At 33.0% G+C, this 57,671-nt stretch carries 50 protein-coding genes, 2 tRNA genes and 1 riboswitch (2 of these 53 cut by a window edge); of the genes, 33 read left to right on the forward strand and 19 right to left on the reverse strand.

From position 1 onward, the window contains the following. Window positions 1–65: the final stretch of a DUF6119 family protein gene (locus tag ACMHJ2_RS10685; protein ID WP_006266594.1), read on the forward strand. The gene continues 1,711 nt to the left of window position 1, outside the view; the window shows 65 of its 1,776 coding nt (coding positions 1,712–1,776); its start codon lies beyond the left edge, outside the window; the stop codon is at window positions 63–65. 203 nt (window positions 66–268) lie between these two features. Here ACMHJ2_RS10685 and ACMHJ2_RS10690 read toward each other — a convergent pair whose 3' ends face one another. Further along, on the reverse strand, window positions 269–2,896 hold the full coding sequence (locus tag ACMHJ2_RS10690; protein ID WP_006266595.1) for a P-loop NTPase fold protein: 2,628 nt from the start codon (window positions 2,894–2,896) through the stop codon (window positions 269–271). Window positions 2,897–3,124: 228 nt separating this feature from the next. Between ACMHJ2_RS10690 and ACMHJ2_RS10695 the strand changes: the two genes are divergently transcribed. From ACMHJ2_RS10695 to ACMHJ2_RS10705, 3 genes are all read left to right on the forward strand, one after another. Then, the gene (locus ACMHJ2_RS10695) at window positions 3,125–3,421 is read left to right on the forward strand and encodes a helix-turn-helix domain-containing protein (protein ID WP_006266596.1); all 297 of its coding nucleotides are present in this window, start codon (window positions 3,125–3,127) and stop codon (window positions 3,419–3,421) included. A gap of 101 nt (window positions 3,422–3,522) precedes the next feature. Next, window positions 3,523–4,836, forward strand: a complete 1,314-nt coding sequence (locus ACMHJ2_RS10700) for a DUF3945 domain-containing protein (RefSeq protein ID WP_413512858.1) — start codon at window positions 3,523–3,525, stop codon at window positions 4,834–4,836. Window positions 4,837–4,847: 11 nt separating this feature from the next. Continuing rightward, on the forward strand, window positions 4,848–6,911 hold the full coding sequence (locus ACMHJ2_RS10705) for a DNA topoisomerase (protein WP_413512859.1): 2,064 nt from the start codon (window positions 4,848–4,850) through the stop codon (window positions 6,909–6,911). Between the two features lie 64 nt (window positions 6,912–6,975). Here ACMHJ2_RS10705 and ACMHJ2_RS10710 read toward each other — a convergent pair whose 3' ends face one another. Together ACMHJ2_RS10710 and ACMHJ2_RS10715 are read right to left on the reverse strand one after the other, a co-directional pair. Beyond that, window positions 6,976–7,167, reverse strand: a complete 192-nt coding sequence (locus tag ACMHJ2_RS10710) for a hypothetical protein (RefSeq protein ID WP_036497254.1) — start codon at window positions 7,165–7,167, stop codon at window positions 6,976–6,978. 188 nt (window positions 7,168–7,355) lie between these two features. Continuing rightward, window positions 7,356–7,883 (reverse strand): antirestriction protein ArdA, encoded by a 528-nt coding sequence (locus tag ACMHJ2_RS10715; RefSeq protein WP_006266600.1) that lies wholly within the window; start codon window positions 7,881–7,883, stop codon window positions 7,356–7,358. A 263-nt stretch (window positions 7,884–8,146) separates the two neighbouring features. Here ACMHJ2_RS10715 and ACMHJ2_RS10720 point away from each other — a divergent pair, with 263 nt between their 5' ends. Further along, window positions 8,147–8,878: a hypothetical protein gene (locus ACMHJ2_RS10720; protein WP_198283863.1), complete on the forward strand. Its 732-nt coding sequence runs from the start codon at window positions 8,147–8,149 to the stop codon at window positions 8,876–8,878. 15 nt (window positions 8,879–8,893) lie between these two features. On the opposite strand, the gene ACMHJ2_RS10725 is transcribed toward ACMHJ2_RS10720, so the two are convergent. Both ACMHJ2_RS10725 and mobC read right to left on the reverse strand, forming a co-directional pair. Then, complete coding sequence (locus tag ACMHJ2_RS10725; protein WP_006266602.1) at window positions 8,894–9,364, reverse strand: JAB domain-containing protein; 471 nt, start codon at window positions 9,362–9,364, stop codon at window positions 8,894–8,896. Window positions 9,365–9,564: 200 nt separating this feature from the next. Then, window positions 9,565–11,568, reverse strand: coding sequence for a conjugal transfer protein MobC (gene mobC, locus ACMHJ2_RS10730; protein WP_006266603.1), 2,004 nt, complete (start codon window positions 11,566–11,568; stop codon window positions 9,565–9,567). 166 nt (window positions 11,569–11,734) lie between these two features. Between mobC and ACMHJ2_RS10735 the strand changes: the two genes are divergently transcribed. The 3 genes from ACMHJ2_RS10735 (at window position 11,735) to mobB (ending at window position 14,021) form a co-directional block, all read left to right on the forward strand. After that, complete coding sequence (locus tag ACMHJ2_RS10735; RefSeq protein ID WP_006266604.1) at window positions 11,735–12,202, forward strand: YbaK/EbsC family protein; 468 nt, start codon at window positions 11,735–11,737, stop codon at window positions 12,200–12,202. 109 nt (window positions 12,203–12,311) lie between these two features. Further along, window positions 12,312–12,749, forward strand: a complete 438-nt coding sequence (locus ACMHJ2_RS10740) for a hypothetical protein (RefSeq protein ID WP_006266605.1) — start codon at window positions 12,312–12,314, stop codon at window positions 12,747–12,749. Between the two features lie 3 nt (window positions 12,750–12,752). Beyond that, window positions 12,753–14,021 carry a conjugal transfer protein MobB gene (mobB, locus tag ACMHJ2_RS10745; RefSeq protein WP_006266606.1) on the forward strand — a complete coding sequence of 423 codons (1,269 nt, stop codon included), beginning with the start codon at window positions 12,753–12,755 and terminating at the stop codon, window positions 14,019–14,021. Between the two features lie 380 nt (window positions 14,022–14,401). On the opposite strand, the gene ACMHJ2_RS10750 is transcribed toward mobB, so the two are convergent. From ACMHJ2_RS10750 to ACMHJ2_RS10770, 5 genes are all read right to left on the reverse strand, one after another. Continuing rightward, on the reverse strand, window positions 14,402–14,998 hold the full coding sequence (locus tag ACMHJ2_RS10750) for a hypothetical protein (protein ID WP_413512860.1): 597 nt from the start codon (window positions 14,996–14,998) through the stop codon (window positions 14,402–14,404). Further along, entirely contained in the window at window positions 14,991–15,458 is a 468-nt protein-coding gene (locus ACMHJ2_RS10755) for an RNA polymerase sigma factor (RefSeq protein WP_413512861.1), read from the reverse strand. Before ACMHJ2_RS10755 ends, ACMHJ2_RS10750 begins: the two co-directional genes overlap by 8 nt. Window positions 15,459–15,460: 2 nt before the next feature. Next, complete coding sequence (locus tag ACMHJ2_RS10760) at window positions 15,461–16,309, reverse strand: alpha/beta fold hydrolase (protein ID WP_413512862.1); 849 nt, start codon at window positions 16,307–16,309, stop codon at window positions 15,461–15,463. 269 nt (window positions 16,310–16,578) lie between these two features. Beyond that, window positions 16,579–17,271, reverse strand: coding sequence for an HNH endonuclease (locus ACMHJ2_RS10765; RefSeq protein ID WP_413512863.1), 693 nt, complete (start codon window positions 17,269–17,271; stop codon window positions 16,579–16,581). A gap of 221 nt (window positions 17,272–17,492) precedes the next feature. After that, window positions 17,493–18,341, reverse strand: coding sequence for a hypothetical protein (locus tag ACMHJ2_RS10770; RefSeq protein WP_413512864.1), 849 nt, complete (start codon window positions 18,339–18,341; stop codon window positions 17,493–17,495). Between the two features lie 956 nt (window positions 18,342–19,297). Here ACMHJ2_RS10770 and ACMHJ2_RS10775 point away from each other — a divergent pair. Genes ACMHJ2_RS10775 through ACMHJ2_RS10790 form a run of 4 tightly spaced genes read left to right on the forward strand, consistent with a single transcriptional unit; the run spans window position 19,298 to window position 21,309 of the window. Continuing rightward, window positions 19,298–20,065 (forward strand): ParA family protein, encoded by a 768-nt coding sequence (locus ACMHJ2_RS10775; protein ID WP_413512865.1) that lies wholly within the window; start codon window positions 19,298–19,300, stop codon window positions 20,063–20,065. Window positions 20,066–20,077: 12 nt separating this feature from the next. Then, window positions 20,078–20,509, forward strand: a complete 432-nt coding sequence (locus tag ACMHJ2_RS10780; protein ID WP_006266610.1) for a DUF3408 domain-containing protein — start codon at window positions 20,078–20,080, stop codon at window positions 20,507–20,509. Then, window positions 20,509–20,796: a DUF3408 domain-containing protein gene (locus ACMHJ2_RS10785; protein WP_413512866.1), complete on the forward strand. Its 288-nt coding sequence runs from the start codon at window positions 20,509–20,511 to the stop codon at window positions 20,794–20,796. Before ACMHJ2_RS10780 ends, ACMHJ2_RS10785 begins: the two co-directional genes overlap by 1 nt. 3 nt (window positions 20,797–20,799) lie before the next feature. After that, entirely contained in the window at window positions 20,800–21,309 is a 510-nt protein-coding gene (locus ACMHJ2_RS10790; RefSeq protein ID WP_413512867.1) for a hypothetical protein, read from the forward strand. Between the two features lie 85 nt (window positions 21,310–21,394). Here the strand turns inward: ACMHJ2_RS10790 and ACMHJ2_RS10795 are convergent, their stop codons facing one another. Continuing rightward, on the reverse strand, window positions 21,395–22,072 hold the full coding sequence (locus ACMHJ2_RS10795; protein WP_413512868.1) for a DUF6904 family protein: 678 nt from the start codon (window positions 22,070–22,072) through the stop codon (window positions 21,395–21,397). 288 nt (window positions 22,073–22,360) lie between these two features. On the opposite strand from ACMHJ2_RS10795, the gene ACMHJ2_RS10800 reads away from it, so the two are divergent. From ACMHJ2_RS10800 to ACMHJ2_RS10870, 15 genes are all read left to right on the forward strand, one after another. Next, window positions 22,361–22,669 (forward strand): DUF4134 domain-containing protein, encoded by a 309-nt coding sequence (locus ACMHJ2_RS10800; RefSeq protein ID WP_073145514.1) that lies wholly within the window; start codon window positions 22,361–22,363, stop codon window positions 22,667–22,669. 619 nt (window positions 22,670–23,288) lie between these two features. Continuing rightward, on the forward strand, window positions 23,289–25,097 hold the full coding sequence (locus ACMHJ2_RS10805) for a reverse transcriptase domain-containing protein (RefSeq protein ID WP_413512869.1): 1,809 nt from the start codon (window positions 23,289–23,291) through the stop codon (window positions 25,095–25,097). Between the two features lie 85 nt (window positions 25,098–25,182). Next, window positions 25,183–25,503: a DUF4133 domain-containing protein gene (locus ACMHJ2_RS10810; RefSeq protein WP_413512870.1), complete on the forward strand. Its 321-nt coding sequence runs from the start codon at window positions 25,183–25,185 to the stop codon at window positions 25,501–25,503. Continuing rightward, complete coding sequence (locus ACMHJ2_RS10815; RefSeq protein WP_413512871.1) at window positions 25,487–27,991, forward strand: TraG family conjugative transposon ATPase; 2,505 nt, start codon at window positions 25,487–25,489, stop codon at window positions 27,989–27,991. Before ACMHJ2_RS10810 ends, ACMHJ2_RS10815 begins: the two co-directional genes overlap by 17 nt. 78 nt (window positions 27,992–28,069) lie before the next feature. Beyond that, window positions 28,070–28,702 carry a DUF4141 domain-containing protein gene (locus ACMHJ2_RS10820; RefSeq protein ID WP_286397326.1) on the forward strand — a complete coding sequence of 211 codons (633 nt, stop codon included), beginning with the start codon at window positions 28,070–28,072 and terminating at the stop codon, window positions 28,700–28,702. Window positions 28,703–28,704: 2 nt separating this feature from the next. Further along, entirely contained in the window at window positions 28,705–29,700 is a 996-nt protein-coding gene (gene traJ / locus ACMHJ2_RS10825; protein ID WP_413512872.1) for a conjugative transposon protein TraJ, read from the forward strand. Between the two features lie 7 nt (window positions 29,701–29,707). Continuing rightward, window positions 29,708–30,331: a conjugative transposon protein TraK gene (gene traK / locus ACMHJ2_RS10830; protein ID WP_413512873.1), complete on the forward strand. Its 624-nt coding sequence runs from the start codon at window positions 29,708–29,710 to the stop codon at window positions 30,329–30,331. 11 nt (window positions 30,332–30,342) lie between these two features. Continuing rightward, window positions 30,343–30,621 (forward strand): hypothetical protein, encoded by a 279-nt coding sequence (locus ACMHJ2_RS10835; RefSeq protein WP_413512874.1) that lies wholly within the window; start codon window positions 30,343–30,345, stop codon window positions 30,619–30,621. Then, window positions 30,599–31,882: a conjugative transposon protein TraM gene (gene traM, locus ACMHJ2_RS10840; protein WP_413512875.1), complete on the forward strand. Its 1,284-nt coding sequence runs from the start codon at window positions 30,599–30,601 to the stop codon at window positions 31,880–31,882. Before ACMHJ2_RS10835 ends, traM begins: the two co-directional genes overlap by 23 nt. Before the next feature lie 26 nt (window positions 31,883–31,908). After that, a complete protein-coding gene (gene traN / locus ACMHJ2_RS10845) occupies window positions 31,909–32,784 on the forward strand; it encodes a conjugative transposon protein TraN (protein ID WP_413512876.1) in 876 nt (291 codons plus the stop codon). 419 nt (window positions 32,785–33,203) lie between these two features. Then, window positions 33,204–35,555, forward strand: a complete 2,352-nt coding sequence (locus ACMHJ2_RS10850; protein ID WP_413512877.1) for a type I restriction-modification system subunit M — start codon at window positions 33,204–33,206, stop codon at window positions 35,553–35,555. Window positions 35,556–35,558: 3 nt separating this feature from the next. Further along, entirely contained in the window at window positions 35,559–36,872 is a 1,314-nt protein-coding gene (locus tag ACMHJ2_RS10855; protein WP_413512878.1) for a restriction endonuclease subunit S, read from the forward strand. Window positions 36,873–36,884: 12 nt separating this feature from the next. After that, a complete protein-coding gene (locus ACMHJ2_RS10860; RefSeq protein WP_413512879.1) occupies window positions 36,885–39,008 on the forward strand; it encodes an AAA family ATPase in 2,124 nt (707 codons plus the stop codon). Between the two features lies 1 nt (window position 39,009). Continuing rightward, window positions 39,010–39,825: a DUF3226 domain-containing protein gene (locus tag ACMHJ2_RS10865; RefSeq protein WP_413512880.1), complete on the forward strand. Its 816-nt coding sequence runs from the start codon at window positions 39,010–39,012 to the stop codon at window positions 39,823–39,825. Window positions 39,826–39,839: 14 nt separating this feature from the next. Next, window positions 39,840–42,863 (forward strand): type I restriction endonuclease subunit R, encoded by a 3,024-nt coding sequence (locus tag ACMHJ2_RS10870; RefSeq protein WP_413512881.1) that lies wholly within the window; start codon window positions 39,840–39,842, stop codon window positions 42,861–42,863. Between the two features lie 395 nt (window positions 42,864–43,258). Here the strand turns inward: ACMHJ2_RS10870 and ACMHJ2_RS10875 are convergent, their stop codons facing one another. From ACMHJ2_RS10875 to ACMHJ2_RS10890, 4 genes are all read right to left on the reverse strand, one after another. Next, window positions 43,259–43,525 (reverse strand): helix-turn-helix domain-containing protein, encoded by a 267-nt coding sequence (locus ACMHJ2_RS10875; protein WP_413512882.1) that lies wholly within the window; start codon window positions 43,523–43,525, stop codon window positions 43,259–43,261. A gap of 112 nt (window positions 43,526–43,637) precedes the next feature. After that, on the reverse strand, window positions 43,638–44,900 hold the full coding sequence (locus ACMHJ2_RS10880) for a site-specific integrase (protein WP_413512883.1): 1,263 nt from the start codon (window positions 44,898–44,900) through the stop codon (window positions 43,638–43,640). Between the two features lie 299 nt (window positions 44,901–45,199). Continuing rightward, window positions 45,200–45,274: transfer RNA gene (locus ACMHJ2_RS10885), tRNA-Pro, on the reverse strand. 6 nt (window positions 45,275–45,280) lie between these two features. Continuing rightward, a tRNA-Ser gene (locus ACMHJ2_RS10890) sits at window positions 45,281–45,364 on the reverse strand. Window positions 45,365–45,688: 324 nt separating this feature from the next. Between ACMHJ2_RS10890 and ACMHJ2_RS10895 the strand changes: the two genes are divergently transcribed. After that, entirely contained in the window at window positions 45,689–46,216 is a 528-nt protein-coding gene (locus tag ACMHJ2_RS10895) for a GNAT family N-acetyltransferase (RefSeq protein ID WP_413512884.1), read from the forward strand. A gap of 97 nt (window positions 46,217–46,313) precedes the next feature. Then, window positions 46,314–47,375 (forward strand): GNAT family N-acetyltransferase, encoded by a 1,062-nt coding sequence (locus ACMHJ2_RS10900; protein ID WP_413512885.1) that lies wholly within the window; start codon window positions 46,314–46,316, stop codon window positions 47,373–47,375. Between the two features lie 164 nt (window positions 47,376–47,539). Here ACMHJ2_RS10900 and ACMHJ2_RS10905 read toward each other — a convergent pair whose 3' ends face one another. Then, window positions 47,540–48,037: a hypothetical protein gene (locus ACMHJ2_RS10905; RefSeq protein ID WP_413512886.1), complete on the reverse strand. Its 498-nt coding sequence runs from the start codon at window positions 48,035–48,037 to the stop codon at window positions 47,540–47,542. Window positions 48,038–48,173: 136 nt separating this feature from the next. Further along, window positions 48,174–48,279: riboswitch (SAM-I-IV-variant riboswitch) on the forward strand. Window positions 48,280–48,364: 85 nt separating this feature from the next. On the opposite strand from ACMHJ2_RS10905, the gene ACMHJ2_RS10910 reads away from it, so the two are divergent. The 4 genes from ACMHJ2_RS10910 (at window position 48,365) to ACMHJ2_RS10925 (ending at window position 53,338) form a co-directional block, all read left to right on the forward strand. Next, window positions 48,365–49,657 (forward strand): Na+/H+ antiporter NhaC family protein, encoded by a 1,293-nt coding sequence (locus tag ACMHJ2_RS10910; RefSeq protein WP_413512887.1) that lies wholly within the window; start codon window positions 48,365–48,367, stop codon window positions 49,655–49,657. Window positions 49,658–49,722: 65 nt separating this feature from the next. Continuing rightward, a complete protein-coding gene (gene fabG / locus ACMHJ2_RS10915) occupies window positions 49,723–50,469 on the forward strand; it encodes a 3-oxoacyl-[acyl-carrier-protein] reductase (RefSeq protein WP_413512888.1) in 747 nt (248 codons plus the stop codon). Window positions 50,470–50,774: 305 nt separating this feature from the next. Next, on the forward strand, window positions 50,775–51,320 hold the full coding sequence (locus ACMHJ2_RS10920) for a putative glycolipid-binding domain-containing protein (protein ID WP_413512889.1): 546 nt from the start codon (window positions 50,775–50,777) through the stop codon (window positions 51,318–51,320). A 494-nt stretch (window positions 51,321–51,814) separates the two neighbouring features. After that, window positions 51,815–53,338: a transferase gene (locus tag ACMHJ2_RS10925; protein ID WP_413512890.1), complete on the forward strand. Its 1,524-nt coding sequence runs from the start codon at window positions 51,815–51,817 to the stop codon at window positions 53,336–53,338. Window positions 53,339–53,494: 156 nt separating this feature from the next. Here the strand turns inward: ACMHJ2_RS10925 and ACMHJ2_RS10930 are convergent, their stop codons facing one another. The 3 genes in view from ACMHJ2_RS10930 to ACMHJ2_RS10940 are tightly spaced (at most 40 nt apart) and all read right to left on the reverse strand, a layout consistent with a single transcriptional unit that may run on beyond the window. Further along, window positions 53,495–55,441, reverse strand: coding sequence for a hypothetical protein (locus ACMHJ2_RS10930; RefSeq protein WP_413512891.1), 1,947 nt, complete (start codon window positions 55,439–55,441; stop codon window positions 53,495–53,497). Continuing rightward, window positions 55,438–57,309 (reverse strand): transglutaminase-like domain-containing protein, encoded by a 1,872-nt coding sequence (locus ACMHJ2_RS10935; protein ID WP_413512892.1) that lies wholly within the window; start codon window positions 57,307–57,309, stop codon window positions 55,438–55,440. The genes ACMHJ2_RS10930 and ACMHJ2_RS10935 overlap by 4 nt, the downstream gene beginning before the upstream one ends. A gap of 40 nt (window positions 57,310–57,349) precedes the next feature. After that, on the reverse strand, window positions 57,350–57,671 hold the 3' end of the coding sequence (locus ACMHJ2_RS10940) for a hypothetical protein (protein WP_413512893.1). It continues 2,900 nt past the right edge of the window; the window shows 322 of its 3,222 coding nt (coding positions 2,901–3,222); its start codon lies off the right edge, out of view; its stop codon occupies window positions 57,350–57,352.

Here is a 57,671-nt window from a genome sequence, read left to right on the forward strand (position 1 = left end):
AATCTTCAAGTGAGATGAGAGCGAATTATTTTGAACTACTATTCACTCAGATTAACCATTTTTAATTATATATGTATTTTTTAATTTTGTTGTTATCTGATTACTACGATAAAAAATACATATTGATAGAGCTTGGCAGATTTATCTTGCCAAGCTTTATTCTTTTGTAATGTTAGCTAACAAATTTAATTAACCCATTGAATTATAATATTAAATAATTATATATCAATAAGTTGAATTTTAATCATAGGTTAAATATAATTTTAGTTTATTTAATAAAATTCATTTTTAGAGTGTTTAATTTTTTTAAAACAGGAGGATAGGTGAAATCAAACTCAATAAATTGCCCTGCTTTATTTACTTCTTTGGCAAATACTAAAAATTCGTCTAAAAATTCATAAGGTTGCTCTAGTTTATCTTTAAAAGTATCCGACTCAAGATATTTTATAAACTCGTCGTGTGAACCAAGTAATTTTTGGGGAAGATCACTTGGTAATCCAAGTTTTAGTGAATCTCTATCTATTCCAAATAAATCTGGAGGAGTTGTCACACAATAGATTAAAAACTCCTTATACAGTTTTGGTATAATTTTATATAGTAGTTTACACTTGTTTTCTTCAATAATTTTTTGAGTAGGTTTCCATAAGTTAGGACCTTCTTGTTGCCAACCTTTAACAAAACATAGTCTATAACAATGCCAAAAATTTTTGTCTATGCTAATAATTGACTTTGAGTCATTTTCAAAGCAATAAATTAAATACTTTTCAATTTCATGTTTACTAAAGGGAATATTGAAATCAGAATGTGTGCCATGTTTATCATATAAATGTTTTACAAAATCAGTTTCAAAGTAATAGTACTCCTTATCTTCATAAAATATTGATCGAAAAAAAAGTTTAATTTCGCTCTCATCTTTATACCAAGACTTTTTTATAAGTTCGTTCTGGTAATTACTTATGTTAATATCTAAAAAATCGAAATCAATACTGTAATAATTTAAATATTCTGAAACAGATTTTAAATTAGCAATATAGAAAAGAATTCTAATGAAATTTTCATACTCTGTTTTGGATTTTATGTCTTTGTGAATCTGTATTTTATAGATGAATAAAAGTAATCCGCTTAATCTGTCTTGTATATAGGCTTTATCAACAATATTCTTTTTCTCTTGATATGATGCTTTCATAAAAACATTAAATTCGGCATTTGTAATTTCTGAATCGCTGATTTCATCTTCAAAATAACGATAGTAATTATGTCCGTATATTAATGAATTATGGTCTATATTATTTGTCCCAGTGCTAGGATTAAAAATTTTTTCACAAATTAGGCTTATAATGTTTAGATCTTCTTCACTAAAGATTTTCAATGCAGTAATATCCTCTTTTAATAATGAACTTTCAATCACTCTACCAAAGAAAGCAAAGGAATTGTCTTTTCCCTCTTTCTTTCGTAAGGTAAAATGTGTATACTTATAATTTCCTATAAATTTGTCATTGTTGACCTCAATATATGCTTCTTTATTAAAAAGTAACCTATATACATCATAGTATGAAAATTTTAAAAGTTTTATCAATATAAAATCTTCTAAGTAAATATCATCTTTCACTTTTTCGATACTGATTTTAAACTCGTTTAAAAATCTTTTTGCATTTCGTATGTTGTTTATGGATTTGAAAACATTTTCATCATTATATAGAATAAAGGTATCTATATATTTAAAAAAGACTTGTATCTCATGTTGTCTTTCAGGAATAATTTGTAATATTTTTTCTTTAATAAAATTATTAATTTGTCCCTGTGTAATTGGGGGTAAAGGAAATTCCTTCAAAAAAATTTTCTCATAATATTTATTTGAAAAGGGAATATTATATTTCTCCAGAGCTTCATTTAAATAGGCTTTATCATATCCAACAACATAATTAAATACATCAAATGAGGCTGTGTTTCGAATTAATTTCAAAACTTCAAAAACTTCATTTGGCTGCAATCGATCTAAATCATCAAAAAATACAATTACTTTTTTATCTAATTTATTTAATAGGTTATTAAGAGTATTAAAATCCTCAGATAAACTATTGTCTGGAATCACTTTAATAGCATTTAGTAATGTTTCTGTTACGGAGTTTTTATTTATAGATAAGACGTTATTGCCATATTTTTTTATTTCCTTTGAAATATCAAGACTATAAATGCTTATTTCTTTTTCAACAGTATTAAAAAAATCATTAATAATTGAATTGATAGAAATATTTAGCCAACTATTAAAGTGAACAATAATATACTTATTATCATCCTTGAAAGATTTTTCAACAAAGCCCATAAAAGAAGTTTTTCCATTTCCCCATTCTCCAACAATTCCTATGGCTAAAGAAGTTTTAGATTTGTTGCCTTTTATTAATCGTGATACTTGGATTGCTTTTTGTCTTCTATTTAAAATATCTTCATCAGGATTATTAATAGGGCTATCATCAAAGAAATCAGACTTTTCACTTTTTGAGTGTTTATTATGACCCCAAAATCCTAAAAGTAAAATTATAGGTATTATCACTAAAATAAAAAGCACATCGAAATACTTTATTTTTGGGAGATAATACATTTCTAATAACGAACTTTCATAGTTAAGGCGTATATAGGCACAAGTAATTAATAAAAAAAAGGAGTAGACTATATAACTATTCTTTAAATAAAATCTGATTTTTAATTTTGAATATATCCAAAAAAATGAAAGAAGAATAACAGTAAATACTATAATATCTGAGATTTTGGATTGATTGAAATGTACTAAAATAGTATCAACTATATATTTCTGATAATTTGGAATAAAAAAGTTCCAAAAAAATATTAGAATTAACGTTATAAGGAATAGATTTTTATATTGATTAAAGTATTTCATAATTTGATTTTTACAAATTTAGTAAGAAAATATTGACTTTTTTTAAGATTTTAACCTCTGTTTTGTAAATGTTTGTGGTATTGTGTTACTTGTATTATGTTGATATTTAGTTTTTATATAATAAAGAATACCTGCCCATTGGCAGAGCTTGGCAGATTTATTCTACCAAGCTCTGCACATTTGTAATGTTAGCTAACAAGTTTAATTAACCTATTAAATTCTAACATTATGAATATAGATCGCACAGAGTTCCTTTTATGGATGGAGCGTATTATGACGCGCTTCGATCACCTATCTGAACATATAAAAGACCTCCCTATAAAAACTCAAACTGTAGACGGAGAAGAGCTTTTAGACAGTCAAGATGTAATGGCACTTTTTAAAATAAGCCCTCGTTCCTTACAACGTTACCGCTCAGACGGTAAACTCCCTTATTATACAATTAGTGGTAAACTCTACTACAAACGTTCTGATGTCAATCAGTTTATCAGAGAATGTTTTAAACATCCTGTACGCAAGAAGTAAATAGTAGCTAAAAGCCAAGAGTAACCTTTAAAGCGTACTATTTACTAACCAGGCTCTCTTGGCTTTAGTTTTAAGTTTTTAATCATTTAAGACTATGTATTATGAGTACAGAAACCACAGAAAGACAAGTAGAGCATGATGTGCTTCTTGTCAATGACAAAACAAAGAATAAGATTCAAGTAGTAAAGGGATTAGATAAAGATGGTAAACTTGAAACAGTGCCAGCTACTAAAAAGAATCAAAATCAATTTTTAAAAGTTGATCGTAATGGGGATTTCTTTTCCAACTTCTTTTCTAATTTTTTCAGCCAACTTAAAAACCCAACTCAGTTTACTTTTTTTAGAGTTCCAGAGCTTTTGACCATTAAGATGGCTAATCAAATGCAGAAGGAACTTAATCAATCAGGACCTACTCACGAGCTGTTTTTAAAGCACCAAATAACAGAAGTAGGTAAGGAACCAAAGAAAGAAAACGAAGTAGCTGAACCAACAAAAGAAGAGGGGCAGTACAATTCCAATAAGTTTGATATTAAGGACGTTGATTGGGATTCACTATCAAGACTTGGCCTATCAAAAGAAAAACTTCAAGAAATGGATTTATTAGAACCGCTCTTGCAAGGTTATAAAACAAAGGATTTAGTGGCTGTAAATCTTGACTTAGGTTCAGCTGTGTTTTCTTTGGATGCTAGACTCTCACTACAGAAAAACGAAGAAGGCAAGGTAGTTATGGCTCTTGAAGGAGTAAAGAAATACCCTAATTTAAACGTACCTCTTTATGGACATGAGTTTTCCAAACAAGACAAGCACAATCTTTTAAAAACAGGAAATATGGGTAGGGTAGTGGATCTTGTCCATCCAACAACTAAGGAGAAGATACCATCGGTAGTGAGCGTTGATAGACTAACTAATAACCTTGTAGTAACAAGAGTTGAAAAAATGCAACTACCACAAGAGGTAAAAGGGATTGTCTTAAGTGAAGAGCAGCTTCAAACTTTAAAAGATGGTAAACCGCTACTTGTAGAGGGCATGACCTCTGCCAAGGGAAATCTTTTTAATGCAGAAATTCAGTTTAATGCTGCTAAGGGGCATATTGAGTTTTTGTTTGACAATACCAATAAACAAAGTCAGAATCAAACACAAAACCAATCTCAGATATCTGATGATTTAAAAACCTTTAGAGGTAAAGAACTCACTAAAAAACAGCAAAGCGATTTATTGGAAGGTAAGCCAATTTACATTAAGGATTTGATTGATAAACGAGGTAATCCTTATCAAGGGTATGTGACATATAACAAAGAAACCAAGCAGGCGGATTTCTCATTTCAAAATCCAAATAAACAAGAACAATCAAAGGCGCAATCACAAGCAGAAAAACAAGCGGATGAGCCAAAGAAAAGCAAAGGACGTAAAATGTAAAGCTAAAGACTATGATTGTAATTCTTGCAGAAAAACCAAGTGTGGCTAGGGAGATAGCTATGCTTGTTGGAGCTAAAGCAAAAAAAGATGGCTTTATCGAAGGAAATGGATACTGTGTTACTTGGGCTATTGGTCACTTAGTATCACTAGCTATGCCAGAGGATTATGGGTTTCAAGGTTTTAAAAGAGAAGCTTTGCCAATCTTACCAAGATCTTATTTGTTGCTTCCAAGAAAGATCAAAAAAGCAAACAAATACACTCCTGATCCAGGAGCTTTAAAACAGCTTAAAATTATTGATAAACTGTTTAAAGCATGCTCTGAGATTATTGTAGCCACTGATGCAGGTAGGGAAGGAGAACTTATCGCAAGATATATTTTTCAATACCTAAACTGTAATAAACCTTTTAAAAGACTTTGGATTAGTTCACTAACTGAAAAAGCTATTAAAGAAGGCTTACAAAATCTTAGAGAAGGAAGCGAATTCGATGGACTTTTTAGAGCAGGTCACAGTAGAAGTAGAGCAGATTGGCTTGTTGGTATAAACGCTTCTCAAGCACTTACTGTTTCAATGAATGATTCGGTGTATTCTCTCGGTAGAGTACAAACACCAACCCTCAGTCTTATCTGTAAACGGTATTTAGAGAATACTTTTTTTAAGAAGCAACTGTACTATCAAATAGAACTTATTCATCAAAAAGACGGTATACTATTTAAATCGCTCTCAACTGATAAATGGGAAGATAAACAAAAAGCAGAACAAGCTTTAAAACTCTTTGACAAACAAAGTGAGGTTAAAATACAAAAAGTAGAAACCAAAACAATAAGAGAAGAGTCCCCATTTCTTTTTGATTTAACCTCACTTCAAAAAAGAGCCAATGAACTCTTTGGGTTCTCAGCAGATGAGACTCTCAGCATTGCTCAGAGCCTGTACGAAAAGAAGTTTATCACGTATCCAAGAACTTCGAGTAAATACATTCCAGAGGATTTATGGGCTGAGGTTCCTAACTTATTAAAGGTTCTTTCAGATGATAGTAGATATAGTAACCTGCTTCTAAAACTAAAGATGGCAAGGCTTAATAAGAAGATAGTAAATGATGTAAAGGTTACAGATCACCATGGACTATTAACCACAGATAGACTTCCTTCAGCGATTAACGCTAAAGAAGAGAGCATTTATCATTTGATTGCTCAAAGAGTATGGGAAACAGTATTTGAACCTTGTGTAAAAAAGCAAACAGAGGTAACCTTAAGTAGTTTGTATTATGAGTTTAGTTTTAAGTCTTCTTCAATAATAGAACTTGGATGGAGAGAGGTAAGAAAAGAACTTTCTACTACTGATGAGGTAGTAATAGATTTACCTGATTTACAACAAGGCGAGAATCTAAAAATTAAAGAATCAATTGCTCTTGAAAAATCAACAAGACCAAAAGCTTTATATACAGAGAGTTCACTTTTATCAGCTATGGAAAACGCATCTAAAGAAGTAGAAGATAAATCACTTCAGAGTATTATTAAAGAAGTTGGAATCGGAACAGCAGCTACAAGGGCTTCTATTATCGAAACGCTTTTAAAAAGAGACTACATCATAAGAAAAGCTAAGTCGCTTGTTCCAACAGAAAAAGGACTCAAAGTATATGAAATAGTCAAGGATAAAATTATCTCAGATGTACTATTAACCGCTAAGTGGGAATCTGCTTTTAAAGAAATTGAAGAGAATAAAACCAATATGGAAGATTTCCATAGGCAAATTGAGGCTTATACTACGGAGATAACAGCAGAGCTTTTAGCTACTAAACCAATCACTGAAACAGATCATCTATCTTGTCCTAAGTGTAAAGGGCATACACTTCAACTAAGAGAAAAGGTAGTGAAATGTTTAGAACCTGACTGTAATTGGATACTATTTAGGGAGGTATGTGGAGTAAAACTAACTATTGATGATATCACTGACCTAATACAACAAAGCAAAACCAAACTCCTAAAAGGATTGACAAGTAAAGCAGGGAAAAAGTTTGATGCTTACCTTATCTTAAAAGAAGATTGTACTACTGGGTTTGAGTTTAAAAACAAGTAACTAAAATTAAATAAAGCAAAAGGAGTTATCTAAAAATCAGGTAACTCCTTTTGTTATATATCTATTAGTTTTTATGCTTTTTAGCATGTTTTTTCTGTTGCCCTGAAGCATAAGGTTTAGCTGACTTTGATCCTGTTACTTTTTTCATTTGTCCAGGAGGCATATCGTTATTTCCATGTGATTTTACATGTAAAGAACAAGAAGCTAAAAGTAAAGTCGTTAAGGCTAAGACACCTAATTGTTTAATTCTTTTCATATTTTTTGTATTACTGCTTAGTAAGATAATAAGCATAGACTTAGCTATACTTACTTTAGTTGACTAAGTAATGAAGAAACAAAAGTAAATAAATTTTAAATCCATCTGTTTAAAACTAATAAAGTAAAACAAGAAGTTATCTGATTCAGATAACTTCTTGTTTTAAAAATTAATTGAAAAACAATCAATTAGTTATTTCTAAATACATGACCATTTTCATAAGTATAATCACTCATAAAAAGATCTCTAGCAAAGCTTTCATAATCAAAGTATGATTTTACAAAATCAGATAAATCGTAACACTCATCAATGATTTGATAAGCGAAATCTTCTTCACTGTTATAATATCCTTGATAATCATCTTCAAATGATTCAAATAACGAATCTATATCATCAGATTCAATATCATGATTACCTATGCTTACCCAAGCTGAAAAAGCTTCTAAAGTATTATACTGCAAATCTGATACTTTTTCAATGATTGAAAAGATGTTTTCTGAAAGGTTACTTTCTGATATTAACTCAGATGGAATATTTTCCCAGTCTTGAAACATAAATTCAGGATCTGTTTCATCAGCGTGTAGCTCTGAGCAGAATTCATAAAATTCTTCTATAGAGCTAAAGTTACTTAGCTCAATCCAATCTCCTTTAATTGAACCATTGTTATACTTAGCATAAGTACCAACATAAACTTTTGAGTGCATTAAATTTTCCATGATAAATAGTATTATGACCTTAGGGTCTGGTTAATTTCATGGCACTTATGTTTTGGTTTTTAGCTAAGAGCATGTTTTACAAGATAAATACGCTCATAGAATGAGGAAGATTTATTGTGGTAATCCAGAGGACTTGAACTTGCAAGAGCTAAAAAGCTAAAAAACTTTGCCTATTGAAATAACAGTGCCTAAGGAGGGTATTGACTAATCCTGTCTAAATTTTAATACTTCTTATGTTTGTAGTTAATTTTAAATTTAAAATAATGAATAAAGGATTATTGTTTCATGAGTACAAGGAGTGTTATGTTAAAGCTAGATCAAGAAACACTGTATTAACTGATTTAGAAATAAAGAATAAAACACTCTATTTTAAAGGAGGTGGAATCATAGGTGGAATTTCAGGCATTCTGATAGTAATACTTTTATTTCCAAGGGATTTATGGTCTTTTCAACTTTTAATATTTGTTATTAGTTTATTTTCTTCAGTTTATATTTCTCTCTGTATGTTTGATATACTCAAAGCAATTAAAGTATTTCGAGATAGTAAAATGGAAAATTTGAAGAATATCCTAAAAGGAGATTGGAGAACCCAAAGTATGAAGAAAGATGAACAAGTTAACTTTAAGAATAATTTAATTGCAAAAGAGATTTTACAAAAAGATAATGAAGGTAAAAACATTGTTATACTTGAAGCTGATTTAAAACACCTGCTATCTCTTGTTGATAGAAAAAAAACTAATTTTAAAGATACTATTAGCTCAAATAGTAAAATTATAGTTTTTTTCATGGGAGGTATTTGGACTTTGTACATAAAAGAGGTAAGTAGTAATACTTCGTTGTTAAATGTAGTTTTCTTAGGTCTTACTCTTTTTGTAGCGGTGTATTTCTTTAAATGGTATATTAATAGAATAGTTTTAGATGAGACACGAGAATGTTTAGTTATTTGTGATGAGCTGACTGAAATTAAGAACGATATTATAAGAAACGAGAACTAAATTAAAATGAAGGCGTCATAAGACGCCTTCATCTGCAAAAGAGTAATAACTCTCAGGTGTTATTATCAAATGATCTAAAAGAGCAATATCAAGTATTTGACTTGCTTGTTTAATTTTAGCAGTGATGTGCTTATCAGCATCACTTGGTTGTAATTTTCCAGAAGGATGATTATGTACTAAGATAAAAGCTGTGCTTTTAGATTTTAAAAGAGCAGCAAATATCAATCTAAGATCAACGACTGTTCCAGTTATACCACCAGATGATATCTCAAGTACACCAAGTACTCTATTATTATTTGAAAGCATAAGTACTTTAAATTGTTCTAATAGTTCAATCTTATTTTCATCCCATGCTTTTAAAGCTATTTCAAAAGCGGAGTAAGAAGATTCAATTCTAGGTCTTTGTGATGCTTTAACTTTAGACTTGTAGATTAATTCTATCTCTGATGCCACTAACCAATTGCTGTTTAAAACTGTAGATTCCATAATATTATATTTTTAAATTAATTATGGAGCAGCTACAGGTAATGCTTAAGCAAGCTCAAAAAGCAACGCAATAAAGTGAAGACAAGGTCAAGCATTTATGGGGGAATTTTTTGAAGGCGAACCGCGGAGCATTACCTTGCTTAGTGAGAGAATTGATAAAAAATAAAACCACTATTAGCCTGAAGGACTAGAAGATAAGTTTACTTCTTCTTATTAATCAAATGAGCTAATTCAGGATTGTTCTCAATGCGTTTTAATTCTGATTCAATTATTGATTCAACATCTAGTTTAACTTGTCTGTAATTGGCTTGAATCGTCTCGTTTAAGGTATTATTACCCTTAGCATCTAAGAACGATGTTATCTGAGGTATCTTTTGATAAGCTTTCATTTCTTTAGATACCTTTTCATTATCAACCACTATTTCAGAGTGAAATATCTTTTGCTCTATACGCTCATCAAAATTATCAGAGACAGCCCCAACAAACATTCCTTGGGTAAGGGTTGATATCTTAGAGGCTGGGATAAGCGTATCAAGCTGAGTAGAGAAGGAAGTAGAACGGTCGTTTCTATTAATGGATATACTTTGACGTTTTTGAAGTATTTTACCAAAGCGTTCTGATAGTGCTTTAGCTGTATCTCCAACAACTTGACCTGAGAAGATATTACCAACTGTGTTTTGAATTACTTTACTTTCTTTATCTCCGTAATCTCTATTAAGCTGTGAGAAATCTTGAAACCCTAAACACACCGCTACTTTATTACTACGAGCAGTAGCAATAAGGTTATCAAGTCCTCTAAAATAGATAGTAGGTAATTCATCAATAATTACTGAACTTTTAAGTTGACCTTTTTTATTGATTAGTTTTACAATACGTGAGTTATAAAGCCCAAGGGCAGCAGAGTAAATGTTTTGACGATCAGGGTTGTTGCCAACACATAGTATTTTAGGTGCTGCTGGATTATTAATATCCAAAGAAAAATCGTCTCCTGTCATTACCCAGTATAGCGATGGTGATATCATACGAGACAGTGGTATTTTAGCAGAAGCTATTTGCCCTTGTAATTGGTCTTGTGCTCCACCTTCCCATGCGTCCATAAAAGGAGAGAGGTAGTTCTCTAAATCTGAATAGGAGGTAAGGATAGTAAATACATCAGCATACTTTTTATTTAAAAGCTCAATAGCATGAGGGAACGTACAATATTTTCCATTTTGGTAAATCTTCAAAAACCATATAATAGCTGCTAAGAGTATGATTGGAGATTCTACAAAAAAGTCACCTTGTTTTTGTATCCATGAGCGGTTAAGGTTAAGCATGATGGTATAGGCCGATTCATAAGCATCAGATATATCAGTCATAAACGATGGATTAATCGGATTACAACGATGACTACGACTTGGATCATCAAAATTTATCACATAGAACTTAGGTGCAATAGCGTATTTTTCTTTGTGAAGTAATAGATGATTATATGCGATGGTCGATAAATCATCAAACTTAAAATCGTAGATATACATAGAGAATCCTTTTTCAATTTGTTGTTTGATAAAGTTATTTACCACTGCATAGGATTTACCAGAACCTGGAGTACCAAGTACGATAGTTGCTCTAAAAGGATTAACGATGTTTATCCAACCACTATTCCATTTTCCTTTGTAATAGAACCTTGAAGGAAGGTTAACAGAGTATTCATTTTCAATAAGACGAGTTTCTTGCATAAAACTCTCATTTTCGAAATTAAACACGTCTTGCATGAGGTTATCGTTTAGGAGTCTGCTAATCCAAGCACCAGATACTAAAAGTAAGATATAGCCCAAGAACGTAGTTGCTATATACAGCATAACACTCCAATAATATCCAAAATCAAGTAAAAAGAAATTGAAAAAGAACAGACAAAAACCAACTGTAAAAACACCAATTATTTTAGCGACTGTTATCTTTTCATGTTTTACGCCTTTGCCTCCCCACAGGCTTAAAGAGAGTAAAACTAAACAAAAGAGTTTAGTATAAAGTAAATGTGAAAACAGTCCTGCTGTTTGATTAAAGTTAACCAGTATTCTATCTACAACATTGTGTGTTACTCCAATACTTAAAAAGAAAGAATAACAGTACCAGTATAAGTGTATAAGCATTACTATAATACTTACTGCTCGCATAAATGCTAGGATTTTAGCAAGAGCTTTTAAATCGTCTTCTGATTGCATAATAAATGTAATTAAGATTAACGATTTAAAGTAGCAGTATATCAATCTAAAAGCTTGAAATTGGAATTATAAGGTATTATTTGGCTTTGATAAATAGCAAGACAGCACTATTAAAATTTGTCAATTGTATTATAATTTCTATTTTTAAAAACCAATATTAATTATTATGAACCATTTAAAAGTGAAAGACTATCTAAAAAGCAAGGGCTTTGAAGATCGTTTTATTGAATTTAAGGAGAGTACAGCCACTGTAGATGAAGCTGCAATTGCGATTGGTTGTGATAGTGACCAAATAGCAAAGAGTATAACGCTTTATTCCCCAGAAGAGGGAGCTGCTATTCTTGTCGTCGCATCAGGAAATAGTAAAATTGATAATAAAACTTTTAAAGATACTTTTGGTATCAAAGCCAAGATGCTTAAATATGAAGATGTAGAAGAGTTAGTAGGTCACCAAGTAGGGGGAGTCTGTCCTTTTAAGGTAAAAGAATCAACCAAAGTCTATTTTGATGAATCTTTAAAAAAACATCAAGTACTCTATCCAGCAGGCGGTAGCGCTAATACTGTAGTCCAATTAAAACAAGAAGAACTACTTGGTTTGTGTGATTTTGTTGATTGGGTATCTGTGACAAAGTAGATTAATACAAAATTGTTTGCTATGTAATTCCAAATACGACCTCTAAGAGCCATTAGAAGTTTAGCGATATAAGTATTTCTTATTTTGACAAGAATCAAAGTAAGACACTATGGACACTATACAAACTACCACTAAAAACAAAGGAGGAAGAAAACTAAAATCCAATCCTAAAAAATACAGACATGTTTTCAGACTCACCGAATCTGAAAACCAGAGACTGCTTGCTTTGTTTACATCATCAGGAATGACAAACAAAGCAAGCTTTCTTGTTTCTATGCTTTTAGATAGACAAGTTAAAACAGTCAAAGTAGATGTTGTTGCTTTGCAATATCACGGATTACTAACTAAACTGTTTAATCAATTTAGAGCAGTAGGAGTAAACTATAATCAAATGGTAAAACTTTGTAACCAGTACTTCTCAGAAAATAGAGCGAAACGTTCTATTTCAAAACTTGAAGAGTATACCAAAGATTTATCAAAACTTTGCTATTACATTATCAAGCTAACCAAGGAGTTTGAAGAGAAACACCTTAATACTAATTTATAACTTATGATAGCTAAAATTGGTAAAGGAAGTAATCTTATAGGAGCTTTGTCCTACAATCAATTAAAAGTTGATAAAGGACAGGGCTCCGTTTTGTTTACAAATAATCTACCAGAACCCAACAACTCTTTAAAATACATAGCTCAACTTTATAAACACTTTGAACCTTATTTACTTTTAAATACTAAGACAGAAAAAGTTGTACGGCATATTTCTTTAAATCCAAATCCCAATGATAAATTATCTGATGATACATTAAATGAAATAGCCCAATACTATATGGATAGTATGGACTATGAAAATCAGCCATATATTGTCTATAAGCATAGGGATATAGAAAGAGAGCATATTCACATTGTTACCGTTTGCACAGACTTAAAGGGGAAGAAAATAAATGATAAATACGATCATCTAAAATCAATGAAAACTTGCCGTGAAATTGAAATGAAGTTTAATCTAACCTCTTCTATAAATCAAAAAAATGAGGAAACAAAACAGATTCAATTTACACCAATTGATTATACTAAGCACAATTTAAAAGCTCAAATAGCCTCAGTAATACGATATCTACCCAAGTATTATAAGTATGATAGTTTAACAAGTTATAATGCTTTATTATCCCTATTTAATATCAGATCAGAAAAGGTTGAAGCTTCCTACAATGGACAAACCAAACACGGTTTAGTGTACTTTGCTTTAAATGAGATAGGAGAGAAGGTAAGTAATCCTTTTAAGGCTTCCCTTTTTGGAAAAAATGCAAGTTATCAAAATCTTGAAAGTCACTTTAAAACATCAAAAGAAAAACTAAAATCTTTACCTAATAAAGAGAATCTTAAACATACAATTGAGATAGCGTTAAATACAACAAATTCACAACAAGAGTTTAAAGGAGAACTTTTAAATTACGGAATAAACGTTGTTATTTTTCAAAACAAAGACAATCGTATCTATGGTGTAACTTTTATCGACCATAACTTAAAAAGTGTCTATAAAGGCTCTGATTTAAGTAAAGAGTTATCTGCTAATACACTGAATCAAAAATGGAGTAGTATAGAAGATTATCCTCGTTCAATTTTAATACCTTCTCAACAGGCTAATACTAATGAATCAGACGAGTTACATCCAATGTTTGAGCATTTATATTCTGATACTACCAATTTTAATAATGATGAGTTTTTATCATTGTTTAATCTTTTAAACAATAACCAAGAGATAGATTATGAAGAGTTGAGTTTTGAGGAAAGAATCAAAAGAAGAAAAAAAAGATCTTTCTGAGACAGTGCACCTAATTAGATATTCATATTATGAGCACTTTTAAAACAAATAACTATCTAAGTCAAATATAAAAGCCTGTAAACTCATTAAATTTACAGGCTTTTGTTTCGTTTTGAAACCTTTATAAGGTAATTATTCTAATTATGTTGTGGAGAAAGAGGGTTAGCCTCTTTTATCCCGTATGCTTTATAAATAGGGATGTTCACTTTTTTGGATTGGGGTGAGCACCTTATTCGGAAAGTTTTGGGCTATGATTGGAATCGTTTGATTCAGTATCAAATATAGTGTTTATAATTTGATTTTTGGGACAAGATGGTATACCTTAAAACTATAGTTCGAAAAACACTTTAATACCTAATTATGATGTGGTAGCTGCCTTTTTATCCTTTATTTAATTGTTTTTTTACAGCCTCAAACGTATTAATTAATTCGTCCAATTGAACTTGTTGCTTTTTGATTGTTTTGGGTCTTATGTAAAACCAATTAAAGCCTATCCAAGTTAATGTGATACCATAAACAAAAATTGCCCAAAATATTGTCATCATTAAAGTATATTCATACAAATACAAGCCAATTCCTAAAGAGAGCATAATAAAGTACAAGCTCAACATTGTTGTTTGGATATATTTTTGTTTTGTTTTTAATTCAGTTAGACTTTTTAAATAATCGTTGATGGTTTGTGTGTTATCAATTGTGTTAAAACTCGAAAACTGTTTATTGTAAACCGATAAAAAGATAACCATTGCTAGAATAACCAATACAATTCCAATTTTTGTAGTAAGGTATTGGGGTTGATATTTGTACCAAATAAAAATAGTCAATACAATTGTTGTTATCAATAATACATTAGCAACAATACGTTTTTTTAACTTGTTTTTTTTAAATCGGTTAAATTTGTTCAGTAGCTCATCTATGTTTGGTTGATCAGCTTTTTGTTGTTGCCAAATAGCAGTAAAATCTATAGTACTATTATCCATTTTCTTTAAATCTCTGCGTTAATTTTTCTTTTATCCTATGAATTTTCACCCTTACATTCACTTCTGAAATACCAATGATATTTGCTATTTCTGCTTGTTTTACATCTTCCAATTCTAATGAAATAATTAGTCGATCAGTTTCTGGTAACTCGGAAATAAATCGGTACAAAAGTTGAATTTGTGGTTCAATAGATTCTTGTGATTCTTCTCTTAAATGTATGGGCAAATCCGTTTTAATAATTCGTTTTTCTTTTTCAATTTGGCGTAAACAATTATTAGAAGCAATTCTGAAAATCCAAGTTCCAATAGTTGATTCATTCCTGAATTTTGGAAGTTGTTGCCATATAATAATAAAAGTTTCTTGCGCTATGTCTTGTGCTAATTCAAAGTCGTTTACATAGCCCATACACAACCGAAATATTTTTTGCCAATACGATTTATATATCTCGTCAAATTCCATTATTACAGTGCTAAAAAATTGTTGATTTGCGTGAAATACCATTCTTTGTCGTCATACATGATAAAGTGCAGTCCCTTATTTGCATATTGTAAATTAGCTGTTTTTAAATTTTTATATTGCTCTTCGATAGCTGGTTTCATATATGCAAAATAAGATTCTAACAAAATTAAACTAGGGCATTTTATATTTTGTATTTTCTCTCTTAAATCCGTGTTTGAAAAATCACAGTACATTTCAGCAAAAGTTTTCCTGTCAGATTTCACACTCCAACTTACGACTTTTTCTTGCCTAGTGGTATCGGCTAAAAGTTGGGGAATTGATAGTTTTTGCATTTGGTAAAATTGTTCGTCAGACATTGCGGTTAATTGATTAACAGAAGTAGAACAGTCATTATTTTCCTTTGATTCAAAAGCAGGATTCGTTAATGCAAACAAACAAGGCAGTGCATCAATTACAATTATTTTATCAATCAAATTGGGGTAGTCAGAAGCAAGTGCTAATGCCAAACCTCCTCCCATACTATGTCCTATGATAATTGGTTTTTCAATTTTGTTATCCTTAATAAAATCCGCAATAGAAATTACCCAATTATTAAAACTTGAATTGATTTGAGGTTTAACTCCTGCAAAACCTGCCATTGTTAAAGAATAACACGTATATTCATTTTCAAATCTTTCAATAGTTTCATTCCAAACTTCTCCAGAACAAGCAAAACCTGGGATAAAAATCATGGCTTGTTTTCCTTGTCCTGTTTTGTGAACTTCGAAAGAATATTTAGTTGATTGGCCAAATACCTTTACACATAATGCTGTAAATACGAAAATGATAATAGTTACTTTGTACTTGTTCATCTTTCTAAAATTTAAATTGTTAATTATTAATTCACCTTTTAGATACAAGTCTTTTCAAAATGTTACAGGGTGCAACAAATTATTTTTTAATGAAGGATTTTTCTTGAATTATCAAGTTGTTGGGACTGCTGCTAACCAAAGCTGTTCCATTATTTGTAAACTCACAAAAAATACGAATATGGACAGCTTTTGACGGATTAGAAAACAAGAACGATCAATTCAACCAAAATCCTGCATTTTGGCAAGTCAATGTTAGCGGTTGCCATAAATTACTTTTGAAATTCTATATATTCGTCAAACGTTGAGAAATTTTTATGTTCTTTTCCCATTTTTTTAGCAAACGTTGTTGCATTTATTCGTCTTTGAATTACAATTACTAATTCGTCAAATTTTTCAACAGGTAAATGATTTAATGTTCTTGTCGTTCCAATTTTGAAATGCTTTTTCAAACTGGCTTGAAAAATTCCAAATTTCATATTTTCTTTTCCAACTTCGTTTGTTTTGTAATCATTATAACGGTTAATTAAATGACTTACATAATTAGCCTTTAAAGTGTCATAACCAAGTTCCCCTTCGACATATTTGTTTTTCTTTACAACTTGTTTTTTTACATTTACTGTAACATTGTTATTGTTTCCAAATACAGAATTATTAATGTTTTCGGAGTTAATATTGAACGAGTTTGTACTGGCTTGTTTGTTATTTTTCTCCATATTTTCAATTATTAAATTTCGTTTGGTTTCTATTACTTCTTGCTGAGAAATTTCGTTATAAGTTATTTTGGTATGGCAAGTCGGGCAAACAGCAATTAAATTCTCAAATATTGTATTACTGTTGTCATTATCAATATGATGAAATTCTAATAAGCCCGCATCAGAAAAATCACAGAAAGAACAATTACTATTTACTTCTTGTAATAATCTTGCCTTAAGTTTATGATTGGGATTTTTTCGTGTGGTCATTTTCGTGAAAGATTGGTCAAATGGTTGCCGCTAACTGGACTTGGGGGAAGTGCGGGCTTGAATTGAGCAAATGTTCAATTCAGCCTCAAACGAAGCCAAAGCTGTCCAATTATTTGTAAACTTACAAAAAAATACGAATATAGATAGCTTTTAGCGATTAGAAAACAATAGTGTCCAATCCAACCAAAATCTCGCATTTTGCTAAGCCGATGCGCTTGTATTTATACATTTTTAGATAAGTCTGTTATTGCAGCTTTTAAAACTTGCCAAGAAATCTTTGCTGTTTCAATATCGGGGTTAAAACGAGATACCATTTGTTGATACGGGTGAATGTAATTCCTAAAATCACGTAATGAATGACTATATTTTTTTACGTCTAGCCCCAGATATCCTAATTTATGACATACATCAATAAAATTTGATAATGTCCAATCATTAAATGTTAAAACTTTTTGAGTGTCTTTGTTTTTTGGACTAATTTCACACTGATTGAATTCTTTCATCTTGCTTGTTGCAATCCCTAATAAAACTCCTTCTAAAACGCTCCCACATAAAATTACACAGGATAATGCTGATTTTGATTTTATGGAGTTTTTTATTTCAGTAATTCTTGAATTTAATATATCAATAACTACACTATCGATTTTTAATTTTTCTAATGAAACTTCCTCAAAATCTTTATTTAGAAAATCATCAATTGTTTCTTCAGTTTTCTTAGGTTCAGATTTAACACCTAATAGATTATTTGCAATTTTGTTTGCTTCACTTTGTAAAATCTTCTCATTTTCAGTAATTGTCTTGTTTTTTAATATTTTCTCTGTTTCCCAGACTGCAACTAATTCCTTTATTAATTTTCCGACAATTTGATTACTTTCGATATTCCAAAATGCTCGTAGTCTTTTAGCTTTAGAATCTCCATAAATAGAATATTTGGGAGTATATATATCTATTTTAAAATTATTGAAAATAAATTGCTGAAACTTGGAGTTTGAAAATTCGAGCACGTAGCCACTTTGCATTTCAAATAATTTCTCGAGAATTAATTTTTCAGTTTCCTTTAGTTCTGCCATATTTTTATACGATTTTTGGGTAGCATATCAGCTAACATTGTTTTTTTTACGAAATAAAATAGAGCATAGTTTCGTAAAGACATCTATATCCGTAATTCGGATAATATGCTGCTAATATATTTAGTTTTCTGTAAATTAAATGATTAATAAGCTAATTTATTAAGGTTAGCGAAGTTATTTAAATAATAATCGCTTTTTAAAATATGGATAGCGAAATAGTTCTCAAATCAAACATATAATAATTTTCTTAATCTCTATTACACAAATCCGTAAACCACTCAATATTTTGGGTTTGCCTATTGTTTCAATAAAAACTAGCGACTTCGGAGTAGTTTTCCAGCCCTCTGCAAGAGCAAGTCGTTTTGATGGCACGAACTGTATTTCGAGTGCCTCAAAACATAACTTGCTCTTATCTTTCGATGTGTAAATACACCAATTTTACAAAGTAAAATCTAAAGTGATTTCATATTAGTAAATCACCCACTATTTGACACTAAAGTGCCAAGTACAACCATAAAATTCCATTTAAAGTTTTCAATCTGTATATATACTTTCTTTGTCGTAAGATAGTAAAGTAAGTTTTGCAATTGTCTTTTAAATAGCGCTTTAAAGCTTTTTTATAATGATTTTTTAGTAAAAAATTAAAAGCGTAAAGTTTGAAAACGATAAAACAGTTTTTACAGTTTATGCTTTTTAAAAGAACCTGTTTACAAGGTTGTAAAAAAACGAAGAAGCTAAAGCTTAAAGTAAAAATTGTTTTTGTAAAGTAAGAGGTATCATTTTGAATAAGCTCAGTTAATTGATAAATATTGCTTATTTAAAACAAGGTTTACAATATTACTGTAACGAAACAGTGAATCAAGTATTACTTAGTAAAAACAAAACGCTATGTTTTAAACGATCTAAAACTTACAACTATCCATAATGTAAAACGTAAACCATTAAAAATGTACAATATGGAAACAGTAAAACAACCTTTAAAAATTAGCTTTTATACACAAAAAGGCGGAGTAGGTAAATCTACTTTAACAACACTCTTAGCTAGTCAGCTTCATTATCGATTAGGCTATAATGTTCTTGTTATGGATTGTGATTTTCCTCAGAACAGTTTGGTTAATATGAGAGAGCGTGACAAGGATAGTATCATGCAAAATGAATATTACAAACAAGCTGCTATTAAGCAGTTTCAAACATTAAAAAGAAAAGCATACTCGATTATCAAATGCAAGGTTGAAGAAGCCTTAGAAGTTGCTGAGGCTACTATGAAAGAATTAGATCAAACTTTTGATGTGGTATTCTTTGATTTACCTGGGACAGCTAACACTAAAGGAGTATTATCCACCTTAAATCAAATGAATTACATCTTTAGTCCAATTATCGCAGATCGATTAGTTGTAGAGAGCACTTTAGGTTTTACTAAAGCTTTTGCGGAATTACCAAAAAGTAAAGAAAACTCCATTAAACAACAGTTGTGGCTTTTTTGGAACCAAGTGGATGGAAGAGAGAAGACTGAATTATATAATAGTTATGAGACTGTGATTAAACAATTAGACCTTCCTATTATGAAGGCGAGAATAAAAGACAGTAAACGCTTTAGAAAAGAAACAGAAGCTAAAGGCAGATATGTATTTAGATCAAGTTTACTACCTGCGGATAACAGTCTTATGAAGGCTACAAATTTATCGGAGTTTGCCGATGAGTTTTTACGTATTACTAATCTTTAAATCTAGCATGTAATGAAAGAGCAAAACACATCAAAAAAGGGGACTCAAAATGAATTACTCGATGAAGACTACCTAATGAATATTATGAGTGGTGATATAGAAGTTAAGTCTGCAAAACAAGTTAAACCTATTGTAGAGGAAAAAGAAGAACCAGTAACCCAAAAACAAGTACCACAGAAAAAAGAGAAGAAACCAAAGAAAGAAGTAGCAATTACTAAATATCAAGAACTCTTTTTGATTAATGACTTCCCATCAACAAGAGCTGGCAAGGTGGTTTATATAAGGCCAGAGTATCATGAAGTACTGCTTCGTATAACGCAATTAGCTAAAGAAGAGAAAACAACGCTGTATTCATATTTAGACAATATTTTAAAGCAACATCTACAAGATTACAGCCAAGAGATTACCCAATATTTTAATGACAAATTCAAACCTATTTTATAATGAGAAAATTTAAACACTTTAGGAAAGCAGCTCAAGTACAAACAACTAAGAGCAAAGAGAATTATGTTGATACTTTTTTAAAAGAAACATCAACCAGAGCCAGAGATGGAAAAACGGTCTACATCCGACCAGAGTTTCACGAAAAACTCACTCGTATTGTTCAAGTCATAGGAGAGGACAAAGTTTCTATTTATGCTTATTTAGATAATCTGCTTGAGAATCACTTTGATGAGTTTTCACAGACGATTGTAGAAAAGTTTAACCAGAAGTATAAACCTATCTTTTAATCCATGGAAATTGTAATAATAATCAGTCTTGTTATTATTATAGTTCTTCTGTTATTAAGTAGAAACAAACCAATTCAACAAGTGAATTCAATAAAAACAGAAGAGCTACCCTTTAAACAAGATGTTCCTATAAGTATCATAGGAGAAAGTAAACCAGTCATACTAAAGCAATCACTATCTCTAACTAAAGGAGATGAAATTGATTTAGAAGAGGAAGAAAAGGAACTGAGTGATAGTATACAATCTTTAGATCATGAATTTACTGAGCGAATCAGTACGGATGAGCTTAATGGATTTGTTAGGTCTATTGAACAAGAGTTAATCAGTGAGGCTACAGTAAAGACAGCTCAAAAAATAGAAGGTTCAGAGTTATTGGAATTACTTCAACAGGCGATGCCTAATTCAGCTGCAACCATAGCAAAATTATTAGATCAATCCTTAAAGGAAAAATCACCAAAAAAGGAAGAAGAAGTGTTCGATAGTGAAGATTTTAATATCAATGATTTTATATAACAAAGACAGTGTTTAGTTTTAAAAATTAAACACTGTCTTTGTTTATTACCAAATTCTTATGTAGACTTAAAAGACATTTATCCCTCTACCATTTCACACTATCATAATCAAATGTATCATCATCCAATTCCAGGTTAGGAGCTATGGTATTTAATTTTTTCGCGTCTTTTTCTAGTTCAGTCTTGTATGCTAAATATTCAGATGTCCCAAAACAAGCTTTCTTTAATAGTTCAGCTAATTGTCTAAAGGCTTTTTTACCTCCATTTAATAAGAAATAATCAAGGTTAATCCTTCTCATATAGATATACAAGCAATCATTAGAAGCATCAATCCCCCCTGTTATGTAATGAGATAAGTTTGCTGCTCCATTAGGATCATAACTATACATTGCTTTTTCTAACGAATATTCTAATTGTAATAGATTTGCTAATTGAAGTTTATTGATGTTAAAGTAACGTGCGTTATATCGAATAGCATGCAGAAAGAACAGTCCGTGTATCCAAGATATTCGACATCCAAAATAAGGTGTATCATTAAAATGGAAATGAGTGCCTGTACGCTCTAATCTATTGCCTTGAAAAGCCTTTCGGATTTCATATAGTATACTTGTTATAATAGATTCTCTTGAGTTAAAATCTGGCTGATCTAAGTACTCTTCATTATTCCATAATCCATCAAAGGAATTATATAAAGAAGATAAATCTTCATAAGATCCCCACAATTCAAAACCAATACCGTTTTTGGTTGCTAATAGATAAAACATATTACACAGTTAGTTTAAAAATAAATATCCCACTTGTTGCTTGTTCTCTTACAATGACTACATCAATCCTTATACCTGTTGCTAAAAAACAGAATGATTCTTTTTGTAATTAAAACAAAGTAAGTGAAGAACAAACCTACAAAAAAAGATTGATCTGCAATTATAAGGCTACCTAAAAGCCAAAAGTAACTCCAAACTTCCACAATCAATCCCCCAAACCGTTTTCCAAAGACATTTACCAAAGTATCATGCAAAGGGCATGATTATAACTTACTAAATGTCATTCTTATGAAAACAAAAACAATCAAACAAAGGCTTTTTTTACTACTTGTTGTATTAAGTAGCTTGCCACTCTTAGCTCAAGGAAACGGAGCAGCAGGAATTACTGAAGCTACCCAAATGGTTACTTCCTATTTTGATCCAGCCACTAAACTTATCTACGCTATTGGAGCAGTAGTTGGTCTTATTGGAGGGGTAAAGGTGTACAACAAATTCTCTAGTGGTGATCCCGATACAAGCAAGACAGCTGCAAGCTGGTTTGGAGCTTGTATTTTTTTAATTGTAGCTGCTACAATCCTTCGCTCGTTTTTCCTTTAAAACTACGCTTATGAAAAAGTATAGTATCAATAAAGGCATTGGAGCCAGTGTGGAATTTAAAGGTGCGCCCGTAAAGGTTCTTTGGTAAATATGCCATTAGCAAGGCATTAGGCGAGTGTTCGACAGCCTATCATCAGTCGGCTTATCTGAAAGGGAAACTAGACAGGGAGTGTAGCATGCCGATAAACTGATAAGTCATATAACTACCAATATGCGACTGAATCAGAAGATGAAACGATAGATATGAGGATAAAGTCTGAATTGATTGAACGATAGTCCAAGTGGCATAACTCGAAACTATGACGGAAGGTAGTTACTAGCGTCATACTGTAACACTTTTAGTTCCTCCTTTGAGAATTGGAAGCAGAACAGGTTACAGCGCAACTGTAATAAACAGTAAAGGACGAAAGTCGTATCCGACAATCTATCAAGCTATGTTACCATAGAGCTAAACGGGGATTACCTAAATCGGAATGCCGTAAGGCTATAAAGTATTTGATTTTTGAATATCCGACAAGGTAACGGAGCTTCCGTAGTAGTCCGAGCGAGGGAAAGCCTCGTACATGGCGAAGGGAAGCAGTTAACATTATTAATGCAATTAACGGAAAATGTGAGAGACATGAGAAATCCAGAAAAAGTATTAAACAGTCTGTCAGAGCACAGCAAATGTTCAGAGTATAAGTTTGAACGGCTCTACAGGGTTCTTTACAATGCAGACATGTTTCTGTTGGCATACAATAATATTCAAAGTAAGCCTGGAAATATGACAGAAGGTTCTGACGGTAAAACAATAGACGGAATGAGCCTTAAACGCATTGAAAAATTGATTGGTGTGCTTAAAAATGAATCATACCAACCAAATCCGGCGAGGAGGATATATATCCCAAAGAAAAACGGGAAACTACGTCCTCTCGGAATACCATCTTTCGATGATAAATTAGTGCAAGAGGTAATTAGAATGATGTTAGAAGCAATATATGAAGATTATTTAGAAAATACTTCTCACGGCTTTAGACCTAAACGAAGTTGCCATACTGCATTGATACAAGTACAGAAAAACTTTACTGCAACCAAATGGTTCATCGAAGGCGATATAGAGGGATTTTTCGATAACATCAACCATGATGTACTTATAGAAATCCTAAATGAACGTATTGCTGATGAACGCTTTATTCGGTTGATAAGAAAGTTTCTCAAAGCTGGATATATCGAAGACTGGGTCTTTCATAAGACATATAGCGGAACACCACAAGGAGGTATAATTAGTCCGATACTGGCTAACATCTATCTGGATAAGCTGGACAAGTATATGAAGGAATATGCCCGAAAATTTGACAAAGGCATAACACGGAGAAAGAACCTTGAGTACAAAAGTTACACTGGGAAAATTTGGTGGCTCGGAACAAAGCTAAAGAAAACCGAGAATGAAGAAACTCGGAAAGAACTAATTAAAGCAATAAAGAATATTCAGAAAGAAAGGTTGCATTTACCCTCTGTAGATGAGATGGACGAAAATTATAAAAGGATAAAATACGTGAGATACGCAGATGATTTTATTATCGGTGTCATTGGGTCTAAAGCAGACAGTGAGATAATCAAAGAGGACATTAAAAACTTTCTCTATGATAAACTTAAACTTTCTCTTTCAGAAGAAAAAACACTGATAACACATGGTAATAAACATGCTAAATTTCTCGGGTACGAAATCTACGTTCGTAAATACTCTGAAATGACTAAGAGAAGTAAAAAATCTGGTAAACTGAGTAAGGTCTATGGAAAAAAAGTAGTATTGGAAATGCCAATGGAAGCTGTAAAGAAGAAACTTCTCCATTACGAAGTGATGAGAATACATCAGTTTGAAAATAAAGAGAAGTGGAAACCTATAAGAAGAGTAAAGGTACTCCATAACGATGACCTTGAAATACTCGATGCTTATAATGCAGAAATAAGAGGTTTTGCCAACTACTATTCTATTGCAAATAATAGTTCATATCTAAACTCTTTCAAGTACATCATGCAATACAGTATGTATAAGACTTTTGCAAATAAGTACCGTACATCTGTTCGCAAAATCATAGCCAAATATCGCTGTAACAAGGATTTTGTAGTGTTCTATGAGAATAAGAAAGGGGAAAAGAAAATGCGAGTTTTCTTCAACGCTAGTTTTAAGCGTAAAACCACTATGGTATTGAATTGTGATAATCTAGCAAACACAATCTGCATTAGTTCTAGAACCAGTCTTATTGAAAGGTTGAGAGCTGGTAAATGTGAATTATGTGGTTCAGCAGGAGATATGGAAATCCATCATGTCAAGAAACTCAAAGACCTGAAAGGCAAAAAGCCTTGGGAAATCCAAATGATTGGACGTCGGAGAAAGACATTGGCTGTTTGTATTCCCTGCCATAAAAAGATACATCATGGTGGATAGACTGAAAATGTTAATGGAGAGCCGTATACATGGAGACATGTACGTACGGTTCGGAGGCGAGTTCTTGGAAACCTGTCATAGAAATATGATAAGGCGCTGGGTACTTAGCCTACGGCTCAAAGCACAGTACCTGTTTTATTTTGCAGGAGGACTCTTAGGTAATCTCATACTTGTTATGGTTTTGTATATGGCAGGGGTAAACAACATAGTGTGTTTAACTCTTGGCCTTAGTTCATCAGGCTACCTTGTTTACAAAGTATTTTCACTAAATAAGAAATACGGTCAGTATGGACTTATGAAACTTCAGGCTAGAAAATACTTTCCTAGGTATATCATCTCAAGAAAAGAGATCAAAGGGTATTTAAGTACAAACTTAAAACTAAGAAACTATGAGAAATACAGCTAAGACAAACACCTTAGAAAGGATGTTTCCGATTCTTTCGGTAGAGAACAACTGTATGGTCTCCAAACAAGGAGATATAACGGTTTGTTATAAGGTCATCTTACCTGAGATATTTACCATCTCAGATAAAGAATATGAAACGATTCACAGCGTGTGGCATAAAGCGATTAAAACGCTTCCAGAGTTTACTGTGATTCACAAGCAAGATTGGTTTGTAAAAGAAAGTTATGAGGCGGATTTTAAAGACGCAGAGCAGAGCTATTTAAGCAGAAGCTTTGAAAGGCATTTTAATGAGCGTCCCTTTTTAAATCATACTTGTTATCTCTTTATCACAAAGACTACCAAGGAGCGAATCAAAAGTCAGAGTAATTTTTCATCGCTAACAAGAGGGGAACTCATTCCAAAAGAAATAAGAGATAAAGACACGGTTCAAAGCTTTTTAGAAGCTACTACTCAGTTTGAAAAAATAGTTAATGATAGTGGACTGATTCACTTAACTAAACTAACAGAAGAAGACATTATTGGCTCAGAAGATAAAAGCGGACTTTTAGAGCAGTACTTGACTCTAAACCCAACTCAAAGAGGAAGCCTTCAAGATATTGCCATAAGTAGTGATCAGGTTAGAGTAGGAGATAATCGCATTTCTATGCACACTCTTTCAAGTACAGATGATCTACCTACTGAGGTATCTTATTTATCTCGCTATGAAAAGCTATCAACCGATAAAAGTAGTATGGCTTTATCGTTTGCTTCGCCTGTTGGACTCTTGCTTAATTGTAATCATATCTATAACCAGTATTTGTTTATAGAAGACAGTGATTACAATTTAAAGCAGTTTGAAAAGTCAGCCAAGAATATGCATTCGCTTGCCAGATATAGTCGTGCTAACCAGATCAACAAACAGTGGATTGAAGAGTATTTAAATGAGGCTCATAGTAAAGGCCTTACTTCTATAAAAGCTCATTTTAATGTAATGGCATGGTCTGATAACCTAAGTGAGCTTAAACAGCTTAAAAACGACGTGGGAAGTGCAATCGCTTCTATGGAGTGCGTACCAAGACACAATACAGTGGATGCTGCGACGCTTTACTGGGCTGGTATGCCAGGAAATAGCGCTGACTTTCCAAGTGAAGAAAGCTTTTATACTTTCATAGAACCTGCACTTTGTTTTTTTGCGGGGGAGACTAACTATCAAAACTCGTTATCTCCTTTTGGAATTAAAATGGCAGACAGACTAACTGGTAAACCAATTCATTTAGATATCTCGGACTTACCTATGAAAAAGGGAATTATCACCAATCGTAACAAGTTTATCTTGGGACCATCGGGAAGTGGTAAGAGCTTTTTTACCAATCATATGGTACGGCAATACTATGAGCAAAACGCTCATGTTCTCTTGGTTGATACAGGGAACTCTTATCAAGGATTATGCGAACTAATTAAAGCAAAGACAAAAGGGAAAGATGGGCTGTATTTTACTTATACCGAAGAAAACCCAATTGCCTTTAACCCGTTTTATACCGATGATGGAGTGTTTGATATTGAAAAAAGAGAAAGTATTAAGACTCTGATCTTAACGCTTTGGAAGCGGGATGACCAGCCGCCCTCACGAGCAGAGGAAGTGGCGCTTTCAAATGCTGTTAGTGGCTATATTCAAAAACTTCAAAGTAGCAATGTAAAACCAAGCTTCAATACTTTCTATGAGTATATCAAAACAGATTATAAAACAGAGTTAGAACAGAAGCAGGTTAGAGAAAAAGACTTTGATCTAGCTAACTTTTTAAATGTGCTCGAGCCTTACTATAAAGGAGGAGAATATGACTATCTCTTAAACTCAGAAAGCGAGCTTGATTTACTTAACAAACGCTTTATAGTCTTTGAAATTGATAGCATCAAGGATCACAAAATTCTTTTTCCCATAGTGACTATAATCATTATGGAAGTGTTTATAAATAAGATGAGACGTCTTAAAGGTCAGCGCAAATTAATCTTAATTGAAGAGGCTTGGAAAGCCATAGCCAAAGAGGGTATGGCGGACTACTTGAAATATTTGTTTAAGACCGTTAGAAAGTTTTTTGGAGAAGCCATTATTGTAACCCAAGAGGTAGATGACATCATCCAATCTCCAATTGTAAAGGAGAGTATTATCAATAATTCAGACTGTAAAATACTTCTTGATCAGCGCAAATATATGAACAAATTTGATGATATACAGGCAATGTTAGGTCTTACTGATAAAGAAAAAGCCCAGATACTTTCAATCAATTTAAACAACAATCCAAACCGTCTTTACAAAGAAGTATGGATTGGTCTTGGCGGCACGCATTCAGGCGTGTACGCTACAGAGGTGAGCTATTCAGAATATCTCGCCTATACCACTGAAGAGACTGAAAAACTACAGGTTATGAACTTGGCTAAAGAACTAGGTGGTAATGTAGAGATGGCTATTAAGCGTCTCGTACAAGAAAAACAACAAGAATACAACCAGTAATACTTTATCCCAATTTCTTTAAGGGGAAAACCGCGTAGATAATCAATAAAATAATCAACTGATTAAAAACATATTACAATGAAAAAACTATTACAGGTAGTTGTGGTAGCTGTGCTACTAATTCTACCAATACAGACTAATGCCCAGTGGGTGGTAACGGATCCTACTAATTTGGCATCAGGCATATTAAATAGTGCCAATGAAATTATACAAACTTCTTCAACAGTTAGCAATGTCATTAAAAATTTTAAAGAAGTAGAAAAGGTTTATAAACAAGGCAAGGAGTATTATGACAAGCTCCAAGCAGTAAACAACCTTGTCAAGGACGCAAGAAAGGTTCAACAGACAGTGTTACTTGTTGGAGAAGTTTCGGAGCTCTATGTCAAGAACTTTGGCAAGATGCTTAATGATCCAAATTTCTCTGCACAGGAACTTGTAGCTATTGCAAACGGATATTCAGTATTACTTCAAGAAAGCACAGAACTAGTCAAGGAACTCAAGCAGATTGTACGCGCCTCGAGTCTTTCTTTAAATGATAAAGAGCGTATGGATATTATAGATAGGGTTTACAAAGAGGTAAAAGACTATCACAATCTGGTTAGTTATTATACCAGAAAAAATATAGGCATCAGCATATTAAGATCGAAGAAGAAAAACAATACTCAAAGGGTACTTGATCTATATGGAACCTCGAATCAAAAATACTGGTAGTTATGGGAGATAGTAATTTACATGAGGTACTTCAGAACCTCTATTATGATATGATGCCACTATCAGCCCAGATGGCTGGTGTGGCTAAAAGCTTAGCAGGTCTTGGTGCTCTTTTTTACATTGGTATAAAAGTATGGCAAGCCTTAGCAAGAGCAGAACCCATTGATGTGTATCCGATGCTAAGACCATTTGCTTTGGGCATGTGTATTATGTTTTTTCCAACCCTTGTTCTTGGAACACTAAACATGGTGCTTAGCCCTGTAGTTAAAGGTACTCATCAGATTTTAGAACGTCAAGTAATTGATATGGCTTCTTTACAGCAGAAAAAAGATATTTTAGAAAAAGAAGCGATGCTCCGAAATCCTGAGACAGCTTATTTAGTTTCTGATGAAGAATTTGATAAAAAGCTTGATGAGCTTGGGTGGTCTCCATCTGATTTAGCTGCTATGACAGGAATGTATTTAGAGAAATGGCAATATGATTTTCAAAAAAACCTAAGAGATGGTTTTAGAGAGATATTAGAAATGCTCTTTCAAGCATCAGCTCTTGTTATTGATACCATTCGGACTTTCTTTTTGGTAGTGCTGTCCATACTTGGTCCAATTGCCTTTGCTATTTCAATATGGAGTGGTTTTGAATCTACGCTTCTGCAATGGCTCACACGGTATATCAGTGTGTATCTCTGGCTTCCCGTAGCCGATTTATTTAGTGCAATGCTAGCTAGAATTCAATCTCTAATTATCGAAAGAGATATGCAGATGCTTTCAGATCCAAGTTTTGTCCCTGATACCTCTAATACTGCGCATGTTATTTTTATGATCATCGGCATTGTAGGATATTTTACTATTCCAACAGTTACGGGTTGGGTAATTCAAGCAGGTGGAGCAGGAAACTTTATGCGCAACATGAATAAGACTGTATCTACTACTGGTAATATGGCTACAGCAGGAGCAGGGGCAACAGTAGGTAATATTTCAGGACAACTAATTAAAAAATAAAGGTATTATGGAATTTAAATCACTTCGAAATATAGAAAATAGTTTTAAACAGATTCGGCTTTATGCTATTGTATTTGCATCGGTTTGTCTTTTAGTAGTTGGATTTACTATCTACAAAAGCTATGACTTTGCTAAAGAGCAACGAGAGAAGATTTATGTGCTTGACAAAGGTAAATCACTTATGCTTGCCCTATCTCAAGACGCAAGTATAAACAGACCAGTAGAGGCAAGAGAACACGTAAGGCGTTTTCATGAGCTATTCTTTACCCTCTCACCTGAGAAGGCAGCAATAGAAGGTAATATGCAAAGAGCGTTTAACCTTGCTGATAAAAGCGCTTTTGACTACTACAAAGACTTACTTGAAAAAGGGTACTACAGTCGAGTAATTTCAGGTAATATTCAACAACGAGTTGAGGTAGATAGTATTAAAATAGACTTTAATATCTATCCCTATAAGACAATGACCTATGCTACCCAGTATATCATACGATCAAGTAATCTCACCAAGAGGAATCTTGTAACAAGTAGTCAGCTTATATCTGCGGTTAGGTCTGATAATAATCCTCAGGGGTTTATCATTGAAAAGTTTACCGTTGTAGAGAACAAAGACTTAGAAGTTGTTAAACGTTAAAAAACTAATCTATGAATAAGTTACAACTTTTAAGACATAGCTATTCCAGTAGGCTACAGACCTATTGGAATAGCCTCTCAATAAAAAGGCAACGAGTTTTATTACTTGCTGTATTTACATTCTATAGCCTTGTTTGCTTTTTTATTGTAAAGACAAGCTTTAGTTCTAAACTAACATCAGATAGTCAAGAAAAACAAAGCAATATCAGACCTGTTAAGTATTTGCTTGAAAAGCAAAAGGTAAAATCAATTATTAAAACCATTAATTATGAATCACAATCAATCAGATAAAAACCACCAAATAGAGAAAGTACCCAAAGAAAATAAGGTATTCCAAGGCATCGTTGAAAAACACAAAAAACACATTGTATTTACTTTAATGGGCATTGTGTTTTTAGGGGCAATGTATCTTTTGTTTAAACCAAAAGACAAAGAGTTTATCACACACAATGATTCAGTTCCGGAAGCGATAACACAAGGGATGCCCACAGACAAGGTCAAAGCCTATGAAAAAGAGCTATGGGAACAAAAGCAACAAGAGAACGAGAACCAGATGCACTCCTTAGTAGATTATTGGAATGAGTCGCATGAGGAGTCTAATAGTAGCTATAATCACCAAGATTACAACGAAGAGCCTACTTACACGCCTTATGAGAGGTCTTATCAGAACTATAAGCAAAGCCAAAATGTGCTGAGTAGTTTTTATGATAATACAGAAAATCAAGAAACCGAACGCCTTAAAAAGCAAATAGAAGAGTTAGAAGCAAGATTAGAAGAAAAAGACACTCCAACGCCTATTACAATTGATAGTCAATTAGAGCTTATGGAAAAATCATTTCAGATGGCAGCAAAGTATTTACCAGGTGGTCAAAAACAAACTGAATTATCGCCTTCAAATGAGACTACAAATGTCAAAACAATTTCAAGTAAAAAACAGGCTATAACGGTACTTGATAAAACCAGTAAAGAGATTGTCTCTTCACTTGTAAAACCGATGAGTTTACAGGATTTCTTACCTATTAATCTTGAAAATAATCCAACCTTTTATACAGCAGAAGGAGAGCGTAAAACACAAACTCATAAAAAGAGCATACGAGTTAGTATCAAAGAAGATCAGGTCATTATAAACGAAGGTTATATTAAATTAAAACTCTTAGAAAGTATAGTAATAAACGGAGCTCTGTTACCTGAGACAAGTACGCTTATTGCTAAAGTCAAAGTAAGTAACGGTAGATTAGAGCTTAGTGTAAACTCTATTAAAATCGACAATAGCATCATAGAAACAGAGCTTATCGGTTATGATAACTATGGACAAAAAGGCTTAGAGGTATTAGACCTTCAGGAGATAAGCGCTTCAAAAGAAATCATTGCCAATATGGGACAAACAGCAGGTACAAGTATATCTATGAGTAAATCCGCTTCAGACCAAATTGCAGGAGATTTAACCAAAGGACTTATTCAAGGGGTGTCAGGATACTTTTCAAAGAAAGTAAAAGCCCAACGAGTAACATTAAAACAAGGACAAGAGCTGTTTCTTGTTCCAAAAGAATAAACGTTAACCAAGTAAAATAAATCATTATGAAAACAATTTTTAAATATATGTTATTGTGTTTTTTAACTGTAAACACAATAATCGCTCAAGAGAACAATCAATCAATTAACTTATCAAATGCTGAGGTAACTCCTTATAAGGTTGAGCTTACCCAAAACAAAACGACTCATATTTTGTTTCCAAGTAGTATTGAATATGTGGATTTAGGAAGTAGTGAGATTATAGCCAGTAAAGTAGAAGCTACCTCTAATGTACTTCGATTAAAAACTGTAAGAGAAGCTATCTCGCCAACAAACTTTACAGTTATTACAAACGATGGCAAGTACTATAGTTTCAATGTTATCTATAATGAACACCCAACACAACTGAGCTATGACTTAACCAAGTTTGAAAAACAAGTAAACAAACAGCAAAGTGAAGTCCTATTTAAAGATTTAGGTACTACCAGTCCAGGCTTGGCAGATATTTTTATGAAAGCTATCATTAAGAAAAACAAGAAAAAGCTAAATATCAAAAGCAAAAGCTATGGAGTACAGGCAAGGCTAAAGAGTATTTATACCCAAGATGGTAAATTATACTTTCACATCTCAATTAGCAACAAAAGTAATCTACCATACGAGGTTGACTATGTTAGTTTTAAAATCAAAGATAGAAGAACTACAAAACGAACTACAGTTCAAGAAGTAGCTTTAAAACCAATTAGAAGTTATAGTGATTTTCAAACGATTAATAGTCAAGGTAAACAAGACAATGTCTTTATGTTAGATCAATTTACTTTATCTGATAAACAGGTGCTTTTAATTGAAGTTAATGAGAAAAGTGGGATGAGGAATTTGGTTTTGAAAATAAAGATTTTAGGGCTTTTAAAGGCAAAGCCAATAAATGTAGGTAAGGTTAAATAATAAAAAAATTAAAAAGCAGTTAATGATTCTTCAATTAACTGCTTTTTAATTTTCTGTTGCTTAAACTCAAGAGGAGTTTAATAAAGTATTAAAAGTATCAGTTGTGTTTAAAAAGAATAATCAATTAAATAAACTTAGTTCAATAAGAGGTGCTTTCTTGTTTGTCAATCATTTAAATACCCTTATATTTAACATCCGATGATAATCTAATAACTAGCATTGATAATCAATATAATAAGAGTCATTTTGATAAAAAATCCAGAACTAGTAGTTAGTTAACGGAAGAATTTAGTAACAATGTACTCACTATTTTTTGTTGGTTTGCTAATGATATGCTACCATAGATTAAAAAAAGCTAGACTATTAGAAATTAAGATCAAGGAATTTTTATATTCAACAAAATAATATTTTAAATAATCGTGAACCACGCTGTACATAATAAATTAATCTCCTTTATTTGGAGCATCGCCGATGACTGTCTAAGAGACGTTTATGTGAGAGGGAAATATAGAGATGTTATCTTGCCAATGGTAGTGTTGAGAAGATTAGACGCTTTGCTTGAACCTACTAAAGAAAGGGTTTTAGAAGAAGTAGATTTTCAGAAAAATACGATGAAGTTTACCGAGTGGGATGACAAAGGAATGACCGCTGCTTCTAAATATGTTTTCTACAATACCAGCGAGTGGACATTGCAAAGCCTGCATGCCAATGCTACCAATAGTCAACAGATTTTATTAGGAAATTTTGAAGAATACCTGAATGGTTTTAGTGCCAATGTACAGGAAATCATAAATATGTTTAAGCTTCGTGCACAAATCAAGCACATGGCTAATAAAGATGTATTGCTGGATGTATTAGAAAAATTTACATCACCGGATATAAACGTGACGCCTTTTGAAAAACTGGATTCGGGAGGGAGAAAACTTCCTGCTTTGACCAATTTAGGAATGGGTTATGTGTTTGAAGAGTTGATCCGTAAATTCAATGAGGAGAATAATGAAGAAGCAGGAGAACACTACACGCCAAGAGAAGTGATTGATTTGATGACGCACATGGTTTTTGAACCGATTAAAAACCAGATTCCATCAGTGATTACGATTTATGACCCAGCTTGTGGAACGGGTGGGATGTTAACCGAATCGGAAAATTTCATCACCGATCCCGAGGGAGAAATCAAAGCTACCAATACCGATGTGTACTTGTTTGGAAAAGAGGTAAACGATGAAACCTATGCCATTTGTAAATCGGATATGATGATTAAGGGTAAAAATCCCGAGCATATCAAAGTGGGTTCTACACTTTCAACCGATGAATTTGCAGGCACAAAGTTTGACTTTATGCTTTCTAATCCACCGTACGGAAAAAGCTGGTCGAGTGAGCAGAAATACATCAAAGACGGCAAAGATGTCATTGACAACCGTTTTAAAATTAGATTAAAAAATTACTGGGGCGTAGAAGAAGATGTGGATGCTGTACCCCGTTCAAGTGATGGACAGTTGCTGTTCCTGATGGAAATGGTGGACAAGATGAAAGTCTTGACCGATAAAAACAAAATAGGAAGCCGTATTGCTTCGGTACACAACGGTTCTAGCTTGTTTACTGGCGATGCCGGTGGTGGCGAAAGTAATATTCGTCGTTATATTATAGAAAATGATTTATTGGATGTGATCATCCAATTGCCGAACAATATTTTTTACAATACCGGTATTACCACCTATATCTGGATTTTAACCAACAATAAACCTGCGCAACGAAAAGGAAAAGTTCAGTTGATTGACGCCAGTGAAATGTACCAGAAACTGCGCAAGAATTTGGGGAATAAAAACTGTGAACTCAGCAAAACGCACATCAGCGATATTGTGAACTGCTATCTGGAGTTGAGTGAAATGGAGAAAGAGAGAGAACAAAAACTGGCAAGTAAAGTTTTTGACAATAGTGATTTTGGGTATTATAAAATCAATATCGAAAGACCGAAGCGATTGAAAGCACAGTTTACTTCAGGAAAAATAGAAGTGTTGAAATGGGACAAGGTACAACCCGAGTTTTCGCAATATCTTTTTGAGCAGTACGGAATGGAAGTGTACAGTGGATTGGAAACGCACAAGAAAGTCATTGCCGACTATATCGACAAGCAAGAACTGAACATCAACGCCAAACAATTGACAGCTTTTCTAAAAAAGGAAACTTGGCAAAAGCAAGAAACGTCATATCAAACTGCTGTACGCCTGATGGAAATTATAGGTACAAACGAGTTTACCAACTTTAATAGTTTTACAACGAAAGTTGAGGAAGTGTTGAAACAAGATAAAACCAAACTCTCGGCTTCTGAAAAGAAACAAATCTTCGATGCCGTAAGCTGGTATGATGAAACGGCAGAGAAAGTCATCAAGAAAACTGAAAAACTCAGCGGACAAAAGCTAACGGATTTATTGGCATTTTTGGGCTGTACCGAAAAAGATTTGCCGTATTATGGTTATTTTCCTGCCGAAAAGAAAGGCGAATATATCATTTACGAAACCGAAAGCGACTTGCGTGACAGTGAAAGCATTCCGCTGAAAGACAATATACAGGAATATTATTTGAAAGAAGTAAAACCGTATGCCGAAGAAAGTTGGATGGCGCTAGACAGCGTAAAGATTGGCTATGAGCTAAGCTTCAACAAATATTTTTACCAACCTGCCCCATTGCGTTCTTTAGAAGAAGTTACTCAAGATATTTTGGCACTGGAAAAAGAAGGCGATGGATTGTTGGCAGAAATTTTAAATTTTTAGCAGATGAAAAGATACGAAGCCTATAAAGACAGCGGTGTAGATTGGATTGGCGAAATTCCGGAGGGATGGGAAGTGAGAAGATTAGCAAGTCTTGGACGCTTTACTGCAAGTGGAATTGATAAATTAAGTTTTCCTAATGAATCGAAAGTAAAAATTATTAATTACACTGATATCTATAAAAATTTAAACAGAGAAATAAACTCTGATATGAGTTTTATGGAAGTGACAACTCCTGAACTTAACAGAAAAAAGAATTTAGTTAAAAAGGGTGATTTAATTTTTCTTCCTAGCAGTGAAACATTCGAAGATTTAGGATTGTCTGCACTTATAAAAGAAGATTTAGAAAATGTATCGTTTTCATATCACGTCTTAAGATTTCAGTTTGATGTATTAGTTAATAATTCATTTAAGAAATATTTTACAAATAATTTTAAGATTCTAAATAGTTTTTCTTCTCGTGGTACTGGATCAATACGTAAGACTTTAAATAGAAATGATTTTAGAAATACATTTGTAATTCTTCCCCCGTTTCCCGTGCAAACTGCCATTGCTGAATTTCTCGATGACAAAACCGCCAAGATAGACCAGACCATTGGCATCCGCCAAAAAGAAATAGAACTGCTGAAAGAACGCCGACAAATCCTGATACAGCAAGCCGTAACCAAAGGTCTGGATGCTACCGTACCAATGAAAGACAGCGGTGTGGATTGGATTGGGGAAATACCGGAACATTGGGAGGTGAGGAGACTAAAATATGTTTTTAAAATTTTAAAAAGGATTGCTGGAAGAGAAGGGTATAATATTCTTTCGATAACACAAAAAGGGATTAAAGTTAAAAATATTTCAAGTGGTGAAGGACAAATAGCTGCTGATTATTCAAATTATCAGTTCTGTAATAAGGGAGAGTTTGCTATGAATCATATGGATTTACTTACAGGTTGGGTAGATATATCTCAGTTTAATGGTGTAATTAGCCCTGACTACAGAGTTTTTGAATCCATACTTTTTGAATCTGACAATAACTATCTCTTAAGATTATTACAGCAATGCTATATAAATAAAGCTTTTTATGCCAATGGTCAAGGTGTTTCAATGTTAGGTAGATGGAGATTTCCGACAGAAAATTTCAATAATTTTTCTTTTCCAATACCGCCTGTTGATGAGCAAAGCCAAATCGTTACCTACTTAGAAGCAATAGAAGAAAAAATTGCCAAAGCCATCACGCTGAAAGAGCAGGAAATAGAAAAGCTGAAAGAGTATAAAACGGTGCTGATAGATAATGTGGTGACGGGAAAGGTTAAAATTAATTATCTTTAAAATAAAAATATTATGGACAAATATATAAGTCGACATATAGATAGATTGATGCTTGATCCCAATAATTATAGATTTATTGACAATAAAGATTATGTAGCTGTTGCTGAAGAAAATGTTAGTGATAAACGTATTCAAGAACGTACATTAAACTTATTATTGGGTAAAAATGAAGATAATATTTCCGACTTAATTATAAGCTTTAAAGCTAACGGTATTCTAAAATTAGACCCAATTCAAGTAAAAGAGTTATCTGATGGCAATTATTTGGTTATTGAAGGAAATAGAAGAACAGCTGCATTGAAATATTTGTATGATCAATATAAAAGATCAAATGATGTGGGTAAACTTACCGAAAGTGATTTTAAAAGTGTTGAATTAGTGTTGATTTCAGGTGAAAGTCCAGTTCAACATCTTATCACAATGGGCTTGCATCATATCAGTGGGAAAAAGAAATGGAGTCCTGTTAATCAAGCACAATTAATTCAAGATTTAAAAATCAAGCATCATCTTTCAGAAGAAGAAATTTGTAATTCTTTAGCCATCAATAAACATAATCTTAGACGGAGTTTAAGAATACTTTCTTTGATTGAGCGTTATAAAGAGAGCGATTATGGAGATCAATTCGAAACAAATATGTTTTCTGTTTTTGAAGAGGTTATCAAAAATGTGAAAATGAAAACTTGGTTAGAGTGGAATGATGCCGAAATGCGTCCTACAAATCTCGAAAATGAAGAACGACTGTTTTCTTGGATTTCACAAGAAGAGTATATCGAAGAAGATGAATTAGGAAATGAACAAGAGGTGAAAAAAGAACCTATCATTACCAAAAGTCATGAAATAAGAGAGCTTTCAAAATTTATAAATGAACCTAAAGCTGTTGAACAAATGGAGGAATCAAGAAGTATTGCTTCTGGTTTTGTATTGAGTGATGCTGTAGGAGAATCGCGGTTGCGAAATGCCTTGGATATTATTCAGAAGGAAGTTAACTCAGCTTTTCAGTTTAGTGAATTTATGGATCAATCAGATTTTATGATGGTCGGAAAATTACGGGACAAATTAGATAAATTATTGCCCACAAATGCTTCGATTCAATTAAAAGAAGGAGGAGATTCGATTTATTTTAATACAGTTGATTCACACTTTAACTCAATTCACATAATTGAATACAGGAAATTACGAGATATAGAAATTAATAATTTAGGTCGTGTAAACATTTTTGCCGGAGGGAATAATATAGGAAAAACCTCTTTATTGGAAATTTTTTATTTATTCACAAGGTTAAATAGTTTTAAATCAATAATTGATCTAGAACGTTTTAGAGGGCGTTTTTATCAAGAATTTCCGACAAAATGGTTTAATAAAATTTTTGTTGACCTTATAAATATTGAAGCAAATTTTAATAATACACCTTGTTCTGTATTAATTAGAAAAACAGAAACACAGGAAAGTATAGACAAAAGTCATTATTTAAGTAGTGTTATTTCAGAAGCTATTGTAAACGGAGATTCATTTTCAAGTACAATTCATTTGTTTGACAATAAAGATCCTGAGTTTTATTATGAAAAAAGCCAATTTTTATGTCAAGCAACATTTAGTAGTCCATACAGATATGATGGACAATTACTAAAACGTGCACACGCAAAAGCTATTCAAGAAAAGTACTTTGACGAGATTATTCTATTTATTAAAGAAAATTTAGATTTAAGTATCCAAAAAATTGAAATGATAAGTATTGATAATGAAAGCCGTTTTATGGTAAGTTCTTCTAATAGTGAAATTGCTACTGATATCACAAAGTATGGCGAAGGATTGCAAAGAGTATTTGAGATTGCTTTGTTAATGGGGTATAGTAAAAATGGTGTCATTTGTATTGATGAATTAGATAGTGCAATACATAAAAATTTATTGGTAAAATTTACAGAATTCATTCAGCGTTTAGCTGTTAAATTTAATGTTCAGGTTTTCTTATCAACACATAGTAAAGAATGTATTGATGCTTTTGTTGAAAATGGATACCCAGATGACGAATTAATGGCATATGCTATTACAGAAAATGAAGGGAAATTAATTGCGAAATTTTTAGAAGGAAATAAATTAAAGCAATTAGTGGAAACTATAAATATTGATATTAGATAATATGGCAACACAAATTATAGCGTTGCTTTGTGAAGGCGCACACGATGTAGAATTTTTATCAAGAATTTTAAGATTTAACGATTTTGAAACTAAAGATAGTTTAAAAATAAAAGATTACCCCTCACCAATAGGTCAGTTATTAAAAAACGAAGCAACTAAAACCAATGTTGATGATTTGAATTTAATTACCGTTCGGCAGGTATTACTGCCTGGGGCAACTTTAAAAAAGGGGGATACTTTTTTTCTGCTTTACGCATTGGGAGGTGACGGAAAAAAAGAAATTAGAAAACAATTACTTTCTGATTTTTATATGTTGATTCCGAAAGAAAATGAAATTCGTTCGCTACCTGAGGATACCAGCTTAGGAATTGTTTATTTTTTAGATGCAGATGATAAAGGTATTGCCGCTAGAATTTCAGAGTTAAATAATGAAATCAATGAAGTTGTTGGAAATACACCTTTTACGAATCACAGAGAAATCTTTGATCAATCAGGATTAAAGCTGGGAACTTATATTTTTACTGGTGCTGATAATGATAAAGGCAAGCTTGAAGATGTTTTAATGCCTTTAATGAAATTAAACAACGAAGCAATTTTTGATAGTGCAGATTCCTATTTGCAAGCGAATTTTAACGATGCACGCAAAGCTCAAAAATATGATAACGATAAATCGATAATTGGCGTGGTGGGTCAATTACAAATATCAGGTACATCCAATACTGTTTGTATAAAAAAATCTGATTATTTGAACGATGAAAAGATTAAATCTAACCCTAAATGCATTGAAATCGTAGAATATATAAATTCTCTAATTTAAGACCTAAATTAGTTATGAAAAGTCAAACAAACGAACTCGCTCTCGAAACCGCCATAGAAAAAGCACTTTGTGGCATTTCGACCGAAGATATAAAAAACGGAATTGTAGCAGAACCAACCGAAGCTTACGGTGGGCAAGGATATCAAATAGGCTATCCAGCTGATTTTAATCCCAAATATGCTTTGGACGAAGCACGTTTTTGGAATTTTTTGGAAAACACTCAAAAAGACGAACTCGAAAAACTTAAACGCCAAAGCGACTGGAAAATAAAAATTCTCGATCGCTACGATAAATTGGTCAAAAAATACGGCATTCTGCGTTTGTTACGTAAAGGTTTAGCTGTAGATGATGCACATTTTACCTTGTTTTATGTAGAACCATTACAAAATAGTAGTCAGCAGATCAAAGATAACTTTGAGCAAAACCAGTTCAGCGTAACTAGACAATTAAGATATTCTGCATCTAATCCGTTGGAAGAAATTGATATGGTGATTTTTATCAACGGTATTCCGATTTCCACCATTGAGCTAAAAAATCATTGGACAGGACAGAATGCGAAAGTTCATGGTATTAATCAGTATAAGTTTAAACGGGATATTACGCAACCACTATTAAATTTTGGAAGATGTATCGTTCATTTTGCTATAGATACTGATGAAATTTACATGACCACCAAACTGGATGGCGCTAAGACTTTCTTTTTACCTTTTAATTTGGGAGAAAATTATGGTAAAGGCAACCCAGCCAATCCGTTTGGTCATAAGACCACCTATTTTTGGCAGGATATTTTAAAGAGAGAAAGCATTGCCAATATCATTCAGCATTTTGTTCGTTTTGATGGAGGAAAAAATGATGCTTTGAGCAAGAAAACTTTGTTTTTTCCTCGTTATCATCAGCTAGATGTAGTGCGTAGATTGCTGAAAGACACAGCACAAAACGGAGCAGGAAAAACCTATCTCATTCAGCACAGTGCGGGTTCGGGTAAATCCAATTCAATTACTTGGCTGGCATATCAATTAATAGAAGCTTATCCTGAAAATGATGAAGCAGCAGGCAATAAATCAGTCAACCAACCACTGTTTGATTCAGTAATTGTCGTAACCGACCGTAGATTATTGGATAAACAATTGCGAGATAATATTAAAGAGTTTTCTGAAGTTAAAAACATAGTAGCTCCAGCATATAAGTCTTCTGATTTAAAATCAGCTTTAGAAAATGGGAAAAGAATTATCATTACCACGATTCAGAAATTTCCATTTATCATTGATGGTATTGCCGATATGAGTAATAAGCAATTTGCAGTAATTATTGACGAAGCCCACAGTTCCCAATCTGGAACATCAGCTGATAAACTGAATGAAGCCATTGGCAACAAAGGCGAAGAGGTGGACAGCGAAGATTATCAGGATATGATGCTTCAAGCGATGCATGTAAGAAAGATGACGCAAAATGCTTCTTATTTTGCTTTTACTGCTACGCCTAAAAATGCTACTTTAGAAAAATTTGGTATAAAGCAGGAAGATGGTTCGTTTAAACCTTTTCATCTGTACTCAATGAAACAGGCGATTGAAGAAGGATTTATTCTGGATGTATTGGCAAATTATACTACTTACAAAAGTTATTATGAATTGGAGAAATCCATTGAAGACAATCCGTTGTTTGATACTTCCAAAGCTCAGAAAAAACTGAAAGCTTATGTAGAAAAACACCAACAGACCATCGGTACCAAAGCCGAAATTATGTTGGATCATTTTACCAGTGCTGTAGTCAATCAGAAAAAGCTCAACGGTAAAGCCAAAGCAATGGTAGTGACGCAAAGTATCGAATCTGCTATCCGCTACTATCAGGCTTTGAGTCAGCTATTGGATAAGCGAGGAAATCCCTTTAAAATTGTGATTGCCTTTTCGGGTGAAAAAGAAATTGGTGGCATCAAATACACCGAAGCGCAAATGAATGGTTTTTCGGAAAGTGAAACCAAAGATAAATTTGACGAAGACGAATACAGAATGCTGGTAGTGGCGAACAAATACTTGACAGGATTTGACCAGCCAAAACTTTCGGTAATGTATGTAGATAAAAAATTGCAAGGTGTACTGGCAGTACAAACTTTGTCGCGACTAAATCGCTCTGCTAATAAATTGAACAAAAAAACAGAGGATTTATTCGTGTTAGATTTCTTTAATGCTATAGAAGATATTCAAAAATCTTTTAACCCTTTCTATACGGCAACCAGCCTGAGTGGTGCAACGGATATTAATGTACTACATGAGTTGAAAGACAGTCTGGACGATTCTGGAATTTATGAACAGTCGGAAGTTGATGATTTTAATGAAAAATACTTTAAAGGTACAGATGCACAATTGTTAAGTCCGATTATAGATATAGCCACTAAAAGATTTGCCGACGAGCTGGATTTGGATGATAAACAAAAAGCAGATTATAAAATTAAGGCAAAGCAGTTTGTAAAGATTTATGGACAGGTTGCAGCAATTTTACCTTATGAAATATTGGCTTGGGAAAAGCTTTTTTGGTTTCTGAAATTTTTAATTCCCAAAATGGTAGTTAAAGACTCACAAGCTGATTTATTGGATGAGTTGCTGGAATCTGTGGATCTCTCAACTTATGGATTGGAAAGAACCAAACTTAATGTTTCCATTCCTCTTGATGATGAGGAAACAGAGTTAAGCCCTCAAAACCCTAATGCCAGAGGTGCACACGGAGAAGAAGAAAAAGATGAATTAGAAGCTATTATTAATGGATTTAATGAGCGATGGTTTCAGGGATGGGAAGCCACACCAGATGATCAAAGGGTTAAATTCCTTTCTCTGAGTAAATCTGTACAGTCACACCCGGATTTTGATTCGAAAGTGGCACAGAATGTTGATAACCAAAATAGAGAGTTAGCATTGAAAAAAATTCTCGATGATGTAATGGCTCAACAAAGAAAGCAAGAGTTAGAGCTTTACAAATTGTATGCTCAAGATTCTTCGTTTTATCAGGCATTTTATAATACAATTAAAAGAGTAATAGATCTTTAATTGATTAAGGAATGGCTAATATTATTTAGAACAAATTATTTCTATATGATAAGTATTTTTATTTTGAATTAATATACTGAAAAATTATTTACTTAATAATTTATGATGATTTGTGGTACATAAGAATCAAAAGCCTGAAATCCGTAATTTATAAAACATACGGAGTAGGGTATATCCCTGATCATTGGAAATAGTTTAAGTTGGAATGATTTACTTAATCGTTTAAAGGAGATCGAAAATAAATTTAATAAAATTTAAAAGCTCAACTTTTTATGTTGTCTCACAATAATATAAAGGACTTAAAATCGTTATTTATAAGATATACGGAAATCGATAAATCCCTTTCTATCTAAGAAAACACCCCAACTACCAAACAATAGTTGGGGTGTTTTATTTCATTTCGTTTCCATCATCTTTAAAATATCCTCATACCTATAAAACATCAATCCGCCAATCTTTTTAAATGGTATGGTACCATTTATTCTCATATTTTGTAAGGTACCAGGAGAAATACCCAGAAGTTTTCTTACTTCATAGCTTTTAATCCATTGTTTTATTTCTTGGTCTTTTTTTCTATTAAAAGGACTATACCTTCTTATCTCAGTAATAATCTCTTGTTTAAAAATCTCAAGGTCTTCTTTTGTAATAAATTCTACTTTCATAATTAATAGTATTTAGGGTTAGTTTTGATTTGTTTTAAGCTGCTATAAGCTTAGTTCTAACCCTAAATAACAATTTGTATATGTTGGTTTAGTTCTGTTGTCTTTGGGAGGTTTAATTTGACTCTTCAAAGTTGTACTTGTGATTTTCTTGAATAAGTCTTCTTTCTCTTAAGTTGTTCATATCTTCACCCAGTTTATGTTCTAATACCTTAGCATAGATTTGAGTTGTTTTAATAGCCGTATGCCCAAGCATCTTACTCACGGACTCAATTGGCACACCATTGTTTAGTGTAATGGTTGTAGCAAAGGTATGTCTGGCTAAGTGAAAAGATAAGTTCTTATCTATTTCACAGATAATAGCAATCTCTTTTAAGTAACCATTCATTCGTTGGTTACTAATAACAGGAAACAGTTTGTCTTTGGCAAAAGCAATAGGATGGTCCTTGTATTTTTCAATTAGTTCTAAAGCTTCAGGTAATAGAGGAACCCTTACAGGTATTTTAGTTTTCTCTCTACTTGATATAATCCAATCTTTTCCATCGCTTCCTTTGGCTATATTTTGAGGTGCTAAGTGAAAGATGTCTATATAAGCTAAACCAGTATAACAACTAAACAAAAACATATCAAGAACAGCTTGCAATCTTTCAATAGCAAAATTTTTGTTTACAAGGATTTCAAGTTCAGATTTAGTTAGGTGTCCTCTTTCTGTCTTCTCAAATTGAAGTTTATATTTGGTAAAGGGATCTTTCTCCATCCATTCCATGGTGATAGCTAAGTTGATTAACTTTTTAAACCTTTCAATGTGTTTCATAATACCATTGTTATTTAATGGTTGATGTTTGTGAATTGGTTTGCAGTTTCTCAAGAAGTTTTCAAAGTCAAAGATAAATTTGTAGTTAATCTCACTTAAATAGATGTCAGTTCGGTTGTGTACTTTACGCAAATAGCTTTTAAGGTACTTTTCCGTAGAGAAGTAGTTCTTTAGTGTACCATAAGCTAATTTGCTTGTAGCAATCTCTCTGTGATAGTCTATAAGCTTTAAAAGTGATGATTCAGTATCATCATGTCCAAGAAAGATGTTTTTAACAGCTCCAATAGAGACAACTCTTTTTTGTTGAACTAATTGATGATAGGCATCTGTAATGAGGGAACGTACTCGCTCAATATGTGCATTGATTCGAACTGTGTCCTCACTTTTTCCTTTTGCTTTTCCTTTAATGTTATCCCAAGAAGTAGGGGATATTTTTAGTTTTAAAGAAATTTCTGTTCGTTGTCCATTTACCGTTATCCTTGCGTATATAAGGGATGGAACTGTTTTGTTTGAATTAGAAACACGTATAATGAAGTGTATTCCAAATGTGTTTTTTGTTTTCATATCAATCTATTTTAATGTTAACCGAACTGTTTTGATATGGTTTTAAAAAACTACTCACCTGAATAGTACTCAAACAAGACCAAAAAGCACTGAATTAAACTAAAATAAATTGTATTTAATTTATTGAAATACAATTAGTTAAACTCGATTCGGTGAGCTAATTTACCTTTTAAAAATAGCTCACCTAATAGCTCACATTTAGATTGATTTACAATGGATTATTATGATATATTTAAAAATAAAAAAATCCGTAAGTAATTGGTACTTACGGATTTAGGCACATTCTGATGCCGAAAAAGTCGGGGTGGCAGGATTCGAACCTGCGACCTCCTGGTCCCAAACCAGGCGCGATGACCGGGCTACGCTACACCCCGAAAAAGCGGAGAGACAGGGACTCGAACCCTGGCGACCGTTACCAGTCGACAGATTAGCAATCTGCTCCGTTACCACTCCGGCACCTCTCCTTAAAAACTCAGGAATCCTTTGTTTTTACTGGAGCAAACATACCATTACTTTTTATTTTATGCAAATAAATTTGAAATGAAAATAGAAGATATAACTGTAGTTTTTTTTACTGCATTAAGTATGAGGGGGATAAGAAAAAAAAGAAGAAGAGAAAAAAACTAATTTTGGGAGTGGAAGTTCATTTTAAATCTAATCCTAAGGAAGAAGTCTCTATTTTGAGGAGAAATTGAGGTTTTTACTTTTAAATTATCTTGTATCTTTGTACCCCAAAAGAGCGAAGGCAAACAAAAAAAACAACTTGCCTATAAATACCCGTACAGTTTATGAAATTTGATGCAACATTAAGCTTTTCAAGTGATCGATTGAAGTTTATTATCGTAAATGACCAATACGTAGATGCTATTTTTAATGAGTTAACCCCAACAGTTGCTAAGTTCTTACCCTTTATACCTACAGGTAAAAAAGAAGATACTTTTGGATTTGTTGCGTATAGTTTAGGTCAATTAGAACAACAAAAAGATATTACTTTGTTAGCGACTGATCGCAATACGGGTGAATTTATCGGATGCTGTGGTATTCACGATATTTGTGAGGAGTCAATCTCATTGGGAATTTGGCTTAAAGAAAGTGCAAGTGGAAAAGGATATGGGACAGAAATTATTAAAGCTTTAGAGCAATTTGTTTTTGATCAAATTCCCGTTGATTATTTAATTTACAATGTAGAAAAGAACAACCACGGCAGTATTCATATAGCCGAGAAGTTAGGGTATAGCTACCACAGTACTTTTATTCGAAATATAAGTGAAGAAAAAATATTGGATATGCTCCAATATAGAAAAGTGCCTGTATAAGAATAATAGGACGTTTAAATAAAGTCCAGTTCAAAAAAGTTCAGTTTAATTCTCGGAATTTAGTTGAACTTTTTTGCGTTTAAAACCCGTAAAAACGATGATGAATACGCCTATTTATAACCTTAATTCTATTTTGAATCTTCCTTTTTTATCTGATTCAGAAAGAGAAGTTGCTCAGCTATTTGCTGCTATTACAAAAGGAGAAAGTAATTGGTCTAGTTTATTAGTAGAATTAGAGCAAAGAGAGGAGCTATCCTTGGTTTATCCTTGTATACTTCAAACTCTACTTGCGGATTTCCCTCTACCTAAATCTCCCATTGAACTAGAGGTGCAACTGCGTTTGTTGGTGGTTATCCTACAAAAAATGGGAAAATATTGGAATAGCTATCGGGAAGAAGAACCACTTGATGCGCAACAAGTAATGCAGGAGTTTTCTGAAACTAGCGTTCAAGAATTGGGCGAAAGAGAAATAGGAAAACAAATTTGGTTTCATTTAGTACATCGTTTACTCGATTCGAGAGAAGCAATCAGCAAAGTGACTACTTTGAATTTGATTCAAAAGGGAATGATGCAAGAGATATGCATGATTATTGATATGCTAGAACCCCAAGAGAGAACTGTATTTCCAGCAAATCAACAATGGGAAGGGCAAGCACTTATTTTGCGCAAAATTGAGCCTAAGGATGCAGAAATACTACAAAAGTACTTTACACCCGCTATCGGTCGGTATTTGAGTATTGATTCTTTTGCGCATCCCGTATTAGTAAAGGAATACATCCGACAATCTCAGCTTGAAATGCAACAGGGAACCTGTTTAGTTTTGATGGCTTTTGAAAGCGAAACCCAGGATTTTATCGGTTGCTTAACCCTCAATGATATCAATCAATATTCTGTCGAAATAGGGTTGTGGGTAAGTGAGAATCAACAAGGAAAAGGATATGGTCTGGCCTTGTTAAATCAGGCGGTTAGTATCATTGAAGCAAGTATTCCAACCCAACAAATTATTTATAGCGTTGAAAAAGAAAACCAGAAGAGTATAGCGCTTTGTGAAAAGAGAGGATTCCAATTTGAAAAAGAACTCATTCTTGAACCTACACCACTCAAAAATCAATACAGAGAGATGCTGCGATATACATTAAATACGGCAAGTAAAAAATAAGTTATACAGCCAATAGAATTCTTTTTAGCTTGGTATTTTACACAAGTAAAAATGAAATAGAAGTCGCTTGTAACAAACACTAAAAATTAAAAAAAAGCGAGACCTGTTTAGCACTGTCTCGCTATTTTTATATATCGTTATTAAGAGAAAAGAGAAAAAATAAATTAGAATTTATAACGTACAGCTACGCCAAAATCGATGTATAAACCATCGCGATACGAATTGTTTAAGTATAGCTCAGGACGTGCATCAAGCGCAATTTGCAACGGAATGTCGAACGTATATTCAATACCTACTGTACCAGTCAGCAAACCAAAAGTACCATTGTCTTTGTATCTTCTACCAAGGCGATCGTTGTATTTGTAGCTGTAATTTCCAACAGCAGCACCAGCACCCACATACCAATCAAAGTTACCTTCAATATTCCATACCCATTCGTATAATCCAGTTACTTTTGTAGCATTGTAATTGTCATTATCTCTAAAACCAAGATTTAGTTCTAAACGATTGTTGCGGGTTAAATCTCTTTGATAAGATATTTCTGTACCTAAGCCAGAATTCCCACCAAAACGCAACCCAATGGCATTTTTAGGCGCTTTTTGTGCGAATGACGTCGTAGCAACTAAAGTAACCAATCCAACTGAAAGCAGTAATTTTCTCATTTTCCTATTTTATTTTTATTTAAGCCCACAAAATTAAAGAATCTTACAGCATTTAAAAAGAGATTTATACAAATGAATAAAATCATTTTAAAACTAATTTTTGTTGCCAATTTTAAATAGATAGTATATATTTGTAACTTATTATCAGGAATTTTTCTAAAAACAAGTAGAAAAATAGCAACCTGCAACAACAAGCAAGGTGCTGCAATCGATAAGCCAGTCATGGAAAAAATGTTGAATATACCCACTTAGGTATGTTTTTGGTACTATCTTTTTTTGACGAGGTGAATCTTTACCACTTGTTCTTAGCGTATAAAAAATAGAGATATGTCAGAAAATAAATTGTACACTTTAATCCCTTTTGTCGTTTTTGTGGCCGTATTTTTAGGTTGCGGGATAGCCTTAGATAATTTTTATCAATTACCTTCTCCTATAGCCATAAGCTTGGGAATTATTACAGCTTTTGTTTTATTTTATAAAACGCCAATTAATCAACGGATAACTGCATTAATAGAAGGATGTGGAGATAGTAAGATCATTACTATGTGTCTGATTTATTTGTTAGCAGGTGCATTTGCTACAATAACCAAAGCAATTGGCGGGGTAGAAGCCATGGTTAATATTGGGCTATATTATATTCCAGTGGCCTATTTGGGTGTAGGTATTTTTGTTATCTCTTGTTGTTTATCTTTATCTATTGGAACTTCGGTTGGAACTATTGTTGCTTTAGGGCCAATTGTTGTAGGATTAGCAGAAAAAACAGGTAGTTCTATGGGACTCTTATGTGGGGCTTTGCTTGGCGGTGCAATGTTTGGAGATAATCTATCAATCATTTCAGATACGACCATTACGGCTACACAAACCATGGGGTGTGAAATGAAAGATAAATTTAAAGCGAATCTTGTCATCGCACTGCCAGCCGCCTTGCTAACGATACTTGTGCTTGTATTTATGAGAAATGACGTTACAACGGTAACCTTGAATCTAAATGAGCAAGCCAATTATGTATTGCTTATTCCTTATGTTTTGACTATTGTATTAGCACTGCTAGGGATTCAAGTATTTGTGGCTTTATTTTTAGGTATTCTATCTGCTGGAATTATAGGTTTAGTACGGGCTGATTTTGATTGGATAGGATTGGCAAATCATACGTATTTGGGATTCAACTCGATGACCGAAATCTTTCTATTATCAATGTTAACGGGCGGTTTAGCTCGCATGATCGAACAACAAGGCGGCTTAGCTTGGATTTTGACAAGCATGCAAAAGAGAATCCGCACAAGCAAAGGAGCTGTTTTTGGTATAGCATCGCTTGTATCGGGTGTAGGGACTTGTATGGCTAATAATACAGTATCGATTCTAGTTGTCGGTAATCTAGCGAATGATATTGCTACAGAATACAAACTAAACCGCCCGTATGTGGCTTCTGTTTTGGATATTTTTGCCTGTATTGTACAAGGGGTCTTACCCTATGGAGCGCAAATCTTAATTCTGTTGAGTTTCACGGATAAAAAATTGGGGTATCTTGAGCTTGTATCTCACGGGTATTATTTTGTTTTTCTGCTTATAGTAACCCTATTATATATGATGTTTTTTAGAAAAGAGGTACAAACGCAGTAAAAAAATTATACTCAAATTACAAAATGTTTATATTTGCCATTGGTCAAAACAAAATTTGAATATTCATGAAATTATTAGAAGGAAAAACAGCAATTATTACTGGGGCTACACGTGGAATTGGAAGAGGTGTAGCTATAGCATTTGCTGAGCAAGGTGCTAATGTAGCATTTACGTATAGTTCATCCGTACAAGCAGCAGACGAACTTGTAAATGAACTTGTAGCTTTAGGTGTTCAAGCAAAAGGATATCAATCAAATGCAGCAGAATACGTAGCCGCAGAACAATTGGTAGAAGAAGTTTTAAAAGACTTCGGTAATATTGATGTTTTAATTAATAATGCAGGTATTACAAAAGATAACTTATTAATGAGAATGTCTGAACAAGACTTTGATGCAGTTATTGAAGTAAACTTGAAGTCTGTTTTTAATATGACAAAAGCGGTTCAACGCACGATGCTTAAAAACAGAAAAGGATCTATCATCAATATGAGTTCTGTTGTGGGAGTAAAAGGTAATGCAGGGCAATCAAATTACGCAGCTTCTAAAGCGGGAGTTATTGGATTCTCTAAATCAATTGCTTTAGAATTGGGATCTAGAAATATCCGTTGTAACGTAATTGCTCCAGGTTTTATTGAAACGGAAATGACAGCTAAATTAGCAGAAGACGTAGTAAAAGGATGGACGGATGCGATTCCTTTAAAACGCGGTGGAACAGCAAAAGATGTAGCGAATGCTTGTGTGTTTTTAGCATCAGATATGTCTGCCTATATTACAGGACAAGTAATGAATGTAGATGGAGGAATGTTAACCTAAATCACGAGTTTAAAGATACTAAAAAGAGGATGAAATATAGTTTTATCCTCTTTTTTTATATAAAAAATGTAGTAAAACGAAATACCTTTCGCATAAATCACAAAACGAAAAAAATAGTTGATTTATAAGTAAAAAAAAGATAAATTTAAACTGAATTGGAAGGAGATGAACCGAAATTTAGGGCGATATCAACTGAACAATAGCTAGGCTCTTTCACCAGAAGAAAAGGATACTAAAGTAAAAAAGAGAGGCTTTATTTTTAGTGGATTAGCAGGAGAATTGCAAAATATATAGTATTAAATTAGATGGAAAAAAAACGAACGTGGTTAGGTGTAGATACACTATCAGTGGAACATTTGACTTGTATTGAAAAAGAAGGTAGTTTTCATTGCAAAGGTGAACTAGTCGGAAATAAAAACAATCGTATATACGGGGTTGAGTATCAAATTGTGGCCACTTCTACTTGGGAAACGCGTTTTTTTGATATTCGATGTCAAGAAGGACCACGTCATTTTCAGTTGAGTGGACATAAATTAAATAACCAATGGATGCTTGATGAACAAGAATATCCCCATCTAAAAGCGTGTTTAGATATTGATATTTCTGTTACGCCTTTTACAAATTCATTGCCTATTAATCGCTTGCAACTAAGTATTGGAGAATCGAAAACAATTCCGGTGCTTTATATTAATCCCTTGGAAGAAAATTTTACCCTAGTTCAACAACAGTATACCAAATTAACTGAGAATACCTATCATTACAAGAATATATGGAGTGATTTTGAAGCGACCATTACTGTAGATCAAGATGGACTAGTTCTGGAGTATCCAGGCTTGTTTAAAATAGTTTAAGAACACGAAAATCTCGAAGTAATGAACGCTTTTTTTTTATAGACTAAAAGAGGTTGTTGTCTTTCTACTATCAGTTAAAATAGCTATCAAAGTAAAAAAAGAGTCGTAGGCTGAGTACGACTCTTTTTTTGCGTTATTTCCTACCTAAAATGAAAATAGAAACGCTTATTTTTCCTAGGATGTAGAAGGAGTGGTGGTGGGAAAAGAAATCGCTATTGTAAGCCAATTTGAAATTCACTTTTTTAAAAAAGTATGCTTTTGTTAGAGTTCTTACTCCAATGATCTACGTTTTAACGGATCTAATGGGTATTGAGGTAGGTTTTTTACTAACTTCATGCTGTTGTTTCTAAAAAGGAGGAGTGTTAAAGATTTAGATACAATACAAGACTTCAACCTATATTTAGATTTTATACTATATCTAGCTTGATATACTTCTCCTTAATACAATACAAAAAATTAGACATAGGAAATCGAATAGCCAAAAAACGATAGAAATGGATAAGTATAGAATGACCAATGAATCCATGGAACACAATGGCCGTATACTTTGGCGCATAGAGTGTTTAAAGACGCGAAAAAAGGGAGGATGGATTCAAAGTGAAATGAATTTAAGTCAGTTTGGCGAATCGTGGGTTGCAGATAATGCAAAAGTATATGGAGAAGCATCAGTTTTAGATAACGCTAAAGTTAGTGAAAATGCTGAAGTATCTGGCGCAGCTAAAATTACGGCTGATGCCTTAGTATATGGCAATGCTACCGTATCTGATTATGCCCTAGTAACAGCTTATGCCAAGATCTATGACAATGCTTCTATTGAAGACTCGGCGCAAGTATATGGCAACGCATCTGTATCAGGGAATGCCGTAATTTCTGCCTATGCCCAAATATACGATTATGCCACCATTGAAGGGTTTGCCCAAGTATATGATAACGTGCAGATCTATGGACATGCAACCATTAAAGACCGAGCTTATATTTATAAAGACGCACATATTCGAGGCTATACAGTAGTTTCTAATAATGATCGCGTAGGTAAAAATCTGTACAATTGGGAGGATATAAACGCTTTGACCCAATTGCAAATCACTACTGAAAAGGGAGAGAAAACAGCTGCGCTTTTTGCCAATGGTAAGCATCAAATTGCAATCAAGGTTCGTTTAGAGGCACGCGACCGAATGGATCAATTAATCGAGGTATCGGCCAAAGAACTTTTTGATCATCTTGAGTTTGTCGATGAGCAAAATAATCCAATTCAAAAAGACATCAAGTATTCCGATCAGCCGGGGTTGTACGTATATCCTCCTACAAAAGAAGCCAATCAAATGCAAAGTACAGGAGAATCCTCCGCTTTATTCTATTTTTCCATTACTCAGGTTCTCAAACCCTTTAGACTTTGTGTGAGAGGGAAGATAAAACAATGGTCCAAATACAATGGATTGGAGAAAACGAAACGCGTCGAATATACAACGTCTTTAGAGCACAACAATGGCGAGCTATTGGCTGATTATATATCTTTTTATGTTGTACCTAAACGCCAGTTTGTACAAACAAATATTGATGTTCAAACCGTCACCGAAACAGATGTGAATGGTGTAGTTAATTCTAAATTAACCCAGTATTACGTTCAATTTAATTCAGAGGATGGAATCGCCATTCGCCATGCTTCGTGTATTGAAAGGAAATGGTTCCACTATAAACAAACCGGTATTTATAAACGATGTTGTATCTCCACGGACGCTTCTTTTGTTGCAGATGAAAACGCACTATTTACGTTCAAATTTGAATTTACATCGAGTAAATTTAAAAAGGTAGTCACTAAGAATCACCAGGCGGATGGACTTTGTTTTTGGGTTTATCAGTTATGGGAAGGCTTATTGTGGTCGTATTATGAATGGGGGGGAGAAATGTATTTTTCACTCTTTGATCAATATGGCAATGAAGCGAATATTATAGCAAAATCAAGCGAAGAAGACCAATTGAATTTTTGCGTTCGATTAGTGGAATTAAATCGCGAATAATTCTATTTTTTATTTCTAGTATTTTCCTACTGCAAATATATTCTACAAGTAAATATCGTTATTTGCGACTCTTGTCCTTAAACACAATAAAAAAGAGCACAGGGTTTTACCTATGCTCTTTATTATAAAATTAAACTAAGTGTATTTAAGCAGTACTTACTTGTTTTTTTCAAGTATCAGAGATAACTTATTAAAATCTGCGGCGGCATTAATTACTTTTCGATATTGATCCCAATAACTTACAGGTAGCTCTTTGAAATTATACCCTTCTAAGTTCTCGATTTGCAGTATATCTTCCTCCTGTTTGTAGGTCGTCGTAAAATAGGCTAATTTTTTATTCTGTTGATCTAGATAGACCTTCATATTTAAATCTTCGACGTTTTTAATTCGATAGCCCTTAGGTAGTTTTAAGGTTATAGAACGTTTATAAGACCGAGCGGAACTAAGTTGGATAGGTAATTGTCTAGGCTTATCGGAATAAAATTCCATCTGTTTACCAATAACAGCTCCGATTTCAAAAATAAACGTAGTTCCTGCTTTTTTGAGTAAATCGGTTGCCTTGTAGGAAATATCTAAAATAAAGGGTTTAAGTCCAATAAGTTCAACATCTGCATGGGTAGTAGTAGCAGAAATAAAGTCAGTTTCTATAGTATAACTTTCGAAAAGATCTTTCTCTATGCTTTCCCTTTCTATTGGAGATGAAAAATAGAGATAGGATTGATAACTAGAAGCCATTTCTCCCGTAAATTCTAAATGAGAAGATACAAGCGGATTTTCTAGATTGCTTAAATCAACATGGATAGTTGCGCTATCTTTAGAATAGAAATAAGGCAATTCAATCTTTTTGAAGTCTGAAACTCCCATTTTTATCCCTGCATAAATTTTATTTTGAATAAATAAACCATATTGCTCGTGATAGGCTAAGTCTATAATGGGCGTACGTGTATATAGAGTTGCAGGATCTAAATAGGCTTTTATGTTAGGAAAATAAAATAGAAAATTACTTAGACTTACATAACTGACAAAGTTGGGATCAAATGGAGCGAGATGAGGGTTGCTTGTAAAAACAAGCTCATAAGGAATATCAAAAGTTTCAAAGAGTTTAATGTATAGAAAAGTTAATTCATTTAAAGTTGCCTGTTTGGATTTGAATATTTCAGTAAGTGAGGTATTTTCAAGATATGAATTGTGTTGAATGGTTGTTTTTATGTAACTTTCAATTGCTCTGATTTGTGTTAATTCATCCTTATTCCTTTGGATTTTTTTGGAGAAATCCTGAAATTGTTTTTGCTCATTTTTATCTAAAGTACGGTGTAAATTAGCATGTATTTCTGCCGTAAATTCCTTTTCTCCAAAAGGGTCTACAGTTTCTGAATAGCTATTGCTGTAAAAGCGAGTATGGACATGCATGGCATTTTTGAACCAATTGGAATACTGCTCATTATCTGCAATAGCAGGAATATTTGAGTTTTCACCATAAAAAGAAATCTTATCTTTATATTTACCTTTATCTTCTAACAAATCTACAGCACCATTGTAGGAACGACTAACAAATTTAAGGTAATCAGGGTAGATCAATTCAATGGTTCTTTTTTGTACATAGTACACATTTTGCAAGTAAATAATCTTGCCTTTTATTTCTGCAGGTGTAATCAAAACATAATGGATATCAAGGATAGTACCTACTTCTAGACCCTCTATTGGAAAGTAATTGTTTTCTATACCTGTTTGAGTATTGATTTCTTTCTCAATCGATTTTTCATCTAAAAAGGTTATTTTTCCATTCTTATGTATCACTCTTAATTTAATCTCAATCAGTTGATCTCCTTGTTGAATGGGAATATATTTTTTATTATTTCGCTCGATAGCTTCTTGTGAATTAATATAGGTTTTAATATAGTAAGACATAATTTGCTTAGAACTATTGTCTTGATTAATATATTCTAGCTGCGTACTTTGTAGAATTATAAATTCACTTTCTGAAGCTAACTCTTTGGGAAGCTCAAAAGGGGTATCATCAAATTTAAAGTTTTTATATTCATAATCTTGAGCACTGCCTAATAGAGGAAGTAAGCACGTGATGAGGAAGAAAAGTTTTTTCATATTTTTTCTAAAATAATAGATTCTAAGTAATTGGCATTCAGTTTTTTGATGGATTCATTCCAAGCAGAGAAGTCTTCTGGGTAGAGCATTAATTTTTTAGAGGTTACAACGGCATGTAATTCAATACTTTGATTCACTGCGTTAAACTCAAAGCTAGCCTCGATATAATCCGTAGTGATCTGTTCCTTTGCAGGTAGATATTTAATGCGGTATCCTTGGGGAATAGCAAGAATAACTTGACTGTCATAGTGTTCTAACTGTTCTACTTCATACGGAGTCTCTCGGGGTAGTGTAATTGTTTTTTTGTGAAAAGGTTTATATAAGTTTAAATCCACATACAATTCCTTTCCAGCAGCAATAACAGCATTGGGAATGGTATAATCAAAGCGGATGGATACGTCTTGGTTGGATAAATCTAGGTGTTCGATTGCATGAACTTTAGTTAGTTTTAATTTGGCAATCTCTTTATTTACAAGCTGTTCCGTTATCTCGTCTCTATTTTTTTTACCGCCATACGTAAAATTAGCATTAATTATAGATTTAAAATACCCCGATGCATTTAGTTCACCTTGACCTGTAAGGGTTAAATTGTCAATTTGCAAGTAATCAATAGTCCGAATTTTGTTTTTTGCACCTGGCGTAATAGGAAGTTTATGGATTTTATACGTTGTAGAATCGAAAGCGATTAAAAGCTCTTTAGTTTGAATAGTACGGGGAATCATTCCAAAAGGCAAAAAAGAATTCGTAGCATCCAAGCAAATGCCATCGGTGCCAGAATCATAAAAGGCAATCATGTGATTATCAACCTGAGGAGTAGGAAGTTGATAGTAAGAATAGGGGATATCCCGTGTTCCTACCCAAGCCATATACACCGTATTGACTCCTGCAAGATGACACATCGCAGTGATAATACTAGCCATATCTTTACAATCACCATAACGTCTGGTAAAAACTAAATCTGCTTTTCGGGGTATAAAACCATCGTACCCTGCTTCAAAAGCAATGTATTTGATATTTTGTTGTACCCATTGATAGATTATTTTTACTTTGTCTTCTTCTGTATCCACCTCTTTCGTTAAATCAGCAGTGAAGTCAATAAAGTCTTGATTTAAATCGAGATTTAAATTTTTAATAAAATTAAAATAATAAGCATATAACTGATCAACTTCACCTAAGAGTTTAATGGATTCATTCTTTGACTGATACGACGTAATCCAAAAATAGATAGAGGGAACAAAATAAGCAGCAGCAGGACTATTGGCTTCAACTTTTAAGAGAGGTGGATTAGAAAGTGTCCAACGATGTATCGTTTTTCCTCGTTTACTTTCTTGCCTGTATTCAATATTTGTTTTTTCTGTATTAAAGGTTTTAAAAGCAAGGGCGATATCCTTGTCTAAAATGATTTCAAAAATGACTTTTTCACTCGGTACATGAGACATAATTCGAAATGGATGCAATAAGAAAGGATCTTCAAATTCATGGGTAAAAGATAAGATTCGCTTCGAGCCAGGAACTAATCCACTAAAATTGACCATTTTCTTTTTAATATCAGAATGGAAAACAGAATTGCGGTTATAGGCAGATTCACTAATTCCTTTAGGTGCTATTTTTTTATATTTATCATTTTGTAGACTTAAGGTATAGGCATCAAAGGATACCAGTGGATTTAATTCCGAAAAAATAGTGTAATCCGATAGCGTATAATTATTTTTATTGCTTTGTAGCAAATAATATTCCTCATAGGTATCTCTAGTAATTTTTAACTTCTCTTTATTTTTTGAAATCGTGTACGTTTGTTTATGTTCAAGTAAAATTTCACTGTGCCCTTTGTGTTTTTCAGTTAAAAGAGCAAGAGATTGTCCCTGCATACTAAAAGTACAGAGCAAGGTAAGGCAGAGGAGGCTCACTCTATTCAGATAAAAGACCAGAATCATATTTAAAAGCTTGTTTGATTTTATTATTTTCAAAAATATGAAAGTCCCCATGAAGCTCTCCTTGGCTGTAATTGATTTCGAATTGTTTTTCTCCTGTTAGAGCATAAATTATTTTAGCTCCGGTAAGCTGTTGTTTTTGATAGGTTGTTGTAGAATATATTGCACCAGTAGAGTAGTAGATCATTTCGATACCTTCTTTTTTGCTAGTAGTAAATGTCTGGCTATAGGCAGATTTTCCATTAGGATTGTAGATGTTTAATTCACCGTGAAGGGTTTGTTTTTCTAATGATACTCGA

The organism is Myroides odoratus (genome assembly GCF_965118575.1).
In the GTDB taxonomy this organism is placed as follows: domain Bacteria; phylum Bacteroidota; class Bacteroidia; order Flavobacteriales; family Flavobacteriaceae; genus Flavobacterium; species Flavobacterium odoratum_B.

Coding starts and splice junctions, on each gene's coding strand:
- traM (WP_413512875.1), top strand. CDS start 30,599: ATGAATCACAATCAATCAGATAAAAACCACCAAATAGAGAAAGTACCC.
- ACMHJ2_RS10755 (WP_413512861.1), bottom strand. CDS start 15,458: ATGGAATTTGACGAGATATATAAATCGTATTGGCAAAAAATATTTCGG.
- mobB (WP_006266606.1), top strand. CDS start 12,753: ATGATAGCTAAAATTGGTAAAGGAAGTAATCTTATAGGAGCTTTGTCC.
- ACMHJ2_RS10810 (WP_413512870.1), top strand. CDS start 25,183: ATGATAAGGCGCTGGGTACTTAGCCTACGGCTCAAAGCACAGTACCTG.
- mobC (WP_006266603.1), bottom strand. CDS start 11,568: ATGCAATCAGAAGACGATTTAAAAGCTCTTGCTAAAATCCTAGCATTT.
- ACMHJ2_RS10870 (WP_413512881.1), top strand. CDS start 39,840: ATGAAAAGTCAAACAAACGAACTCGCTCTCGAAACCGCCATAGAAAAA.
- ACMHJ2_RS10735 (WP_006266604.1), top strand. CDS start 11,735: ATGAACCATTTAAAAGTGAAAGACTATCTAAAAAGCAAGGGCTTTGAA.
- ACMHJ2_RS10865 (WP_413512880.1), top strand. CDS start 39,010: ATGGCAACACAAATTATAGCGTTGCTTTGTGAAGGCGCACACGATGTA.
- ACMHJ2_RS10740 (WP_006266605.1), top strand. CDS start 12,312: ATGGACACTATACAAACTACCACTAAAAACAAAGGAGGAAGAAAACTA.
- ACMHJ2_RS10935 (WP_413512892.1), bottom strand. CDS start 57,309: ATGCAGGGACAATCTCTTGCTCTTTTAACTGAAAAACACAAAGGGCAC.
- ACMHJ2_RS10765 (WP_413512863.1), bottom strand. CDS start 17,271: ATGACCACACGAAAAAATCCCAATCATAAACTTAAGGCAAGATTATTA.
- ACMHJ2_RS10800 (WP_073145514.1), top strand. CDS start 22,361: ATGAAAACAAAAACAATCAAACAAAGGCTTTTTTTACTACTTGTTGTA.
- ACMHJ2_RS10695 (WP_006266596.1), top strand. CDS start 3,125: ATGAATATAGATCGCACAGAGTTCCTTTTATGGATGGAGCGTATTATG.
- ACMHJ2_RS10925 (WP_413512890.1), top strand. CDS start 51,815: ATGGATAAGTATAGAATGACCAATGAATCCATGGAACACAATGGCCGT.
- ACMHJ2_RS10715 (WP_006266600.1), bottom strand. CDS start 7,883: ATGGAAAATTTAATGCACTCAAAAGTTTATGTTGGTACTTATGCTAAG.
- ACMHJ2_RS10720 (WP_198283863.1), top strand. CDS start 8,147: ATGAATAAAGGATTATTGTTTCATGAGTACAAGGAGTGTTATGTTAAA.
- ACMHJ2_RS10920 (WP_413512889.1), top strand. CDS start 50,775: ATGGAAAAAAAACGAACGTGGTTAGGTGTAGATACACTATCAGTGGAA.
- ACMHJ2_RS10785 (WP_413512866.1), top strand. CDS start 20,509: ATGAGAAAATTTAAACACTTTAGGAAAGCAGCTCAAGTACAAACAACT.
- ACMHJ2_RS10805 (WP_413512869.1), top strand. CDS start 23,289: ATGAGAAATCCAGAAAAAGTATTAAACAGTCTGTCAGAGCACAGCAAA.
- traJ (WP_413512872.1), top strand. CDS start 28,705: ATGGGAGATAGTAATTTACATGAGGTACTTCAGAACCTCTATTATGAT.
- ACMHJ2_RS10860 (WP_413512879.1), top strand. CDS start 36,885: ATGGACAAATATATAAGTCGACATATAGATAGATTGATGCTTGATCCC.
- ACMHJ2_RS10690 (WP_006266595.1), bottom strand. CDS start 2,896: ATGAAATACTTTAATCAATATAAAAATCTATTCCTTATAACGTTAATT.
- ACMHJ2_RS10820 (WP_286397326.1), top strand. CDS start 28,070: ATGAAAAAACTATTACAGGTAGTTGTGGTAGCTGTGCTACTAATTCTA.
- ACMHJ2_RS10725 (WP_006266602.1), bottom strand. CDS start 9,364: ATGGAATCTACAGTTTTAAACAGCAATTGGTTAGTGGCATCAGAGATA.
- ACMHJ2_RS10835 (WP_413512874.1), top strand. CDS start 30,343: ATGAATAAGTTACAACTTTTAAGACATAGCTATTCCAGTAGGCTACAG.
- ACMHJ2_RS10770 (WP_413512864.1), bottom strand. CDS start 18,341: ATGGCAGAACTAAAGGAAACTGAAAAATTAATTCTCGAGAAATTATTT.
- ACMHJ2_RS10705 (WP_413512859.1), top strand. CDS start 4,848: ATGATTGTAATTCTTGCAGAAAAACCAAGTGTGGCTAGGGAGATAGCT.
- ACMHJ2_RS10795 (WP_413512868.1), bottom strand. CDS start 22,072: ATGTTTTATCTATTAGCAACCAAAAACGGTATTGGTTTTGAATTGTGG.
- traK (WP_413512873.1), top strand. CDS start 29,708: ATGGAATTTAAATCACTTCGAAATATAGAAAATAGTTTTAAACAGATT.
- ACMHJ2_RS10855 (WP_413512878.1), top strand. CDS start 35,559: ATGAAAAGATACGAAGCCTATAAAGACAGCGGTGTAGATTGGATTGGC.
- traN (WP_413512876.1), top strand. CDS start 31,909: ATGAAAACAATTTTTAAATATATGTTATTGTGTTTTTTAACTGTAAAC.
- fabG (WP_413512888.1), top strand. CDS start 49,723: ATGAAATTATTAGAAGGAAAAACAGCAATTATTACTGGGGCTACACGT.
- ACMHJ2_RS10710 (WP_036497254.1), bottom strand. CDS start 7,167: ATGAAAAGAATTAAACAATTAGGTGTCTTAGCCTTAACGACTTTACTT.
- ACMHJ2_RS10700 (WP_413512858.1), top strand. CDS start 3,523: ATGAGTACAGAAACCACAGAAAGACAAGTAGAGCATGATGTGCTTCTT.
- ACMHJ2_RS10930 (WP_413512891.1), bottom strand. CDS start 55,441: ATGAAAAAACTTTTCTTCCTCATCACGTGCTTACTTCCTCTATTAGGC.
- ACMHJ2_RS10910 (WP_413512887.1), top strand. CDS start 48,365: ATGTCAGAAAATAAATTGTACACTTTAATCCCTTTTGTCGTTTTTGTG.
- ACMHJ2_RS10780 (WP_006266610.1), top strand. CDS start 20,078: ATGAAAGAGCAAAACACATCAAAAAAGGGGACTCAAAATGAATTACTC.
- ACMHJ2_RS10905 (WP_413512886.1), bottom strand. CDS start 48,037: ATGAGAAAATTACTGCTTTCAGTTGGATTGGTTACTTTAGTTGCTACG.
- ACMHJ2_RS10750 (WP_413512860.1), bottom strand. CDS start 14,998: ATGGATAATAGTACTATAGATTTTACTGCTATTTGGCAACAACAAAAA.
- ACMHJ2_RS10790 (WP_413512867.1), top strand. CDS start 20,800: ATGGAAATTGTAATAATAATCAGTCTTGTTATTATTATAGTTCTTCTG.
- ACMHJ2_RS10815 (WP_413512871.1), top strand. CDS start 25,487: ATGAGAAATACAGCTAAGACAAACACCTTAGAAAGGATGTTTCCGATT.
- ACMHJ2_RS10895 (WP_413512884.1), top strand. CDS start 45,689: ATGAAATTTGATGCAACATTAAGCTTTTCAAGTGATCGATTGAAGTTT.
- ACMHJ2_RS10875 (WP_413512882.1), bottom strand. CDS start 43,525: ATGAAAGTAGAATTTATTACAAAAGAAGACCTTGAGATTTTTAAACAA.
- ACMHJ2_RS10900 (WP_413512885.1), top strand. CDS start 46,314: ATGATGAATACGCCTATTTATAACCTTAATTCTATTTTGAATCTTCCT.
- ACMHJ2_RS10760 (WP_413512862.1), bottom strand. CDS start 16,309: ATGAACAAGTACAAAGTAACTATTATCATTTTCGTATTTACAGCATTA.
- ACMHJ2_RS10775 (WP_413512865.1), top strand. CDS start 19,298: ATGGAAACAGTAAAACAACCTTTAAAAATTAGCTTTTATACACAAAAA.
- ACMHJ2_RS10880 (WP_413512883.1), bottom strand. CDS start 44,900: ATGAAAACAAAAAACACATTTGGAATACACTTCATTATACGTGTTTCT.